Annotated in this window: 36 protein-coding genes and 2 pseudogenes; 18 read left to right on the forward strand and 20 right to left on the reverse strand. The window is 55.5% G+C overall.

Annotation, left to right across the window (positions count from 1 at the left end):
- Positions 1-218 precede the first annotated feature (218 nt).
- Together E4S61_RS24685 and E4S61_RS24690 are read right to left on the reverse strand one after the other, a co-directional pair.
- Complete coding sequence (locus E4S61_RS24685; protein ID WP_135306438.1) at positions 219-1,118, reverse strand: NAD(P)-dependent oxidoreductase; 900 nt, start codon at positions 1,116-1,118, stop codon at positions 219-221.
- Positions 1,119-1,283: 165 nt separating this feature from the next.
- Complete coding sequence (locus tag E4S61_RS24690; protein WP_209309605.1) at positions 1,284-2,423, reverse strand: alanine racemase; 1,140 nt, start codon at positions 2,421-2,423, stop codon at positions 1,284-1,286.
- Positions 2,424-2,588: 165 nt separating this feature from the next.
- Here E4S61_RS24690 and E4S61_RS26905 point away from each other — a divergent pair.
- Positions 2,589-2,875 (forward strand): annotated as a pseudogene (locus tag E4S61_RS26905) (maltose acetyltransferase domain-containing protein); the annotation flags it as partial.
- Between the two features lie 189 nt (positions 2,876-3,064).
- Here E4S61_RS26905 and E4S61_RS26425 read toward each other — a convergent pair.
- A pseudogene (locus E4S61_RS26425) lies at positions 3,065-3,900 on the reverse strand (site-specific integrase); the annotation flags it as partial.
- A gap of 279 nt (positions 3,901-4,179) precedes the next feature.
- Between E4S61_RS26425 and E4S61_RS24705 the strand changes: the two are divergent.
- The 4 genes from E4S61_RS24705 (at position 4,180) to E4S61_RS26430 (ending at position 7,747) form a co-directional block, all read left to right on the forward strand.
- Positions 4,180-5,472: a tyrosine-type recombinase/integrase gene (locus E4S61_RS24705; protein WP_135306439.1), complete on the forward strand. Its 1,293-nt coding sequence runs from the start codon at positions 4,180-4,182 to the stop codon at positions 5,470-5,472.
- A 586-nt stretch (positions 5,473-6,058) separates the two neighbouring features.
- Positions 6,059-6,970: a ParA family protein gene (locus E4S61_RS24710; RefSeq protein ID WP_135306440.1), complete on the forward strand. Its 912-nt coding sequence runs from the start codon at positions 6,059-6,061 to the stop codon at positions 6,968-6,970.
- A 13-nt stretch (positions 6,971-6,983) separates the two neighbouring features.
- Positions 6,984-7,394, forward strand: coding sequence for a hypothetical protein (locus tag E4S61_RS24715; protein ID WP_209309606.1), 411 nt, complete (start codon positions 6,984-6,986; stop codon positions 7,392-7,394).
- A gap of 200 nt (positions 7,395-7,594) precedes the next feature.
- A complete protein-coding gene (locus E4S61_RS26430) occupies positions 7,595-7,747 on the forward strand; it encodes a hypothetical protein (protein WP_245180950.1) in 153 nt (50 codons plus the stop codon).
- A gap of 348 nt (positions 7,748-8,095) precedes the next feature.
- Here E4S61_RS26430 and E4S61_RS24725 read toward each other — a convergent pair whose 3' ends face one another.
- Positions 8,096-8,941, reverse strand: a complete 846-nt coding sequence (locus E4S61_RS24725) for a winged helix-turn-helix domain-containing protein (protein ID WP_135306441.1) — start codon at positions 8,939-8,941, stop codon at positions 8,096-8,098.
- Positions 8,942-9,058: 117 nt separating this feature from the next.
- Here E4S61_RS24725 and E4S61_RS24730 point away from each other — a divergent pair, with 117 nt between their 5' ends.
- Genes E4S61_RS24730 through E4S61_RS24740 form a run of 3 tightly spaced genes read left to right on the forward strand, consistent with a single transcriptional unit; the run spans position 9,059 to position 11,030 of the window.
- Positions 9,059-9,253, forward strand: coding sequence for a hypothetical protein (locus E4S61_RS24730; protein ID WP_135306442.1), 195 nt, complete (start codon positions 9,059-9,061; stop codon positions 9,251-9,253).
- A gap of 2 nt (positions 9,254-9,255) precedes the next feature.
- Complete coding sequence (locus E4S61_RS24735) at positions 9,256-10,197, forward strand: ABC transporter ATP-binding protein (protein WP_135306443.1); 942 nt, start codon at positions 9,256-9,258, stop codon at positions 10,195-10,197.
- A complete protein-coding gene (locus E4S61_RS24740) occupies positions 10,194-11,030 on the forward strand; it encodes an ABC transporter permease subunit (RefSeq protein ID WP_135306444.1) in 837 nt (278 codons plus the stop codon). Before E4S61_RS24735 ends, E4S61_RS24740 begins: the two co-directional genes overlap by 4 nt.
- A 259-nt stretch (positions 11,031-11,289) precedes the next feature.
- On the opposite strand, the gene E4S61_RS25785 is transcribed toward E4S61_RS24740, so the two are convergent.
- The 7 genes from E4S61_RS25785 to E4S61_RS24775 form a co-directional block, all read right to left on the reverse strand.
- Complete coding sequence (locus E4S61_RS25785) at positions 11,290-12,213, reverse strand: hypothetical protein (protein ID WP_167768639.1); 924 nt, start codon at positions 12,211-12,213, stop codon at positions 11,290-11,292.
- A 127-nt stretch (positions 12,214-12,340) separates the two neighbouring features.
- A complete protein-coding gene (locus tag E4S61_RS24750) occupies positions 12,341-12,955 on the reverse strand; it encodes an SRPBCC family protein (RefSeq protein ID WP_135306445.1) in 615 nt (204 codons plus the stop codon).
- A gap of 614 nt (positions 12,956-13,569) precedes the next feature.
- Positions 13,570-14,799, reverse strand: coding sequence for an ABC transporter permease (locus E4S61_RS24755; RefSeq protein WP_135306446.1), 1,230 nt, complete (start codon positions 14,797-14,799; stop codon positions 13,570-13,572).
- Positions 14,796-15,899, reverse strand: coding sequence for an FtsX-like permease family protein (locus tag E4S61_RS24760; protein ID WP_209309608.1), 1,104 nt, complete (start codon positions 15,897-15,899; stop codon positions 14,796-14,798). Before E4S61_RS24760 ends, E4S61_RS24755 begins: the two co-directional genes overlap by 4 nt.
- 119 nt (positions 15,900-16,018) lie before the next feature.
- Positions 16,019-16,759: an ABC transporter ATP-binding protein gene (locus tag E4S61_RS24765; protein WP_135306448.1), complete on the reverse strand. Its 741-nt coding sequence runs from the start codon at positions 16,757-16,759 to the stop codon at positions 16,019-16,021.
- 119 nt (positions 16,760-16,878) lie between these two features.
- Positions 16,879-18,423, reverse strand: a complete 1,545-nt coding sequence (locus E4S61_RS24770; protein ID WP_135306449.1) for a PGF-CTERM sorting domain-containing protein — start codon at positions 18,421-18,423, stop codon at positions 16,879-16,881.
- A gap of 438 nt (positions 18,424-18,861) precedes the next feature.
- A complete protein-coding gene (locus tag E4S61_RS24775; RefSeq protein ID WP_135306450.1) occupies positions 18,862-19,905 on the reverse strand; it encodes a hypothetical protein in 1,044 nt (347 codons plus the stop codon).
- Positions 19,906-20,141: 236 nt separating this feature from the next.
- Here E4S61_RS24775 and E4S61_RS26435 point away from each other — a divergent pair, with 236 nt between their 5' ends.
- Genes E4S61_RS26435 through E4S61_RS24790 form a run of 3 tightly spaced genes read left to right on the forward strand, consistent with a single transcriptional unit; the run spans position 20,142 to position 22,466 of the window.
- Positions 20,142-20,417 (forward strand): hypothetical protein, encoded by a 276-nt coding sequence (locus E4S61_RS26435; RefSeq protein WP_135306451.1) that lies wholly within the window; start codon positions 20,142-20,144, stop codon positions 20,415-20,417.
- Complete coding sequence (locus E4S61_RS24785; RefSeq protein WP_135306452.1) at positions 20,417-21,475, forward strand: DUF4350 domain-containing protein; 1,059 nt, start codon at positions 20,417-20,419, stop codon at positions 21,473-21,475. The genes E4S61_RS26435 and E4S61_RS24785 overlap by 1 nt, the downstream gene beginning before the upstream one ends.
- On the forward strand, positions 21,468-22,466 hold the full coding sequence (locus tag E4S61_RS24790) for an AAA family ATPase (protein WP_135306453.1): 999 nt from the start codon (positions 21,468-21,470) through the stop codon (positions 22,464-22,466). The genes E4S61_RS24785 and E4S61_RS24790 overlap by 8 nt, the downstream gene beginning before the upstream one ends.
- A 27-nt stretch (positions 22,467-22,493) precedes the next feature.
- Here E4S61_RS24790 and E4S61_RS24795 read toward each other — a convergent pair whose 3' ends face one another.
- The 3 genes from E4S61_RS24795 to E4S61_RS24810 all read right to left on the reverse strand — a co-directional run bounded on the left by E4S61_RS24795 (position 22,494) and on the right by E4S61_RS24810 (position 25,660).
- Positions 22,494-23,360 (reverse strand): hypothetical protein, encoded by an 867-nt coding sequence (locus E4S61_RS24795; protein WP_135306454.1) that lies wholly within the window; start codon positions 23,358-23,360, stop codon positions 22,494-22,496.
- Between the two features lie 333 nt (positions 23,361-23,693).
- Positions 23,694-24,236 (reverse strand): hypothetical protein, encoded by a 543-nt coding sequence (locus E4S61_RS24805; protein ID WP_135306456.1) that lies wholly within the window; start codon positions 24,234-24,236, stop codon positions 23,694-23,696.
- Positions 24,233-25,660 (reverse strand): DUF58 domain-containing protein, encoded by a 1,428-nt coding sequence (locus tag E4S61_RS24810; protein WP_135306457.1) that lies wholly within the window; start codon positions 25,658-25,660, stop codon positions 24,233-24,235. Before E4S61_RS24810 ends, E4S61_RS24805 begins: the two co-directional genes overlap by 4 nt.
- A 387-nt stretch (positions 25,661-26,047) precedes the next feature.
- Here E4S61_RS24810 and E4S61_RS24815 point away from each other — a divergent pair, with 387 nt between their 5' ends.
- The 5 genes from E4S61_RS24815 (at position 26,048) to E4S61_RS24835 (ending at position 32,676) form a co-directional block, all read left to right on the forward strand.
- The gene (locus tag E4S61_RS24815; RefSeq protein WP_135306458.1) at positions 26,048-27,142 is read left to right on the forward strand and encodes an RNA-guided endonuclease InsQ/TnpB family protein; all 1,095 of its coding nucleotides are present in this window, start codon (positions 26,048-26,050) and stop codon (positions 27,140-27,142) included.
- A 206-nt stretch (positions 27,143-27,348) separates the two neighbouring features.
- Positions 27,349-28,005 carry a hypothetical protein gene (locus E4S61_RS24820; protein ID WP_209309609.1) on the forward strand — a complete coding sequence of 219 codons (657 nt, stop codon included), beginning with the start codon at positions 27,349-27,351 and terminating at the stop codon, positions 28,003-28,005.
- 1,590 nt (positions 28,006-29,595) lie between these two features.
- Positions 29,596-30,204, forward strand: coding sequence for a hypothetical protein (locus E4S61_RS24825; protein WP_135306460.1), 609 nt, complete (start codon positions 29,596-29,598; stop codon positions 30,202-30,204).
- A 92-nt stretch (positions 30,205-30,296) separates the two neighbouring features.
- A complete protein-coding gene (locus E4S61_RS24830; protein ID WP_135306461.1) occupies positions 30,297-31,340 on the forward strand; it encodes a DUF1616 domain-containing protein in 1,044 nt (347 codons plus the stop codon).
- A 235-nt stretch (positions 31,341-31,575) separates the two neighbouring features.
- On the forward strand, positions 31,576-32,676 hold the full coding sequence (locus E4S61_RS24835) for an AI-2E family transporter (protein WP_135306462.1): 1,101 nt from the start codon (positions 31,576-31,578) through the stop codon (positions 32,674-32,676).
- Between the two features lie 478 nt (positions 32,677-33,154).
- Here the strand turns inward: E4S61_RS24835 and E4S61_RS24840 are convergent, their stop codons facing one another.
- Positions 33,155-33,811, reverse strand: coding sequence for a helix-turn-helix domain-containing protein (locus E4S61_RS24840; RefSeq protein ID WP_135306463.1), 657 nt, complete (start codon positions 33,809-33,811; stop codon positions 33,155-33,157).
- A gap of 83 nt (positions 33,812-33,894) precedes the next feature.
- On the opposite strand from E4S61_RS24840, the gene E4S61_RS24845 reads away from it, so the two are divergent.
- Positions 33,895-35,112, forward strand: a complete 1,218-nt coding sequence (locus E4S61_RS24845; RefSeq protein WP_135306464.1) for an FAD-dependent monooxygenase — start codon at positions 33,895-33,897, stop codon at positions 35,110-35,112.
- Positions 35,113-35,790: 678 nt separating this feature from the next.
- On the opposite strand, the gene E4S61_RS24855 is transcribed toward E4S61_RS24845, so the two are convergent.
- Positions 35,791-36,981, reverse strand: coding sequence for a hypothetical protein (locus tag E4S61_RS24855; RefSeq protein WP_135306465.1), 1,191 nt, complete (start codon positions 36,979-36,981; stop codon positions 35,791-35,793).
- An 87-nt stretch (positions 36,982-37,068) separates the two neighbouring features.
- On the opposite strand from E4S61_RS24855, the gene E4S61_RS24860 reads away from it, so the two are divergent.
- Entirely contained in the window at positions 37,069-37,611 is a 543-nt protein-coding gene (locus E4S61_RS24860) for a GNAT family N-acetyltransferase (protein ID WP_135306466.1), read from the forward strand.
- 472 nt (positions 37,612-38,083) lie between these two features.
- Here the strand turns inward: E4S61_RS24860 and E4S61_RS26035 are convergent, their stop codons facing one another.
- The 4 genes from E4S61_RS26035 to E4S61_RS24880 form a co-directional block, all read right to left on the reverse strand.
- Positions 38,084-39,472 (reverse strand): AAA family ATPase, encoded by a 1,389-nt coding sequence (locus tag E4S61_RS26035; RefSeq protein ID WP_209309610.1) that lies wholly within the window; start codon positions 39,470-39,472, stop codon positions 38,084-38,086.
- A gap of 34 nt (positions 39,473-39,506) precedes the next feature.
- On the reverse strand, positions 39,507-40,976 hold the full coding sequence (locus tag E4S61_RS24870) for a hypothetical protein (protein WP_135306467.1): 1,470 nt from the start codon (positions 40,974-40,976) through the stop codon (positions 39,507-39,509).
- 63 nt (positions 40,977-41,039) lie between these two features.
- Entirely contained in the window at positions 41,040-42,854 is a 1,815-nt protein-coding gene (locus E4S61_RS24875; RefSeq protein WP_209309611.1) for a hypothetical protein, read from the reverse strand.
- A gap of 44 nt (positions 42,855-42,898) precedes the next feature.
- A complete protein-coding gene (locus E4S61_RS24880; protein ID WP_135306468.1) occupies positions 42,899-43,234 on the reverse strand; it encodes a hypothetical protein in 336 nt (111 codons plus the stop codon).
- Between the last annotated feature and the right edge of the window lie 588 nt (positions 43,235-43,822).

The following is a 43,822-nucleotide window of genomic DNA, read 5'->3' on the forward strand; positions in this document are numbered from 1 at the left end:
TGGGAGGCTTCGGCCTCGCTGGACGCCTCCGAGCGCGAGCGCGAAATCCTCGCCGCCGGTGGCAAACTGCCCCACACGAAGGCCCAGCACGAAGAGGGCGGCGACGCCGCGCCCGCCGACGACTAACCCTGCTAAAACTCTTCAAGAAGGTATAGACAGGAAGCTGCAGTACTTTTTGAGGAGATAGCGGAGAGATCTTATTCTCCGCTAATTATCGTCTACTCATCGATACGGGCCTTTTCACCTGCTAAATCCTCGATAATCTGAATTACGCCGGAGTGGTCATCTTGTCCATATCCTTTCTGTTCCATCGACTTATACATCTCATGGACGATACCTGTCGCTGGCATCGGCGTACCGTACTCTTCGCCGGCATCCATAGCGATTCGAAGGTCTTTGTAATGATAAGACGAGAAGAATCCCGGTTCAAAGTTCCCGCGGATGACTCGCGGTGCGCGAGCATCGAGTGACCAACAAGCGGCTGCTCCACCGCTGATTGCTTCGAGAACGCGTTCTAAATCGGCACCGCCCTGCTTTGCCAGCAATAGCGCTTCTGCAACAGCTTGATGCTGGCAACCGACGATAATTTGGTTTGCAGCTTTAGTCACTTGGCCTGCCCCGGAATCACCACAGCGAGTAATCGTGTCGCCCATTGCTTCAAGCAAGTCGTAGGCGGTATCGAACGTGTCTTCGCTTCCACCAACCATAATCGAGAGCGTCCCGTCAATAGCACCTTCTTCTCCACCACTGATCGGTGCGTCTAGCATTTCCGCACCTTCCTGTTCAACCTCGTCTGAAAGGCGCTCCGTTGCTGCGGGCGATATTGTCGACATGTCGATGTAGATCTGTTCATCATTGAGCGCCTGAAGTACTCCATCATCACCACGAACAACTGATGTCACAGCCTCTGTATCTGGGAGAACTGTGACTACGACATCTGAATTGCGTGTAACTTCTGCAGGCGATCTAGCGGCCCGTGCCCCTTGGTCAACCAATTGCTTGACTGGTTCCTGTGAACGATTGTACGCAATAACACTGTACCCAGTATCAAGGACGTTTTCTGCCATTGGCTTTCCCATGATACCAGTTCCGATAAACCCGATCACTTTACTCGTCATCGTATGCCTTTCTTCTGGCTATTCACATAAAGGGCTCTGCTGAATCCTATTATTCGATGCCTTTCCCTCTGAAACAGCCGTTAGGTAGGGCTGCGAACCTAACGTGGCTGCTTCTATCTGCTAACGATAGTGTTGGTAGACACGTGTTGGATTCATTTGTTGCTGTTAGCGGACCTTCCCTCTTGCCTGCACCTCCCAGAGCTCTTCGACCCGGTCGTCTCGGATACCAATGATGAGGTCGTGGAGGTTGATTGTCGTGCAGACGTGAGGGACGATGAATTCTAGTCGGTCGCCGACCGTGAACGACTCGTCTGAGTCGCTGGTGTCAATCCACCCGTGTTCCTCGCTGGCGTTAACGTATTTGATGTCGTCGCGGTTCTTCGGGACTGGCATTTGCGGTTTGTCTAACGAGAACGTTTTGCTACCTCCATCGACGACGAGTCGATCGTCGTCCAGCACGGAGATGACCGTCGTGACGACCGTCGCTGTACAGTCGTTTTTCCACACCTCCCACGGTCGGAGTTCGAGTTCGCCGACATCGTTGAAAGGATACATTCCTGGGTTGATTTCGGTTACCACCGGATGCTTGCCACTGTATCTTGATGTCGCTGTCCCGCCGACCTTCACCTCGTCTACGGAGGTTACAGCGGCCTCAATGTCCTCAACCACGTCCTGGGTCAGTTCCATCGCTTCCCAGCACAGTTTGTCGAACTCCGATTCAGTCGCGGCTTCGGCTTTTACGTGCGACTCATATGCGAGGATACCGTTGAACTCGAGGTAGGCTGCCTCGTCGATCCGCTCCGCGAGAGCCACGGCTTGGGGGCCTGGATCGATACCAGTCCTGTGCAATCCCACGTCAACTTCGAGGATGACCTCGACCGTCGTTTGGTGCTCGTGAGCGGCTTCTTGTAGGCAATCGATGGTCGCGGCCGAATCGACTGTTGTCGCCAGCTTCTCGACCTTCTGCGAGAGCCAGCAAAACCGGTCGAGTTTCTTTTTGCCGACAACCTGATACGACAGGTAGATGTCGTCGATTCCGTTTCGCGCCATCGTTTCTACCTCGCCAAGTGTTTGACAGCAGATCCCGCCACCGTCAGTCATCTCGTCCTCAAGTGCCGCGAGTTCGGCATTCTTGTGCGTCTTGACGTGCGAGCGGAGTGATATGTCATTCTCGTCGGCGAACGCCGTGTACTCTTCGATATTGCGCTCCATCGCATTGATGTCGACAAGCAAGGCCGGGGTTTCGAGGGTTTCGACCGGTTGATAGAGTGTCGGCTTCATCTCGTCAGTCGTCCACATAGACATAACCCGAAGGAGGCACTCCTGAAGGAATAAACTGTAGGTAAATGCAAGGGTTGTGAGAGGACTCGCCTCGCGTACGTCCCACCGAATCGACTTCCGAGAGAGAGAGTGTATCTTTCCAGGATTGAGTCGAGAATTCATGTCGGGATCGATAGGCTATCCGTAGCCATGGACAGCAAGAAGGAGAAGATGCTGAGCAAAGAGTTGTACGACGCTGACGATTCTGAACTCGCAGCCGAACGGGAACGAGCGCGAGAGTTCATGATGCGGTATAATCGTACGACAGTACACGAACAGAGCGAATGACGGGAGTGCTGACAGCACTCTTCGGGTCGATTGGTGAGGAGTGCATCGTCGAGCCTCCATTCCGGTGTGATTATGGCTACAACATCCACGTCGGTGAGAACTTCTCCGCGAACTTCGATTGCATCGTCTTGGATCTGTGTCGGGTAGACGGTTGATTCAGCGTACTCACTTACCAGATACGACAACATCTCTCAACAGTGGTCCACAGCCTCGATAATGTCGTTGTCACTGCCAACGGGAGTGAAGAGGTCCCCTACCCAAGCTGTTCCCGATACGACCGAGAATCGCGTGTGAGGCGATAACGGAGCGACAGTGGAATCGTTACCCCCAATCGCTACTTATACATCAGAATCGACTTCAGCAAGGGCTTCTGTAGCAACATCTCCTAATTCCCCGACTTCGATATGTGAGTCCCCTCTCTCGCACCGTTTCCTCTGAATTGTCGAGATATCGGGCTGCAACCGTGTACCCGGATGCCGGGACAAGAACTTCACCCATCCCGCGTCGGCCGCCGTGATCGACGGCAGTCGAATGTCCTCATCAAGCGCCAACAAAAGGTCACGAGCGGACTCGCTACGTCGCTCGTCGATTGCATCCGGTTGTTCCCCTCGGTCGGCCATCTAGTCCTGTACAAGCGTTGAGAGTATTTGATATTCGAGTGCTGAGAATACTTGTCACCGTTCTGTTGATATATCTATCAGATTTCGGTAGCTCTGAGGTAGATATATTACCGGATCGGGGATAATTGCGTTATCTCACTGCTGTTTCTTCCGATAGACATCTATACTCTCGTCTTCGGGCGGGATATATCCACTGGACCCCGCGTCGGCGCGGATCGTTCGGGTCCCGGAGCAGGTCCCCCACACGGACGGCTGTGTACGCGAGGACGAACACGAGGGTGCGGTCACGAGCGGCTTTCACCGCTGTGTATCGCGCTCGCTGCCTGTCGAGAGGGTTCAGTATCTTCCGGGAGCGTCGTGTACGTCTTAATAGCGTCGCGGGCCCGCTTGTCGACACAACGGGTGAGCGCGTGGCGCTGCTCGGACGTCCAGACCTACTGGTCCCGGGGCTTGCGGCCGTCGTCCTCCGGCAGCGGCGCCATCGCACTCGCCCGCTGTGCGTAGTGCGCGTCGAGATACCCCTCGTTGACGCATCAGCCACACCACGGGGGGATGAGTACTGAGTGTGGCCGTGCACAGAAATCGAACATTCGGAGCTGTCTCTGCAGAATTGGTATAGCAATATACGATATAAGATAGGTTGTGGGACCTGAATGCATTTCGTTGGTGTTCACACAGACTCCACCAGTCTGTTAGTCCCCAAAACCTATATCTAATCTGGGAGAAGCGCGCTACTATACGAAAATGCCACGCATAGAACCACAGCACAACTCAGCGAGTCCCCTACCTATCGCTCGCAGCAGTGAACAATCGATATCGAGGAGTACAGTAGTATGAGCGACGTCACATCCTCGAATTCCGACTGGGAAGGTGTCGACGATGTCTCCTGGACGGTGCTTGACCACGAGGAACTCATTGAAGCATACTGGGCTGTCGTCGCTCCGCTAATGACGGCCGATGGCCTCGATCCAGAACGCGATAAGCCGACACACAGCTGGCTACGCGAACATGACCTTCGTCCGCTTCTCTACGCCCTACGGGAGTATCACGATCGTACGTTCTCGGAGTTCTGGCGTGACGATTTGGCGTTACAGATGGAAGAGACAGCGTATGACTGGGCAACAGACCACGAACGGACCATCGAAGCACTCGAATCCTTTCTCACTTCTCGTCGGGAGCGCAAGGGTCTCGCAGAGTCGTCTATCAAGACACTCCAGTATCGACTAAACCGATACGTTCGAGCCTATCAGGCTGAAAATGATGCAGACGACCTTATAACACCTGTTGCGCGTGATAGCGACATGCCAGCATACAGAGCGGTCGATGCATGCTGGGGAGCATTCGACCGGCTACATGCAACCCTTGACGGCGGACAGACTAAGCGTCGGATTCACTTAGCGGTCTCAAACTGGTATGCTCACCTCGTTCGGCGGAAATGGGCCGCGATTAACCCCGCTGATGGCCTTGACGACGAATTTGACTGGTCACAGGGATCGGCTGATGATGCTGATACACCGTGTCTTGATACAAACCACGTCCGAGCACTGTACCAAACAGCGGCTGAACAGGAAGAGCGCCTCCTCATCCTCGCGTTATGTGCTTGGGGACTTCGACCAAACGAGGTTGCCAGCCTGCATACTCAGCAATTTATTCTCGAAGTGCCGACTGATGCAGTCCCATATATCGACTTTGAAGCGAGAAAGAACGGTCCTGGAGAGGTCTCGCTGCTCTATGGACAAGACGTACTCGAATCACGTCTTGCAACACTAGCCGATCGCGACGACTGGGACGGCTACCTCTTCCCGTCTCCACACGCCTCGAGCGACCCGATCTCACGATGGACAGTCTGGAATCGATTCACAAACCTTGCTAGCCGGGCCGGACTTCCCGACGAGATCAATGGTGTGTCACCTACGCCGAAGATGGGGCGACGATTTTGGTATGATGCATATTCTGCGTCACTTGATGTCGTTCTCGGTAGTCTTGATGAAATAGCGGCCGAACAGGGGAGTGCCAGCGCTGACGTCGTTTTACAGAACTATCTCTCAGAGACACGAGCTCGGAAGTTGCGTCGACAATATATGCGCGATCAGCTCGCTGCCGCCTTCGACACTACTACTGCATGAACTGCCCTGGGTCGACCCTTGCGACACATCTTGCTCAACTGCAGATGACGCGACGGGATCTCTCGGCTGTGAGTCACGGAGAAGGTACTCAATGAATCTGTGAATCAATGAGCCAGATTACCAAGTAGTGGCGATACTGGAATCAATGAGTCACAAACTCAGAGAATCAGTGCGTAAATGAATCACTGAATCTCGTATCAAGGGATGCAATAGTTACTGATTCAATGAGATATGGATTCCATGAATAGCAGAGTCTTAGAGTAGGGAATTTGTACAACCCCTTCGGAGTCTATGAATCCATGCATCAGTGAATCACTGATTTAATGAGATTCCCATAGTGAACCCGTCTACCGCTGTTGCCTATATTTTGGGACGTATTGTAGGTAGAACGAGAGAGATTAGCAGTAGAATTGAATCATTGATTCAGTGAGTCAATGATTTATCTATACGCTTCAAACCCCCTTGTGATCGAGCGAAATTTCCCATTAGAGCCCCGCTACGCTGAGCTTTCGAAATTATCCGATCAAATATCGAGTATCCAAGTGTCTGACGTAAATTTATGAGTCAGTGATTCAATGATTGATCTATGTCCGAGACACCACGTGGCTGGGGAGTCTTCCCTTCGACTGGGATTCCCACGGTCGCGTTTGGCAACCAGAAAGGTGGGACTGGAAAGACTACTGCAACGATTAATAGCGCCGCTGCATTGGCCACTCGCGGCCATGACGTGCTGGCGATCGATCTGGACCCGCAAGCTGACCTGACGAAGGGCCTCGGGCTCGGCCCCGGAGACGATAATGATGCATCGAATCCGAAAAACGACCTCCCAAATACACTCACTACTGACGACGGGAATCTACTTGACGTGCTTGTCGACAATCCACGCACGCACGATACAGCACTGTCCGAAATTGTGGTCGACAAAGACGAGTACGAACACCTGAACTTCGATATCGTTCCGAGTCACAAAGACATGGGACTCGCACGTGACTGGATGGACGATGCAAGTGCGCGTCTCTCATTGAAAGTCGCCCTTGATGAACTAGTTGATGAGGGGTATACCTACGACTACATCCTCATCGATTGCCCGCCAGACCTTTCGGTCCTCACGGACGCCGCGTTCATCGCCGCCCAGAACGTCTTCCTCGCGGCACAAACGCAAGCGACCTCACGGGATGCACTCGATGACCTCTGGGACCAACTCGAGTCAATAGAGGAGAGTCAACAAGTCGAAATCGCTATCGTCGGCCTCTTGGCGAACATGTACCGGGACGATGGCCAGTCACAGAAGTTCCTGAAAGCGTTCGACGAGTCGTTCGCATCGATGGCACCGATTTTTAAACTTCCAATGCGGGTAGCGATACAGCGAGCCTGGGACAACGGCTGTGACATCTTCGAGTGGGAGGATTCGAACGATCAGCAGGTCGAACGCGACGTATTCCTGGAAATTGCTGAGACGATGGAACGTGCATTCGACAAGGCAGAGGTGGAGGCCTAATATGCCCCGAGGAATGGACGAGCGGTTCGACAATCCAGTTGACGAAGATGACGACGCATCAGCGGACACAGAAGAAACAACTGAAGCCTCCGAGAACACAGAAACTTCGGAAGCGACGTCAGCGTCGAAAGAACAGTCGCCACCGGAACAGTCTGCATCGTCGACGAGTGAGTCGGACAATACCGACGATCTCAATATTCGTGAAGACTGGGACTCAGCGACGATCTATGTCGAGCCAGAGCAAAGCGAAGACATCGAAGTTACCTTCACTCGCTTGAAAAAACAGTTGAAACGCGAGGAGGACCTTACGCTCGAGAAGAACAAGCACTTCTACCGGGGTATTTTCGAGGTAGCGTTCGGGGAACATCGAGAGGAGACAAAGGAGAAAATCCGGGAGCTGGCCAACCAAGAAAGAGATCGATGATTCAGTGACTCCGTGACTTCAGGAAAAAGTGGTACAGAAATTCACTGATTTGAGATAAAACGTGGACATTCCTAGAAGTTGTATTTATAAACCAGATTTCGCGATAGATTCTATCACGAATGAGTCCACAAGTCTGGAGTTTGACTGGGTGACGTTTCCAGCGGCCGCGAACGGGCATCGGCCTGACCGTTGGAGTTGGTATGCTCGGGAGTATCCTGATCGTCATCCTCGGCGCAGTGATGAGGCCGTTTGTAGCACAGGATCTCCCCCAGTCAGCGATCGGAGCGACGAGGCCAAGTGATCTGGATGTCCTCGCATACACACCTGTCCGGTTCCTCTACGGGGTTTCCTGAGGAACTCATGCTCCGGTTCGGGCTGATATCAATCCTCGTGTTCGTCGGATAGTACGTCGCTGGCCGACGAATGGACGGCCCGCAACCGGCTGTCGTCTGGGCTGCAATCATAGTGTCCGCTGCCCTATTCGGCCTAGGCCATCTCCCCGCACTCGCACAAACAGTTGACCTCACCCCGGCGCTGGTCGTCCGGACGGTGCCCCTGAACGCGGTCGCTGCATCCTCTTTGGTTTAGTGACGTAGTCTCGAGGCCGCAATGATGGCCCACGCCTCGTTCCACGTTCCTCTCGTGGTGCTCTCGCTCGTGCAGGTCACACGGCTCTGACGACGCTGATGCAGATTCTCGGCTCAGCCTTCCGGTTCGAAAGCGAGGAGGTTGCTTCGTCCATCGACCGTCATGACGGTCGTGTCGCCCTTCACGGAGAGTTCGAACTCAACGCGAGCGTCAGCCCCGGGGAGGACACGCATCTCGCCGTAGGTATCATACAGTTTCCACGGCGGTGTCTCACGGAGTTCGATCCCTCGATCTCGGTAGAACGCTTCCACCTCGCGGTGGTGCATGACCGTCTGTGGCGGCACCAACCGAAGTTCGGTACCACACTGGCTGCACGGGTAGTAGTACTGGAGGGGGTACGGTTGTTCGTCGGTCCGGAGTCCGTGGCCGAGCGCCCCCCAGCAGAGCGGACAGATGGACGCTGCAATCTTTTCGATATGGTGGTGAAAGAGTAGACTCACACAGTCGAGAAACGCGTCGGTCGAGCGTGACTCGATCCAACTTGGCGGGACGTAGATTTCGAGCACAAGATGGTCACCACATCCAATCTCGAGGTATCCTTCCCGATATGTCGCGGAGAGGTCGGCGGGACAGAGCGGGCAATTGCGATCAAGCTGGATTGTCCTGTGTTCGTGCTCTGGCGCGTACGTAGTCGCCTGCAACAAGCTGAACAGCTGGATGCCGCCATGAGTGAGGCGGTAGCACTCTCCCTCCTTGACCACGAGCCGGTCAAGGAGGCGATTCAGGTGATAGTTGAAATTGCCAGAGTCGTCGGTCGCGGCCTCAGCGAATAAGTCACTGAAGGTCATGCCTGATGCACCGGGCTCTTCAAACTGCTGGCTGGCGAGAGCACGGAGGATATCAAACCGCGTCTCGTTCGAGAGGAGATCTAACGCCGATTCGATTCCCGTCCGAGACATCGATACGGAACGGTTGAGCCGAACAGCGGTTACGTCTACTGATCTAAGACATGTCACTTAGACAACTGCAACTGGCTGCGGGAATGACTTACAACCACCGGCGACGCCAGCATCGCTATGAGCGCTGACCGTTCTTTGTGGAATCTGAAGATACTGGTTCGGAAACGACGTTGCACGTCGTTTTTCCTGCTGACGTTCCTGCTCTGGCAGAGTCTCGACAGTGTCATCGACTGGTCGGTCATCGAGTCCGGTCCAACGATCACCGGTGTCGGTCTCGTCGGGCGCGTCGGTCGATCGACGGGAGGTGACTGATTGTGGCCGCAATCGAGATCGAGGGACTGACGAAACGCTACGGACACGACGTCTACGCAATCAATGATCTCTCGCTGACCGTTGAGACCGGTGAGGTATTCGGCTTTCTCGGCCCAAACGGCGCAGGGAAGTCGACGACGATCGACGTGTTGCTCGACTACATCCGGCCGTCTGCGGGCGCTGCGTCAGTCCTGGGTTACGACGCCCAGCGAGAAGCCGAAGAAATCCATCAGCGCGTCGGTATCCTCCCCGACGGTTACAGCCTCTACGACCGACTCAGCGGACGGGACCACATCGAGTTCGCTATCGACCTGCAGGGAGCGACGGACGATCCTGACGTCATCCTTGACCGGATCGGCCTCGACGCGTCGGCCGCGGCCCGACCTGCGGGGACGTACTCGAAGGGGATGAGTCAGCGACTGGCACTGGGGATGGCACTTGTCGGTGATCCGGACCTCCTAATCCTCGACGAACCGTCGAGCGGCCTCGACCCCGATGGTATCCGTGACATCCGCGAGATTACGCTCGACCACGCTGCCGATGGCGGCACCGTGTTCTTCTCCTCGCACGTCCTCAGTCAGGTCGAGGCGGTCTGTGACCGAGTGGGCATCTTGAATCGGGGACGCCTAGTCGCCGTCGACACTATTGACGGTCTCCGCGATGCTGTGGGAACCGGGTCGACCCTCACTCTGACAGTCGACACGGTCCCGACCGGCCTGACCGCCGACGCCATCGACGGCGTCACCGACGTGACCGTCGAGGGGAATACCATTCGTGCGACCTGCACGGAACCTCTGGCGAAAATGGCGGTCATCGACGCGGTACGGGCTGCCGGCAGTACTGTCTTAGATATTGATACCAGTGAAGCATCGCTCGAAGACCTGTTCACCGAATACACCCATACCGACGACACCGCGGTCACAAGTGCGGAGGTGGACCGATGAGCTGGCGGATCATTGCCCGCCGGGAGCTAAGCGACGCGATACAGTCGCGACTGCTCTGGGGACTGGTCGCTGTCATAACGGTGATGATCGGGCTTACGTCCACTGTCCCGCTCTTGCTCCCCGAAGCGAGGGCGTCTGCATTGATGGGCCTCGGTGCCGCCAGCGAGTTCGCAGCGATGCTCGTTCCGATTGTCGCCCTCGTCGCAGCGTACCTCTCCATCGCGGGAGAACGCGAATCCGGAAGCCTGCGAATACTTCTCGGACTCGAACCGAACCGACGTACCATCGTCGCTGGAAAGTTCGTCGGCCGGAGTGCAGTCGTCGTCGCGGGGCTTGGTATCGGCTTCATGTTAGCCAGCCTCATCACATGGCTCGCCTACGGATCGCTCCCGGTCGCGACATTTCTGGCCGTCCTCGGCCTGACAGTCGTGCTCGGCATCGTCTTCGTTGGCATCGCGGTCGGTATCTCCGCGGCGACGGCGACCAGGGCGCGGGCGATGACGCTTGGCATCGCCAGCTACCTTAGCCTGGCCCTGCTCTGGGATCTGGTTCCACAGGGCGCCCACCTCATTGTCGAGGGGGGAGCGCCCAGCGGGACCGTTCCAGGTTGGTTCCTGTTGCTTGAAGGGCTCAGTCCCTCCGGGGCCTACAGCGCGCTCGTGACACGAGCGATTGTTGCGAGCGATTCGTCCATCCCCGGCCCAGCAGACCTCCTCGGCGGTTCAATCCCTTTCTACCTCGAGTGGTGGGTGTTTGCGCTCGTCCTCCTGACCTGGACCGCCGTGCCACTGATTATCGGCTACCGGATGTTCGAGAGAGCGGATTTGAACTGACTGGCGTCTAGTTGCTTTAAGCCCACGACCGACAACGCCAGTCGTGCCCGTCAAAAGGACCGTGGTCATACTTCCTGGACATAGATTTCTGGGATTGAACTGAATTGACAATGGGGCTTCAGCCTACACTCAGATTCTGATCGGTTCTGATCCTGTACAAATTAGAAATCCGCTCATTGGCAAGGGATCAACACTGACGTTCTTTTTCACGAATATCGCTATATACGACCCACTCAGATCGCTACCGACTGCTCAATATCTATCCTCGACCATTTCGGTCGCTGTCACACGCCAAGAGAACACGGAAGACGTGTTCGCGGAGCCTCTCAGTCGCAAGCGATCCAGTGACGTGGCCTTTCTCCAGTACGGACAGCGACATCCCCGCATAGGCAGAGCGTTGTCGATCGTACTCAATGATGCGGTCGTACCGGGCGAGAAGCGGGGCACAATTGTCCGCCTTGACGGCTCTGAACTCCTCCTCGAAGTCAAGCACCTCACGGAGGTGATCCGGCCGTCTCTGAGCTAGTCCGGCTGTCATCTTTCGATAGACGGACGAGACGAACATCTCGCCTAGCGCGGCCCCGGCGAAGATTGGCACGTACCGATCGACAGTGTCGAAGCAAGCCCGGTGGAGGTTGACAGCCCAGCCACCGAGGCTGATACCCGATGCGAGGACCGGGCTACTGGTTCGATCGCTTGCCCGTGTCGCGATCGCGTCGATGAGGCCGACCGAGGCGGCGAGCATTCCGATGAAGTTCTCGAGGTCACCCATCGCGCGGACATAGTCCATGTTCGACCCGTCGTGGAACGGTGCTCTGACGGCTACGACGTTGGCCGGAATCACTTCGTCGGTTGCGACGAACAACCGCCGAAACGAGTTCGAACTGAACCGCCCGAAGTCGAACGGTCGTTCACCACACCCATGATGATAGATGAGGGTCGGGTAATCCGGGCCACGCCACTGCCAGGGCATGTACGCCGCCTCAAATGACCCGATTGGTGTGTCGACGGTCACAGTCCGCTCACCAGCACTACTGAGATCGGCGACCCTGGCCTCCGCTTCCCTCGCCACCTCGATGAGCGCTCGTGAGTCGAGCGACCGGGTGAAGAACTTCGCATCGCGCAGGAGGAGTGCACTAACCTGGATGGTTCCGATATCGATGCGTTCGTGGATGTTCGTCATCTGACTTGGAAGCCCGGTTTGGACACTCTTAGTTCTCTACGTCGACCCAGATCCCTCGCGGACCACCAACATCCCCCTGTGGAGAGTCGTCTTCGGAGTTTGGTATCGATGAGCAGACAGAGATGGGTCAGCTGACAGGCCTTTGGTCGAACGGGCAAGTTTCACGTGAGGTGTACATTTCTCCGTATTCCCTGGAGCATCCCATAGTCATCAGCGACGAAACCGGGTCAAGGGCCGCAAGGGAGGCGACTCGAACTACCGGGTTCTCGGGCAGGCGGATGCGCGAGCACACCAGCAGCCGTGTCGTCGTCTCGCCGATTGGTTCGAGTACGAATGACCAGACCCACCAGGTCGGATCGTCGGGCGTCTGCAGGACAAGTGACTCCTCGGGGTCGAAGGCGGCGACCTCGAGCATCACCTCGGGGAACCGATCAGCGCGGCCGAGCCGAACCGTGTCGCCTACAGAGAGATCCTGCCACTCCGGCTGAATCTCGGCGGCGTTGTGGATGCCCAGCCCCACGAGGTTCTCGGCCCACTCGTAGCTGTAGAAGCCGGCCTGTTCTTGCCCGGGCTGGACGAGCCACGGCCAGACGGCGTCAGGCGGCGCAGAGATATCGATAGCCATGGTCGATTCGGCGTTGGGAGCCGGGAGCCACTCGTCACCGGGGAATGTCCGTTCAATCTCTGCTGGCGTCGCGCCCCAGTTGAGCATCCGCGGGCAGAGGAGTTTCCAGTAGGTCACTCCGAGGAGAGCACCACCCACGGTCAGTCTTAGGTGCTCACGCTGCCTCGTTTGAGTGGTCCGGGCCATGTCGTCGGTGTCAGGTTGACCGGATTCGAGTCGTCCGAAGTTGGTGAGTATGGTCACGTCGGTCAGCTCATAGAGGCCGTACGCTCCGTGTGTATTTTACCTAACTGACTCCTATTGTCTGTAACCAATCTCCACGATTCCGACGCTATCAGTCTCCTGATTGTCGGCTGGACGGTTGTTGTAGTCTTTATCTCACATGCAATATTTGAATCTCGCCCCTCGCGAAGGCTCGTCGACCACTCTCTATCACCGAAAGACTACACTTCCTCTATACTCTCTAAGCGGACCATCCAGTAGTATGTCGAAGAAGGTGTGAGGAAGAGTACAGTTGGCGACTTCAGCGACATCCGTAAAGATGAGAAAACCTGTCGAAAGACAGCTCTGAGTCTCCTGAGGGGGATAGGGTAACGGCCGGTTGGACGCCCGGAGCTTTCTACTTCGACCGCGAGAGCGGCTCGTTCAACACGATAAAACAGGAAGTCTCCAAACCGTACTATCCCAACGCTCGATATTCCTCAGCCTTCAGGCGGAGGAGAATGTCAATGTCACCGGAGCTGCGAGAGTGGTGAAATTCGAGATAGATACAGCGTCGCAGCGACACCGCCGAATACACTCACAGCTAATGCCACCCCGAAGCCAGCGATCAACACCGGCTTCGATACGGAAACCACGTTCTCGAATCCACTCAGTGCGGCTGCAATTTGATTGACTCCCCAGATACTGGGAATAGCGAGTCCAATTCCCACCGCGCCGCCGAGAATTCCGATCCCAAGCGTATTTGCGAGAACCACGGCGACCAATGACTGCCGAGAAGTCCCGATGGCAGTAAGCGCGCCAAATGTTTCGCGATGGCGAGCAACAAAGGAGAGCTGGATATTTGTAAGCAGCAAAACACCTGCAACGACCGCCATCACAACAAGACTCAGCCCGCTTGCGAGGACAACTGCCTGATTTTGTAACATCGACTGCAACTGCTCGCGATTCGTCCGGACAGTGTACTGCGGGTAGTCACGTTGGAGTTCTGTAGCAGTCGTCTCGACGTCCGCGCCATCAGCGACTTTGACAGACATCATAGTGGCTCGATCACTCGCCGTTGTCCCCGTAATTTCTTGCATCTCACTGGGAGGTATGGTGACAGTTGGGGCACCAACGAACTGTGAGAAGCTTTGAGAGATTCCGACGACTGTAAATTCGTTTTGATTAGCAGTTGCGAGAGTGCCACCAAGATATATCGTGTCGCCAACAGACAGGTTGTACTGAGCTGCTACTTGTTGATCAATGACCACCTGATGTTGCATCGGACCGTCATAGCTGCCATTCGCATAATGAGAGTCGCCACCATCAACTGGGCCACCAGCGATATAATTAATATTGCCACCTCGCGTACCCGCGCCGACACCGATTACCGTCTCAAACTCCTCACTATCGGTGCTGATATACAGTGTCTGAAAGATAAATGGAACCGCTGCCCTGACATCATCTCGTGCTTCTAACTCATTTTCCAGCTCGTGAGCACCAATTAGTGAATTTTCGAACCCTCCAACCGTACCAGGCTGCAGTTCAACGGGACCGCCAGTTATCCAGATGTCTTGCCCCGCTTCATCGAATTTCTCTTCGCCGGTATTCATCACGCCAAGACCGACACTTGCCAAGAGGACGGATGCCAATACCGCCATCGCTACACCCATTACTGCAAGTACGGTCCGTGTTCGCTCGTGACGCAGCTGTGCCCCAGCCACACCAAGAAGAGCACGAAGTCGTGACACTCTGCTCATCCTGACAACACCTCCAGTGCACTGGTTCGGCGACTCAAGATGACCGGATAGATGGCGCCAATCAGGCCGATAAACGCTGCCACACCGAGCGCATAGACCCCAAGCAACGGATCGAACACAGCGACAACAGTAACACCATACACCGCTGTTCCGAGTGCATTCACACCCAGAATACCGAGGAAACCAATACCGACACCGACGACACCGCCAAGCAATGAGAGAAGGACTGTCTCAGCTGCGACTAATAGCGACCGAGAACGGCTAGCAAACCCAATCGCTGCGAGTGTCCCTAGCTGCTCACGGTCAGCACCCACATCTAAGCCAATCAGTGTTGTCAGGAAGAGGACGCCGATGACAACTGTAGATAGAAGTGCTGCAGTGGCGATTGCTAGAGGAAGGTTTGAGGTCGAAAGCTCTTGGGCTGATAATCCACTTCGTGTGACGACAGTCGTCTTCGGATAGCGGCCCTCGATAAGCGACCGAACGGACGGATCGTTGGTGCTGACAAGTAGTTGATCAGCTGCGTCACCGTTCGCTGCACCCGTTATACTCTGTAGCTCACTGAGGTGGACGACCATCATCGGGACAGTTCCACCCGCTGTTTGGGTCCCTCCCGTAGTGACGTTCGTTACGTTGAACGAGCGGTTGGTACTCCCACGGGCGACGGTAAGCTCATCTCCATTTGAGGCATTTGTGAGCGTTGCTGCGGCGTCGTTTACGATTGCCTCGCCAGTCCATGGACCAGCATAGCTACCGTTCGCATAATGTGGGTCACCGGGCGTAAGGTCACCACTGGGGAATCCGAGTACACTGGTCTCTGGGGCCGGGATGACACCGACAGTGAGGACGTAGCTCCGTTCACCAGTGGTAACATCTCGTACGGGTATGAGTTTTAACAAGACTGGGGTGGCGTAGTCGACGCGGTCATCTTGGGCAAGTGCCGCACTAGTCGAGTGGACGTTACCCAATTGAACTCCACCGGTGGAGACAACCAACGATTCGACACTCGACTGTTCAGGCACTACCCAGTAGTCGACTCCCTCGCTTTCGACGACGGACTGTGAGCTCAGTCCAAGCGCAACCCCAGAAACGGCAACCATCAATCCAATCGCAATAGCCACGCCAAGGATACTCAGCAATACGCGCTGTGGAGCGATACGGAGGCGTCCAAGAACGCGATACCACGCCAGTCCGAAGAGTGACCGTCGACGCCCCACGCTTAATGGTTCCTCTCAATGCGACCATCTCGAAGATGGATAATACGGTCACACACATCCAGCGCTTGTTGATCGTGGGACGCAAGCACGACAGCCTGTTCATCAGCGATATCGACCAATAAATCGAGAACACGTCCGCCGGTATCCGTATCGAGTTCGCCTGTTGGTTCGTCGGCTACCACTAATGAGGGGTCGGTTGTCAGTGCCCGGGCGATAGCGACACGCTGTTGCTCGCCGCCGGAGAGTTGCCCTGGCTTGTGGGTGATCCGCTCTTCGAGGCCAACAGCAGTCAGGAGGTCTTCAGCGCGTTCACGACGTGCGCTCTTCCCTCTCCCAAGTTCGACAAGCGGGAGCGCGACGTTCGCACGGGCTGACAGCGCATCAAGCAGGTGAAACCGCTGGAAGATGATGCCAACATGCTCAAGCCGCAAGGCTGCTCGCTGTCGTGCCGAGAGAGAGGCAACGTCTTCCCTGGCTAGTGTAATCGTGCCTGATGTCGGGACATCGAGTCCTGCGAGTAGGTGCAGTAGCGTTGACTTGCCGCTACCACTTGGACCAGCAATGCCGACGACTTCACCGGGGTGAATCGTCACTGAGACACCGTCGAGTGCGCGGACAGTCGGCGCTGCCGATCGTGAGAAAAAACCACCGCCACCTCGAGAATACTCTCGACCAACGTTTTCACCTCTGACGACGGACGCATTCTTCGTCTTTGTCTCAGTTGGTTGGCTATGCTGACCCATTTGTTAGCGGAATTCAACTCGGGCCGGTGATAATGGTTTTGTCATATCTGCTGGGCACTGTCTCGACCAGTATCACCACTGCTAGTACAACACACCAAAAGAAGGAACGTGGGTTTCAGTTAGTTATCGCGTCGAACGGCCAACAGTGTGGCTGCAACGAGAGCGACGAGGGCGATTGCGGCCGTGAAGCCAGGCCCATCGCCGCTGGTCGGGGTTTCGTCACCATCTTGGCCGTCTCCACCATCGCCACCGTCACCACCGTCTCCGCCAGCCGGCTCTTCACTCGTTTCCGGTTCGTCAGGAGTGTCGGGGGTATCAGGGGTGTCAGTGTCTCCCGGCTCGTCCGGATCAGCCGGCGTATCGGTCTCATCCGAACCATCGTCGCTATCACCGTCGTCGCCATCGTCGCCATCACTGTCATCGTCATCATCGCCGTTCCCGTGGCGCGGCCCATCGCCGTCACCACCGCCATTCCGAGACTCGGATTCGAGCTCGATGGTCCCTGTCGTTGAGCTTAGCTGCGAGTCGTTGTCGTCCTGCATCGAGATGACGACGTACTGGTATTCACCAGTAGAGAAGTTTCCGAAGGTATCGACCGTAACATCGGTACTCGGATTCTCACCGTTGACGACCGTCAGCGAAGCATCCATCTGCTCGTACTCGGTGTTGCTCGCACCACCGGCCGTGATATTATCCGTGCGGACCGTCTCGCCGTCGAGATCGTTTGCGATGAAGTCGACCATGCTCCCGAACTCGACCTGTCGGGCAACCTGCCCTTCCGAGAGGTCGTTCTGGTTCAACGTTGTGCCATCTTCGACGTCCGAAACACCGTTAATATGGGAGATGGAGTGTTCAAGTTCCATGTCCTCGGACTGGGCGAAGTCGCTTCCTAGCTCGCTCTGATCGACGACGGAGTCAAAGCGCGCGTTCTCGAAGGTATCCTTTTCGTAGACAGCCACGATGTGAGTCATCTCGCCGTCGTTGCTGCTGTCGAAGGTTTCGGAGGAATCAACGCCGAACGTGAGACTGTCACCGGGATTCTTATCCGAGGGAGCATCAACAGACGCTGAGCCTGTCTGAACCGTGAGCTGGTCCATCCCAACAAGCACTACGTTGCCGTCAACTGAAATCTTGTTATTACTGTTAACGCTGATGCCGTCTGCACCGTTTTCATGAACCACTGCGAAGACGACATAGTGGCCTGCGCCGAAGGACTCCGAAGTCTCGAGCTGGCCTTCGTTGTCCAGCGCTGCCGACCCGTCCAGCATTTGGAAGGAGGCGTTCTCATTTGCGCTGTCGACATCAGAGAGCAACTCGATGGCGCCGTCGGAGGTAACCGGAACTCCATCGCCTTCTTCAGGCTTCATCCGGGCTGCGACCAACTGGACACGGTCCTGACCGTAGAGGTCCTCGTAGTTGCCGCTGGAGGCCTGATCAGCATCGAAAGCGATGCTGACGTCCTCACCACTCTGGTGGATCCCAATCGGATTGCGCTCCCCATTGAAATCCCGAACCATCCGCTTTGTGTTGGCCCCATCGTTAGTGTCCGAAAAGGAATTGCCGCTGCCCAACTCCTCGCCATAGACCGCTCCTGGTGCAGGTATCTGGGTTGCAGCGTCCGTATCGTTGGTTCGAAGCGTGAATGCGGCACGCTCCCAGCCCATCACCTGTCCGCTATCACTAATCTCGAATACTTGTGAATCCGAGATATTAGATGGATTGCTTTGTGCGTGACTATCCGCCAGGGCAACTCCAGAGAGAGCCCCACTAAGTAGGACTACTCCTGTGAGAAGTACCGTTAGGAGCCGCTTACTGCTAATCATGTGAGATATGTTTAATGTCAAGTTCCGTCCTTAAGAAGGTTATCCATGCGGCGAATACTTGGTCGCGAGACCATTCAATTATCTCGCTAGGGGGCGATTTTGAACGCGAAAGGTCTTCCTACTGACCACTGCGAACACTCGCAAGTATATATCAGTTGTTAATAAAGATGATATATGACACATTCATAATATGTGTTTTCAATGACAAGCTAGACAAGCCCCGCGCCACCGTGCGCGGGGTGGCAGTTGACTGCGAGTGATGAGAGCGCTGACTAGTGTTCAGGCTGTGCGGCGGGCGTAGTACAGGCAGAGTACAATCGCGATCAGGCTACCGGCAACTGTGAACCCAGGGCCACTCCCCGCTGTTGTCTCCACTGGTGTTTGCGTCGATGGTGCGATAACACCACTCTCGTCCGTGGTTGTCTCGGTAGCTGATTCGGATTCAGTATTCGTTCCCGGAGTTGCAGCCGCTGGAGAGGAGGTGGTCGCTGACGGCTCGGTACTGGTTGTTTCGTCGGTGGAGGGTTCGGCCGTCGAGGATGGAGTCTGCGTCGAAGGGGTTGATTCTGCGCCACCACTGTCGCCGCCGCCAGCAGTCGTGGATTGATCGGCTTCAGATAGTGTCAATTCCGAGATGGCACTGACACCAAGAATCTCTGCTCGCTGGCGGACTTCTTCATCGCCTTGGACGATAGCATAGGCGTTGTAGGTTCCTGGTTCGAACTTATCAGTGGGGACCGTTGCCGTGTAGCTTCCGCCTTGTTTGGTCATTTCCTTCGTGACGTAGGTATCATCGTTTCCAACGACGATTTCAACGGATTCTAGTGACGAGTGTTTCTCGACATCGAGTTCCGAAACTTGAGCTTCAAATGTTGCAGACTCCCCGGCTTCAACGCTATCCGGTCCGCTGACAGTCACATCATAGCCCGCGATGACGATCGGATAGACAGCAACGGTGTTCCCATCAGTCTGGATGGTCGCAGCATAGGTCCCCGCTTCGCCAGCACCGAAATACGAGAGGGTTTGTGTGGTATCCCCAGTTTTGCTCTCGCTGATGATGAGTTCGTTGTCTGGCCCTCGCAGATTCAGATTATAATTTGTCCCGTCGGGAACGTCAGCCGTAATTGTCATCGCCTCATCGGCAGCGATTCGTGAGACCGAGCTAATGTTGTACTCGAGTCCGTCGTATTCGACCGTCCGTGACGGTGTTTCTATCGATGGGTCCCCCGACAAATCGTACCCGGAGACTGCGGTCACTGGAGGGACCAGGAGTAGCGATCCAAGGACGATGAAAAGCAGATACCGACTGCGGAGTAGTGTCATGGAAGACTCATCACCGGAGAGCTACTCATGCTTTTGGATTTGTAGTCTTTCATTTTCCACTTACATGTATTCTTTACAGTCACTAATAATTCGAATTTATATCATTAATTTGAATAGAAGACCTAATTCCGTTAGCTCCCCCAAGAGTGGAGACCGTCCTTTGGTGATCAGAGACACGAGACCGGCCGTCCGTTCAAGCCGACAGCTACAAACCACTACACGCAGACGTGCGGGTAATGGCGACGCGACGGCGACACCGATTTGTAGCGGGAAACGTCGCATGGATGGTCGGTGCCGTCCTCATTCTCACTCTATTAGGGTCGCTATCGCTGGAACTGTTTTTCGTGGTGTCGTTGATTGGCTTTCTCGTAATCATTGAGTTGACTGCACCCTTCGCTGTCACACCGACGTGGCGAAGCCGCCTGAAGTGGCTCATCGGTCTTGGATTGTTGGTCTTTGGGTATATCGTGATTCGGCGTATCCTCGCTATCCTGCCGCCGGGGGTGATCTAATGCCCAAGGATCGGTCATATCCGCGGCTGTTACTGATTGTGCTCGTCGCGACGCTTGCGCTCACGCTGGTCGTCGCAGCTGGGACATCCTCGGCGTCGCTTGGAGCGTACAACCCGGCTTGGGACGGGACATCGGAGGTCAGAGCCGCTGCCCAAGCCAATGGGACTGAGACGACGATCGCGCGTAACGTCAGTGCGTACCGAGCGGTTGCTCCAGATCGAACCGTCGCTGTAGCACTCTCTCCTGACGAATCATATGGCGAGGACGTGCATGCTGTCCGTTCGTTTGTCCGCTCAGGAGGGACCCTGGTAGTCGCAGAAGATTATGGCACCCATGGAAATGAACTGTTGGCAGCCGTTGGCGCAGAAGCCCGTGTTACCGGCACGCCACTGCGCGATGAACAACGTGCTGGGCCAAGTCCGGCGTTCCCGCGAGCAACTGCGACAACAAACCACACCTATACCAGGGGAGTCGATGGCATCATGCTCAACCATGGCAGTGTCGTCGAACCCGGCAACGCGACACCATTGCTGGCGTCCTCTGAGTTTAGCTATCTCGATACCAACGGCAATGGGGAACTCGACGATACCGAAGTGCTGGAGCGTCGACCGGTTGTTACGGTGGAATCCGTCGGCGAAGGGACCGTCCTCGTCATCAGTGACCCGAGTCTCTTCCTCAATTCGATGCTCGAACGGAGCGATAATGCGGCCTTCCTCCAGGCTATCATCAGCACCCACAACCACGTCCTGCTCGACATTTCCCATACCAACGCAGTACCCCCACTGGTCGCGGCGCGTTTAGCGCTACAGCAGTCAGGGGTAGCTGCCTTTGTCGTGGGGAGTCTGTCCGTACTCGCACTCATTGTACTATCCCAGCCAGTAGGGCTGCTCGAACGGCTTCGGGCATGGCGAACGCAACCAAGCCAGTCCCCAACGCTCTCGAATAACGATATCGCCGCCTCGATCCAGGCTCGCCATCCTGATTGGGACACACAACGAGTCGAGCGCGTAACAAACAGTTTGATGAAACGTCGTGGAAAACGGGAGAGCGATGACTGATCCCGCTGGCCTCGCAGACGATATTGCTGCTGAAGTGTCGACAGTGCTTGTGGGGATGGACGAGCAAGTCGAGCGACTCACGATTGCGCTATTGACTCGCGGCCATGTTCTCCTCGAAGGTGTCCCCGGCGTTGCGAAGACGACGTTAGCTAATACCTTTGCACGGGCAAGCGGTCTGACGTATAACCGCGTCCAGATGACTCCGGACGTCCTCCCAGCCGACATTACTGGGACGAGCGTCTATCGAGAGGAAACGGGTGAGTTCGAACTTCGAAGAGGGCCGGTGTTCGCCAACGTCGTTGTGGCCGACGAAATCAACCGTGCAACGCCGAAAACACAGTCTGCACTCTTAGAGGCGATGGCAGAACGCCATGTGACAATCGACGGGGAGACGCTCGATCTCCCGGAACCGTTTCTCGTCGTTGCCACACAGAACCCCATCGAAATGGAGGGGACCTTCGAATTGCCCGAAGCACAGCGCGACCGCTTCCAACAGAAACTCCTGGTTGATCTCCCGAATGCCGATGACGAGCGAGCGCTACTTGAGCGTTTCAATGGTGCACCGACGATGGGGCCAGAAGATGTTAATGCGGTCGTATCCACGGCCGAAATACAGGCCGCCCGTGACGTAGTCACAAACGTCCACGTAGAGGATGTCGTGCAGGACTATATTCTCGAAATCGTCGCTGCCTCGCGTGATCATGCCGATGTTGCCCACGGGGCATCCCCGCGTGGCTCGCTTGCACTCCTCCACACGGCGAAAGCTCGTGCCGCGATTCACGGTCGGGATTACGTCATTAGTGATGACGTCAAACAGTTAATCGACCCGGTCCTTCGCCATCGACTTGTTCTCACGACAGATGCCGATCTCAGCGACGTGACTGCCGCTAATGTTATTGAAGACCTACGATCGTCGGTGACTCCGCCAGAGGGGAAAGTAACGGATGCAGACCTTCTGACTGAGGAGCCGCCAGACGCAAGCGGTGAGTAAGGGTTCTTGCGGGCGATTTCTCGCCGATCAAGTGTGGCCCTGTTGTTCGCCCCACCGATATGTCACCAGATATGCTGCACGCCCCTCTGTCTGTTCCGTGACGTCTACTGAGATCGGTTCGTCTAGCCCAGTGGCAAGCCCAACCGCAAGTACTGAAACAACGGGGTGGTCAAATCGGTCGACAGGACCGTACACTGAGTCGGTAATGCCAACGGTCAGTCGCTGGCCGTCGGGGTCGATATCAGTGGTAATTGCGCTAGCAAGTTCGAACTGTTCGGCGAGGGCATCGGTGAGCTGTTCTGTAAGGTCGGCTGGTGTCTCACCGAGACCCCCTGAAAGTGCGGCGTTGAAACTCTGAAAGAGTGGTCCACCACTCGGATCTAGGGCGACGCCTTTCGCCCCGGTTTCGTCCGTGATGACAACTCGGTCGAGAGCATCTCTGTTGGGAAGTGCGTCTATCTGGTCATGGGGAACGAATAACCGAACATCGTCGTGAGCTGGACTTGGTGGCACGTAGATTCGATCCGCTGTGAGGCCGAGCTCCTCGACGAGGGCAGCTTCATTGCCTGCTAGGGCGGTGTATACGTCGCGGCCGACATCTGCCGAAACGAACTGCTCGGGCGTAATGTAGTACGTCAGAACACCACCGAACAGCCCGACTGCACCAAGTGCCAACAACACATCACGGATGGTTGGGACGGCTGCTGCACCAATCACAGCGAGGACACCAACTACGCCAAGCCCGAGTGCAGTCCGCTGGTACTGAGTCTGTTTCGCCCGCGCGTACGATTCTCTCAGCTGCTGGTTTTCCTCCGCGAGGAGCTCAAGCTGTGTCAGTAACTCCTCACGTGAATGATCTGCGTCGCCGTCGTCGAGTTGTCCATTCGTACTCATGCGCGTCTCCGACGCCTCGTCTTCGTCACATGCCTGCTAAGCCTGGGCGGATTACTGTATCGCTTTCCCTGTATGAGCAGTCAGATCTCGTCTAGTGACTCGAATTTGTCCCAGCACTCACACTCTAGATCTTTGATTGACGTGACTTCGTCTGGGAGCGACGAGATTGGCATCCCTTCTTCAGCAGCCACACATTTGTCAGTATGAATCGCAAAATCCTCGCTCGACATTACGGGCATGGCAGTTAATACAAATCCATTGACAAATAGATGGCGCTTCTCGTAGTCACGGTCATCTGTCAAGTGGTCTTACTGTCCTGTCTCGCTCTGTTTCCTAAGAATTCCCGTTTTCAGCTATCGGTGAGAGATGCCCTAGGCCCAAGAGCAGGTATCGATGGAGGAGATATGAGACCATCGCGAGAACAGCAAGACAGACTAGCACGGCAACAAGGAGCCCATTCGTTGCCGTAAGTGCCAGTAGCGATGTACTCAATGCAAGCAGTCCACCAATCAGGAGTGCCCACTCAGCCTTGGAATGGTCGCTACTGATGATGTCTGCAACGAGCAATCCAAAGAGTCCGGCTTCGGTCGGGAGTACCGCCAGGAGTCCTGCATCAGCAGGTGAGAGTGCGAGGAGGGCGAACTGACCGATAGCGACAGCGACTATCGGTGGGAAGACAACCCAGCTGACTACGATTGCGAGCCAAGCTGCGACACCGAGACGGCCGTCGAGTGACCAAAGGGTGGCCAGGATGGCAAAAAGAACGACAACACCGGGCCACTCATACGTCGCCCCCCAGCGTCGCGAGGGCCCTAACTGCAGCGTTGTCTCCTCCGCTGTGCGGTCCTGTTGGATTGGGTTCCCATCCGAACTCATTGCTGGGCCCTCTGTTGTCGCTTTCCAGTTGCCAACACGCGCGTAAGACGGTCTCGTGGGCCCACCTCAAAGGCGTTGACGTTGCCGAGCGCGGCAAGTTCGCGGCGGAATTCCTCGAACTCAGTATACCGTCGATAGGCTTCCTCAACAGCAATCAATTCCGCTTCCTCGTAGAGTACGCTCGGTGTGAGAAAGACGACAACCTGGCCAGAATGTCTGCGTGCGACTTTCACCGTTTCTCGAAGCTCAGTTCGGTGTGTATCGTCAGTCACGATGATCGTTCGGATTGTCCCACTGAGGTGCGCCGACATTGTCTTGGCGGCCGCGAATAGTGGTTGGTCAGCGACACGCTGGACATAGGTGCTGGAGTCTTCGAAGAAGGGGCGCAGTCGATCGCCGAACGGATCTCCCCTCGGTAGTTGCGCTGCGGTTCGGCGGGCAGCTGCTGGCTCGACGACGTCGTTGTGGCTCTGTGTAGCTTGCCCATCGGTTGGTTGAATCGTTCGCAAACACTGAGTAATTGTCCGGTACTGATCGTTGTCCGTACTGGGATCGAATGTGTTCGTGAGGCCACCATCACCAACCGTGTAACAACCAAGCGGATCGGCGAGACGCTGCGCGCTCTCAACCATCGCCAGTGCTACCTGTCGAGCGAAATCAAACTTTGTCTCCCCCTCTCGACCGCTCCCCATTGCTGCACGGTGATCAACGAGGAGGGTGGTTTCGAGGTCTGTCTCAGCCTCGAACTCTCGAATATGGGGTTCATCAAGGCGGGCCGTTGCTTTCCAGTCAATGCGGCGGATATTGTCTCCCGGGACGTATTTCCGGACTTCGGCCGGGGAGAGACCGCCACCCGTTTGGCCAGCATTGTGTTCCCCGAATCCGCTGGCGATTCTATCGCCGCCTTCGCCGATATGGATGTCCCGGGGTGTCCGTGGTTCGACGGTTATCGAGGGGGCGTTCCCCATAGTGGTGGTCTGTTTGAAAAGACCCAGCTCATCTGTCATCATGAGCGTGGGCTTGCTGAACTCAAACGCGCCAGCGACAGGCCATGTGACTTCGAACGTTTCCTGTGCCGTCTGATCATTTGGAACGAGCTGGCAGAACACGCGATCGCCGCTCCCACCAGTTGGGGGTTCAGTCCCAACCCGCAGACGGGGAGTCACTTGTCCGGCTGTCTGCACACGAAGTGTCCCCAGCGTCGTCTCATCGGCTGTCACCCGCGTTCGGTCAAGTTGCTGTGTGACGGTAATACCCGAGATAGTACCACGCGCTGTGCGGACGAAGTGGTACTGTCGGATAAGGAGCCACGTTGTCAGTCCCGCTGCGCCGATCAATGGTAGTGGGCGATCCAGAATGACTGCCCACAGCGCCAGCGCTCCAACGAGGCCGACCGTTACCCAGTATCGACGCGTGACCCGCATCTGTCCGTGTGTCTCGAAGCGAGACAGTTAACCGATTGGGTTCTTAGTCCCGTTCCTCAAGGAAAATGAGTGAGTAGGGAGGGGATACAGAACCCTGCGGTGTATGTAGGATTGCTGGTGCGAGCTTTGAAGTAATAATCACGCGAATTGAGTGGTAGTGGTTGAAGAAGCGTTCCAGTACGCAGCAGAGCCCGCTGACGCAGAAACAGCGACTGCTGGCTGGAACGCAATCCAAATCTGCCATGAAGTCTACAACCACGCCCTTACACAAGAATACAGACCTTCTCCGGACTACAATAAGCCATCCTATACGTCGATGCAGAACAAACTACAGGATGGAAAGACAACTGGCCGGAATGGAAGTCAGCGTATTCAAAGTGCCTGCAAATGGCAGTACGACGCATCAAGAACAGCGAAACAGTTCTTGAATCGCTCGAAGAGCGTGGATACGACGTTGGACGGTTGAAATGGAAGAAACCACGAGAGTACCGCAGCATCACCTACAATCAGAAAGGCTTTGACGTGGATCATAACACGGGCCAAACTGAACACGCTGTGGTCGAACTCAAAAAGATTGGGGACTTCCACCTCAACTACCACCGCCCACTCCCAGACAACGCCGAGATCACGCAAGTCATCCTCAAAAAACAAAAGACGGGCGCCTGGACAATCAGTATCTGTATCGAGTATAATGCTGATTATCCTGAGAAACCGCCTGTCGAGTCCATCGACCCGGTCAACGCGATTGGAATTGGTCTCGGGATCGCGAAATTTATTTACGATTCAACCGGACGAGCCATCCGCCCGCTTGACGAAGAGGGGGACAGGTGCCGGATTGAGAAGCGTCATAGAGCTGTATCTCGGAAGGAGTACGACTCGGAGAATTGGAACAAGGCCCGGCAGCAGTTAGCGAAGGCGTATGATCGGTTGCAGAATCGGTGGGATGACTTCTACGAAAAGTTGGCTCATGACTATACGCTGGTGAATGATGCTGTGTTTCTCGAAGACCTGAACGTCGCTGGGATGCTTCAGAACTTCGGGAATAGTCGGAATGTGTCGTCGATGTCGTGGCGCAAAGCCCTCCAAGCGTTCCAACGACACGGCGAAAAGAACGGCTGTCACGTGATTCTTGTCCCTCCAGAAGGAACGACAAAGCGGTGCGCGAGATGTGGCGTTGAATCAGAGAAGCCGTTGTGGGTGCGAGAACATTCCTGTCCATCGTGCGGATTCGAAGCTGATCGTGATATGAATTCGGCGCTGGAAGTCAAACGGCTAGGACTCGAAGAATTGGGAGTGGACTTCGGCTGGAGTGACTTAGGGCCGGACGGTCCGAAGAAACGCCTGTGGAGACTGCGACCGCTGCGTCTACCGACGGAAGTGGGTTTTCCGCAACCAATGTGGTGGATGCAAGTCGCGTCGTGGAAGCAGGAAGAAGCCCCATCCTTCAGGAAGCCACAAATGTGGCTGAGTAGGGTGGGGTAGTTCATGCTATCGGTCCAGTCAGCAAGGTAGATGCTGTTCGTTCGTATTAGTCTGCTACCACTCGGCAAACTCCGACGAAGAACCCCAGTAAGCTATGCCTTCAGATTTTGTCAGCCTGCCGTTTCAGTCCGTTCATGGACGGATAACGATAGGGTGAGCTTTCGTCTTCTCTCTCGATGCGCCAGCGAACTCGCCGAATACTGGTCGTGGCACTGTGCTTGTGTACCCTCGGACAAGCTTTCATCACCCCGGTCGTGGCCCAAGCCGGACATGAGGACACGCAGGCGACTGCCTGGCCCGGTGTTGCGATCTTCGCCGATAGCGGGAACAACTCCGATAGCGGCGGATCGCTTCAACAGGGTGGGAACACGATCCTCGATGCTGCTGGCGCGGCGGTTCGGACGGCTGACAGCGTGAAACAACAGGTATCTGGGAACAGCGAGGAGGATACTGCCGAAACCTATGCTCGCGATACTGCAGCCGCAATTGAGGACAATGATGCGGCGCTGCGAACGCTTGCCAACGAAGAGTTTGACGCCGATAGTTCCGATGAGGTCGTCCGCATACAGTTCGCTGACGAAGCTGGCGATACCGCAACGCGATATCTCGTCGCCGACGCTGACGATGGGCAGTGGGAAGATGGCCCGCGTGTCCTCACGCCCGAAGAGTTTGCGGCGACGGACCGCTCAGCTGATCACTGGGTGACGCTTGATGCATATGCATCTCGCCACATCAGTGACGATGTCGAGCAGCTTGCGACTCTCTCCGAAGACGAGGACAATCCAAGTAAGGCGATGGTCAAGGCTCGCTTGGCGGCGAACTATGGCTCGGGCGTCGAATCTGACCTGCTTGGCGACGAGTAAGCTATCGTTAGCCCAGCGTCAACACATTCGTTTTTAATACATGGCTTTTTAGCGCCCCACCGTCAGAGACTGAGTGTGCGCTGGACGGAGTCGAAAACTGGCGTCGCTATCCTGGTTTTGTTCACAGTCACGACAGTGTGCGTCGGTGTGTTGCCGCCAGGCATCGCCGTGTCGACAGCGGCCGCAGATACGGAACCAGTCGTTGCCCAACAGACGACACCAACACCAACGCCGACGAATAATACGACCGTTCAGCACGAACACCCCGAAAACGTCTCACAGTCCGGTGATTCACAGCAAGTTAGTGCCTGGCTCGAGCGCCGATTGGCGAATCGGCTGCAGGGGAGTGCGGTTGAGCTCTCTCAGGGCGAATACGAGCGTGCACGCGGCCTGCTTGGTGATGATTACAATTCACGTCTCGAACAGTATGTCGACGTCGCTGGTGAGACCCAGGGGACTAGCGATGACGAAACCGCCGAAACCTTTCGTGAGACACAGGACCAGCAGCGATCGTATGCGGAGTCCATGCAATCCTACAGGGAAACCTACGAGGAGTATCAGCAGGCTCGGAGACAAGGCAATACGACTGCGGCGCGGCAACACGCTCGTGAATTAGAAACCACCGCTGGGCGGGTGACACAGCTCAACAAGTCGCTGAATCGCAATTACGAGTCGATTGGGAATCGAACTACTATCGAGACCGGCGATGCGAAGACAGCGATTTCGAATACGACTCGAAATGTGACGGCACAGCAAGCCGAAATCAGGTCTCAGTTGTTCGTCGAGACGGAACTGACTGTCGAGACCAACGGCTCGGCGGTGGCATTCGACGACCCAATGGTGATCGATGGTCGGGTGACAACAACAAACGGAACGGCTGTCGCGGACCAGCCAATCGAAGTCACCGTCTTCGAACGGAGCTACCAGACAACGACTGACGAGAATGGCGACTTTTCGGTGACGTATCGGCCCGTTGGGCTGCCGGTGAACACGACAACTGTAGCTGTTCAGTATATCCCGACAAGCACTTCTCCGTATCTCGGGAGCACGACCAACGTCTCGGTCGATGTCTCACAGGTAACACCATCGCTAGACGCGTCAGTCTCACCGTCCCAGGCCGCATATCACGATCGGGTCGAAACGACAGTGAGTGCAACCGTCGATGGTCAACCTGTGGCTGGGTTACCGATTCAGTCCATACTCGGTAGCGCTGTTGATAATACGACGACTAAGCGTGCAGGCCAGGCAACACTCGCACAACGGGCACCCGCAAACGTGCCAGCCGGCGATGGGACACTCCGTGTAGCGCATAGACGCGATGGATTAGCCGTCGGCCCTGCATCGACAAGCGCTTCGCTCTCAATTACCCAGACCGACACTGAGTTGACGATCAATACAGCGTCAAGCGACAGACGCGTACGTGTACGAGGGCGTCTGCAGACCGTAGATAACACAGGCGTCACCGGACAGACCGTTCGTATCGCCGTGGGTGAGACGATCCGAACTACTACAACAAACGAAACGGGCTGGTATCAACTGACGATGCAGAACGTCTCCACAACCGATAGTGGGAATGTGTCGACGATCCAAGTGACTGCACGATTCGACGGGTCGGGGACGAACCTTGGATCAAGTCGCGCCAAAGCGACCACTACGATTGAGGGTGATGCGGGGACTGGCATCCTGGAAATAGGACAACCCGGCGACGGTGGATTCGGTGTTCCCGGGCTTGGCGGTGAGCGTCTTGATATCGCGCTGCTTGTGGGGATCGGCCTGCTTGTCCTCGCTGGACTCGGACTCTGGCTTCGGGGCGGCGATAGTGATACCGCGACAACTCCCGATACCTCGGGACAGACGGAGCCCTCGTCAAATCCGGACACACCCTCGCTTGCACAGCAATGGCTGGCACAAGCACAAGCTGCACTCGCAAATAACGACTCGAAGGGTGCTACTGTTGCCGCGTACGCTGCCGTCCGTGAGCGACTACAACGGCGCGCTGACATTCCGGAGTCACTGACCCACCGGGAGTTCCTCACTGCCTGTGCGGATCGCGTCGATACCGTCGAGATGCGAAGCTTAGAGTCATTGGCCGAAGCCTATGAGCGAGCAACATTCATGGCGACATCCGATACCAGCACGGCAACAGCGGCTATCGAAGCTGCACAGTCGATTCTCGCCGATAACGATGACTCAGCTTGACAGCCATCTACGACTGCAGTCGTGGGCGTTCTCCTTGACTGTCTGTAACCGACCGCGACCTTTTTGGTTACTACTCAACTCCTAGCCAGTAGATGTCGTCTCGACGGGACCTCTGGTTATTGCTCCCGCACCCAATCCGTCGGTTGCCTGCTGATCTTGCGGCTGTTATAGCGGTGATTGTATTTGTTAACATCGCAGTGTTTCTCCCGGGAGTACGGGAGACATCGGCACGGGAAGTACTTGGGTTAGCATTTGTCCTGTGCATTCCAGGGTATACGCTGATCGCAGCCCTGTTTCCTGAATCTGGTGTCTCGCCACTCCTCACAGACAATTCTGAGACAGACGACGTCGCAGAGCTCGTCGACGATGAGACTGTCTCTCGTCGTGGTATCGACGGAATCGAGCGCGTCGCATTGTCATTTGGCTTGAGTATCGCCGTCGTGCCACTCATTGGGCTCGTCTTGAATTTCACGCCGTGGGGCATTCGGCTCGTGCCGATCATGGTTGCCGTGAGTGGCGTCTCACTTATCCTGACTGCTGTCGCGGCCTCCCGTCGTTGGGCTGTGTCTCCAGCGGATCGGTTTCAGGTACCGTACCGTGAGTGGCTACAGGCTGCCCGTGTGGAGTTATTCGAACCCGCGACCCAGACTGATGCAATGCTGAACGTTGTGTTGGTCGGCAGTCTCTTACTGGCAACCGGCAGTGTTGGCTTTGCGGTAACTAATCCAACCCAGGGCGAATCCTTCTCGGAGCTTTACTTACTGACAGAGAACGAGACTGGTGACCGTGTGGCGGACAACTATCCAACTGAGTTCGAGCGTGGGCAATCCCGTAATCTAACCGTTGGCATCGGAAATCACGAACATGAACGAGTCAGCTATACTGTCGTCGCCGAGCTGCAGCGGGTGACCATCGTCAATAATTCAACCCGGGTGCAAGATGCGACTGAGCTACGTCGATTCCAGGCGGTGATCGGTGACAACGAAACGTGGCACCGACAACATACAATTACACCACAAATGACCGGTGACCGACTCCGGTTGCAGTATCTCTTATATAAAGATGAGCCAGCAACACCACTGAACCGCTCTGCTGCGTATCGTGAAGTCCATCTCTGGGTGAACGTCACTGGCTAGCCAGATAGAATCTCGTCCGGCCGGCGCCAATAATACTGTCAGCGCCACATATTGGCGATCAATACACGGTTCTCAGGATAGTGGCAAAGCCGAGCAGGGACAACCTCACTAGAAATACCGGGGTTCTTTCAGCAACTCTGTTCCCGACTCTTCCCAGGTCAAAACATGACTATATAACATATAGAGTTAGCGTTCTGTCCACAGGTTTATATTTTGAGTGCTATTATATCCAGCTATGGACGAGAAGCGATTCGTCGTCGCCCTGTTTGGTCTCATTGTAACTACCCTTCTTGGCATACTTGCATACCATTTTATTGCTCCGCTGACGCTCTCGATCTTCCTCTATTACTCGACCCGGCGATATCACCACTTCTTACGGCGCTTCCGACTACCAGCGCGAGCGCGTGCAGTCATTGTCATCGCCTCGCTTGCCCTCCCTCTCCTCCTGTTAGTGACGTATGCCGTCGTGTTGCTTATCGTCCAATCCCAGCGGTTCGTCGAACAGTATGCACTGGTCGATGTCGCTGCCACACATATCGAGTGGTTCGGTGAGATGGGCTCGGTTCCGGATCTTACCGTCCACGGGCTCTATGAGGCGTATCAGTCCGGACAGCTCTCGCCATTGATCGAGTTTCTCAGTACTCACGCGACGCTGCTTACATCAGTCGTCTCGAACCTCTTCCTCAATCTGTTCGTGACGACCATCGTCACCTACTATCTGCTCGTGGATGGGCACCGCATTCGTGAGTGGTTAGTGCGGTTCGACGACGGGGCGATTATTCGTGAGTACCTCGAAGCCGCCGATGCGGAGCTGGAAGCAGTTCTCTTCGGCAATCTTCTCAATGTCGTAGCTATCGCACTCATTGCGATTGCCGCGTTTTCGGGCTATAATGCGCTTGTTCCAGCCTCCGTTCAAGTACCGTATCCGGCACTGACTGGTGCGCTAACCGGCATCGCAAGTCTCGTCCCTGTTGTGGGCATGAAGATCATCTACCTGCCGGTGACCGGGATCACCGCGCTTCCGGCAGTCCTTGACGGACAGTCATCACTGCTTGTCTATACTGTCGGTCTGCTTCTCGTGGCGGTGGTCGTAGTCGATACCATTCCGGATCTGGTCTTGCGGCCGTTACTCAGTGGGGAGCAAACCCACGTCGGCCTGCTGATGCTTGCCTATACGCTTGGCCCGGTGGTGCTAGGGTTTTACGGGCTCTTCTTCGCGCCGATACTGCTCGTTATCGGCCTCACTTTCGCTAATACGGCACTGCCACGATTGCTGGGGGCAGACGATCCTGATGGGCTCCATCAGGATCAGTTACGGCTCAATGACTTTCGGTAGCGATGACTCATAACAGCGCTGAAAGCGCTGAGTCCGTTTTCCGAATCTTCTCGTGAGGCCACACAGCAACCGATAAGCGCTGGCTGCTGGCACACCGCTGGGAACGCACTACCGACGCGAGTTTTAGAATCTGGAAAAACACATATCTATAATTAAAGTAATGTCGAACCGCCGTCGTTATTAACAAGGTATCTGATTCTCTATCTGCGGAACGTCAGAGGCACTGCAGTTGATCCGTGTGGCTCACTGCCACGTCCCCTATCCCCATTGTTACTGAATTGGTAGCATAGAGTCTCTTTAACTTGAAAATCGGCTGGAAAGCAGCGAGAACAATAGGAGAGAGTATTCCTGACTATTTTCGAATTAAATCATTGAATCAGAGATGTTTTGACTCATTGACTCACTGAACCTCTGGGATTTGTCTGACGCCTTCGGGTTTATTCGTTGCTGACTTGGCCGAACCCTCGTCTCGTGGCGCTCACCGAACTATCGCTTCGAAAACGCGTGCCTCGATTTTTCGGAGGTGGTCGCCGACGGTTGATGGTGCTAGACCAACTGCCTCGGCAACGTCTTTGTGCGTCGCCTCCCGTGGCGCTCGGTAGTATCCAACATCGACGGCCGCCGCAAGTACTTGTTCCTGTCGGCTCGTTAACGACCGTGTGAACTGCTGGGTGTTCGGCTCGTACTCCCCAGTTTCTAAAATCTCGAACTCAAGTGATTCTATGGTCGCTGCCTCGTTGAAGAGCGTTTTGAACGCTGATTCGTCGCCGATGATGGTGATCTTCTGGGCTCCATTGGCGCCGAACAGGATGGGTGTCTCAACAACGATATCGGCCCGCTGATGCCACTCTAGAATCCGCCTCACTTGCTCAGTCGGTTCGAACTGGCTCACTGCCATCCAACGATCGTCGCCCGAAACCATGTATGCGTGCACAGACGGCGATGACGACATGATTTCTTCGTACCGCTCCCGATCACCGCTTCCCTCCGCAAATGTCAGTACCGTTCCGTCGTCGAGAAATTTCACGTGATGGATGGCCTCTCGCTGAATTGCTGGGTCCGCCGAGAGTTGCTTGCCGAGCGGATGAAACCCAGCTCCCTCGGCAGGGACTAGCCGCATCGTCATATACCGCATACTACACCCACTCAGCGATCCGACTTAAAAGAGCGTGGATAACCCCCACCAACCCGTTCCGATTCGTATGCATTCATTCACATATGACGACGAATCCACTGCCATCGCTGATTCCGTCGGAGCGGACTGTCACCAGTAACGGGTCGGGTCCAGAAATCGCAATCGTCGGTGGTGGTATTTGTGGGCTCACCGTAGCGGTCGCGCTCGAACAGCGCGGCCTGTCGCCGACAGTATACGAAGCTGCATCCGCATATCAACCGGTCGGCGCCGGTATCCTCCTCCAGACGAACGCGCTACTCGTCTTCGACTGCCTCGGTATCGCCGACGCCATTTGTGATGCTGGCAAACCACTTGATGAGGGTGGACTGCGCTCACCGGACGGCCGGTTTATGACACGGTTCGATTTGAACGATGTCGAACGCCGCGAGTTTGGGTACGGCTTCGTTGCCATTCATCGTGCCGACCTGCAACGTCTCCTCCTCGATGAGTTGGATACCGACGTCCGAACTGGCATGGACTGTGTCGATATTGACGGGACAGACCCACCAGTAGTCCACTTTGCTGACGCGACCACAATTACTCCTGATATCCTTATCGGTGCCGATGGCATTCACTCGACGGTCCGCGACGTTGTCGCCCCCGGTGTTGAACCACGCCAGTTGGGCGGTGTCGCGTACCGCGCACTCGTCACGCTTGACCTACCAGCACCGTACCAGACGCAGGGATTCGAGATCTGGGGTGACGGAACCTATACGGGCGGGTCGCCCATCGATGAGAACCGATTCTACTGGTTCGCAACCGCACCAGACCCACTCACCGACGATTACGCGACTTCTGACGCAGTCCCGTTGGCGCTTCGGACTCGCCTTGCAGGTTACCCTGAGCCCATTCCGGCGATTCTGGACGGACTTACGCCCACGGACCTCATCATGACCGAGCTTGAGGATCTCCCCTCGCTCACCGCTTGGTCACGGAACCGTGTCGTCCTCGCTGGCGATGCCGCCCATGCCATGCTTCCGTTTGCCGGCCAGGGCGCTGCACAAGCCATCGAAGACGGATTGTTGCTTGCCGACGCTATCGCTGCCCACGAACGGTACGACCGCGCGTTCTCGGCCTATGAGTCCGAACGCAAGCCGCGTGCGGACCGCATCCGCCGAGAATCCTATCATCTCGGTCGCCTCGGAACGATGCAATCACCGCTCGGCTGTCGGCTCCGGAATGTCGTCATCGATGCCGTTCCCGATGCGGTACTCCGTCACGTGCGACGGCGGCAAGCAGCCGGCACGTCCCTCCCGGGATAAGCATCAATGAAAGTGCTGGACTACTCCACTACAGAGCCACCAACTACGGGACCCCACCAACCATGACTGGCCATCTACCCACGAGTGTCCTTCTGCCACCCGTCTCGTGGACACCCGTCGTCGAAGAGATAATTACGCAACTCCACTCAGCGGGCGAACTGCGCGTGATTTCTGCTGTTCACTCCGAGAGGAAGGCGGTGCTCTCCCAGCGATACCGGGGCCAAATCCGATCAAGTAGTCAGACTGGGAACATCGCCTGCAGTTCCGACAGTTCATCGTCAGTGACTCTGAGATTGTGGAAAGTAGTCGCCGTAATGTCGCCGTGACAGGTTCCATGTGCGATTGTTCCTTGGAGGAGGCCTCTCGTTCGCTGCCGGCACGCACGATGGGGCATCGCCTCGTCGTCCAGTTCATGAGCAGGATGTGTGAGCGCGCGAATCGACGCCGCTAGCTCGAAACCCTCCGGCAGATGAGTAGTACTGAGTAGGTCTGATCACTCACCAAGTGAGATAGAATCCGTTCGGGAACGGCTTAACGTTGTGACCTAGGAGACACGATTCGCGCTCCACCAAGGCATCCTCAGCTATCCGTCGGAATTACCGACGCTAAAGGAATTGACTACGTTAACCCCAAACAAGAACCAGACTTCTATACTGCGGATAGTTCTATCAAGTGTCTTCAATCATCAGTATTACTACGATAACTCTTCTCTGTGAGCCAATTTAGTTCCTCCCGCAGACCTCCAGGGATATCTTTACGGTCGCGAGCTATTTCGAAGAGATCATCGATCTGTCCCTCTTCAAGTTTAAATTCATAGCGAGGGTCCTCGTGGTAGTATTTTATCTCTTTTACAATCCTCTGGTAATCAACATTGTCGGTGTTCTGAATGTATTCAGTGAATGCACTCTGCACTCCTTTCTCCGTGTCAGCCATCTCTGAATGTACAACGTCATCATCAAATAGTGGCTCATCAACCCTCAACAGATGTTTATAATAATCTTTCCAGATGTAGACGTACGCAATTTCTGCAGTTATAATAACTCCGACGGCGATGATCGCTTTCCAGGCTGGTGAAAGGGAAGAGAAGGACCAGAGACATAGCAGCCCAAGTGAAGGGATCATAGCGAGTATCCAATACGTTTTGCCCATCCGGCATATCTGCGTTCGCAATGATAGGTCCGACACAGACTCATCCGAGTCAGGTAATATTCGAAGTGTACGGAGGGCCTCGTCAGTAAGTGGATCATGGTGGGGGTAGTCCACTAAACAGAGGCTCCCTATCACAAGAAGGACAACCGCGATACCGAACACAGATACCATACTCAATGAACTGACCCACAGAACAAAGCCAGTTAGAATTACGCTCACAAAAACTAACCAGACGATATTGGTTTTCGTCGCTACGCGATTCGTTGTTGCCCAGGTGCGGCCGAGTGCCAGCGCTTGCCATACCATTTCAGTCAGGTATCGGAAAAGAATAACACTCATGACGATTACGGCTGCAGCGGCGAGGCTACCCCCTGTCCAGACATCCGCAACAGATGAAACGCCGATGTACAGAAGCACGACACTAGAGAACGTGATGAGGTATCGAATGATTTCTAGGCCAGCAATGCCTCGATGTAGTGGGTCCTCTCGTCCACTCGTAAATGCGTAGTTGTCGAACGCAGCAATCAACGTTTCAATTCCAATAGCAATCGTAAGGGCAATGAGAGAGAGCCCTTCGAATGTGGAGCGAACAGCTCCAAGGTTGTTGACGACTACTTTCAGCAGGTCCGAGAGAATAAGAGTAATGAGAATCGTCACTACGAACGCGAAGGCACCGCTGATGACGTTACTCTGGTTCTGATCAATTCGGTGTTCTTCCATGTAGCTGACTCTCTACACAACTTAACATATATCTTGCAGATTCGCATTAATCAAAAGCTCAAATATGAGGCTATATAATACAATACTATGCCAGGGCCGGCGTTTCTTCGCTCCGAAGCCGTTACTCTTCGACCCGTGAACGCTGATTGCGACGATGATGTACAAGCTATTCAGCGAGCCATAAATAACCCAAATACCCGACGACCGATGGGACTCACAGATCCCCATTCAGCTCAGAGCGAGCGCGCGTGGCTACAGGATCTGGATGACCGTGAGGATCACATTCTTCTGTTTATCGCTACTGACGAGAATACTCCAGTCGGCAACGTCGAATTATTCGACATAGACCATTGCCATGGGCGAGCCGAACTCGGTTGTTGGGTGTACGAACCACATCGTGGGCAAGGGTATGCTACGGCCGCCTGCCAGCTCATGCTTCGATACGCGTTCACGGAGCTTCGCCTTCACCGGGTCGACGCTGTTGTCTACGACACAAATGATGCTTCGCAAGCCCTCATCGAGACACTTGGCTTTGCACATGAGGGGGTGAAACGCGAATTCGGCTACTTGGACGGGGAATTCGTCGATCAGCACCAATATGGAATACTTGGCAGTGAGTTCAGTGGTTGAATTTGAAGATTGGCTCAGTTCGACGAGTGTTTTTCTATTAGTGTGAAATATGATATCAAGATAGTGTAGTCTGTTTGTGGGATCGATACTTCGAACCACACATTCTCTCACCGGGTTCCGGTTTCAACACGGCTGTCGAACTGTGTTAGCTACTTTCGGAATCAGGTATGGCCTTGATGACATGCCTCAAGTGATTGGATTGGTATCCCGTTTGGCAGCGTACAGCGAACGAAATACCGCTCTGAAGGCGTGAGGGTGAACGTTAAATTCCGACCAGCGTGTGTGAGCGTGCCGTAGCTGAGCCCGCCGACGAGAAGAGTTCGCGACTTGTGTATCGCCGGCGCAGGCCAACACACCACCGTGATATCCAGCTCAACCACATTCCCCGGAATCCTCGAATAGGTAGAGAGCGGCTTATCTCCGGTTGATCAGGAGCCAGACAAATGACGACAGGTGCTGGATATTCGCGGGGCTATCTATTTGAATCAGATACTGCTGCGGTCAGGTCCTCCTGAGTAATAGCCTCGGCATCGCGTTCAGCAGCAGACATTGCGGCGTCGTCGACGATGCCGACGATGTCGGCACTACTGCAGCCTTTTGTTCGGTCCGCAAGTTCTTGATAAGCTTCCTCGTCGAGTGTGGTCGGGCGGTCACGGAGACACACTCGAAAGATAGCCTCACGGGCCTCGTGGTCGGGCAGGCCAATCTCATACTGTTGGTCGAAGCGGCCCCGTCTGGTCACTGCGTCGTCGAGCAGGTCGGCGCGGTTCGTCGCGGCAATCACCAGGAAGTTTGGGTCCTCTGCATCGAGGTGCGCCAGGAATTCATTGACGACTTGGGCGTGTTCGCGATGGAGATCGTCGTCACGGCCGGCCAGCAAGGCATCGATTTCATCGATGAAGATGACACACCGCTCGAACTGCTGGGCCTCGATAAAGAGTCGGTTGACCTGTTCAGTGGATTCGTTGATCCAGCGGGATTTGATGTCGCCCGCCGACAGTTCGAGATACGGGTGGCCCAGTTCCCCGGCAATCGCGTGGGCGAGCAGTGTTTTGCCAGTTCCGGGTGGGCCATGCAGGAGGATTCCGTTCGGTGGTGAGACGTTGAAGCGCTCGTAGGCTGCGTCTGCGCCTATGAGTGGGCGTAGGACCGAGCGGCGGAGGTCATTCTTTCGGTCGTCCATGCCGCCGATGTCTGTGAATCGGGTTTCTGGGGCTGGTTGCCAATTGTAACTAAGTTCTGTCTGTTCAGCCGATTTCTTATCGCTCTGATCGGCAGTATTTTTGTGCGCTTGACTACCTTCAACTGAATTTTTAAGTGAGCTTGTCTCTGCATTTCGAGCTTCTTGTACTGTTGAGGAATCATTACCAGGAGTTACTGCTCCAAAATTAGCGTAAATCATCATAGGAACATACGCGATCCAAGACAGGCTCATCATCCAGAGCTCATTGAACAGGCCAGATAGTCGCAGTGGGAGTAGTTTCTGTGCAAGGCCCGGCCAGCTATGTTCCCAAAGAGGGAGAAACCAAACAAGTGTCAGTATAACAGACCCGATGATAATTCCAAATAGCCATCCTCTGTCAATAATGTAATAATTTTTATTGAATACTCTGTCAATGGCTGAGAAGACTATAATAGCAACCGCTAATGGAAAGAGAGGGATAGCGACTAAGCTCAGAAGTGCAGGAATAAGCACGCCGACATAAGACGCCAACTTGCTGCTCGCCAAAAGTACACCAAGTGGAGCGAGTATATAACATGCAGATGAGACCACTGTAGAGATAGCTAAAGTAATTCCCGCTTGGAAGATGTTTCTACTCTGTTTAGCGGTATTGGACGTAGTGTATTCTTGGCCGTCCATAGTTATCGCGTGCATCCACCTGATTGGCTGTCACTCATTTGGATCGTCCCTCAGTACTGGAATCATCAGTAAAGTCACTCAGTTCCCGCTGGTTTGAGGAGGTCCCGTCCCCGGTATCGACAACGGGATTCTCACGATAGCGTTCAAGGCCTGCTTCAGCCCAATCAAGCGGTGATTGGTGAAGGCTTCGCGTAGCGTAGTCTGTACCAGCCTTTGCATCCTCTGCCGCACGCTTTCCACCTTTCTTGAACGTTTGACCACCCTTTTTGACGTCATTCACCCTCTTTTCTGAAAAGACGGTCGTAGCTGCGCTTCCAACCGCTCCTTTCGTACGCGTCGCAGTAGATTCTGCTTTCGCAGCAGCGGCGCCACCTTTTCCGCCAGTTGCCCAATTGTCGACGCCTGCTGCCCCGTGCCTGGCCTGTTCCATCAGCGCAGTCCGTGTCGACTGCTCGTCGGACTGGCTCGACGAGGTGCCCTGCGAACTGGATTTGCTTTTCGCTCCCTGTCGACCGGACATCTTTCCCGGCGAGAGGCCAGCCATTGCCGCGGATTTGATTCCGACGAGTGCTGGGGCCACAAGCCCAATCAACCAGAAGAGGTACGCCTCAAGCACCTCTCCAAAACCAGGATCGCCAGCTTGCTGACTGGCGGCCGTCGCTCCCTGCCCGGCCACATCCGCGTAGGCACCGGCCGCGGCAGCGCCGGTCTGCAAGAGGCCAGCCATCACGATACCTGCCAGCAGCATGTAGGCGGTCGCCCGGAGGACGGTTTTCGCGAGTTCCGATGCATAGCGGAGTGGCCCGAAATCCAGATACAGCATCGCGCCCAGAACGGGCAAGAGAATGAACGTGGCGTTGAACAGGAACTCCCGCAGGACGAAGACACCCAGTGCTAGCAGGATGCCCGCTACAGAGATCATGCTCAAAATGAGGGCCCCAATCGTGACGCCGGCAGCCGAGGCGGCTGCACCCTCTAGACTCGATTTCAGGACTTCCGGGCCGAAGGCAGCGCCGTACTCAGCAGTGAAGATATGCCGGATGATCGCGTTCGTCAAAAGCAGGCCAAAGTGCATGAGCTGGCGGGCAACGGCGACGAAGATGATCACCTTCAGTGCCTTCCAGACGAGCATGAAATTCGTCACCTCGCGCGGGTCAGCGAATGGCTTGCTGGCGACTCCCGCCATGAAGACGATCGCGAGCAACTGGGGAAAGATATCCAGATTGTGTTGAAACGCCGCTTGGAGTGCCGGGTCCGAATAGGGACTATCGAAGAGGATGAACGTCCGCATCCCATTGGCGATGAGCTCGCCGATAAAGCCGAGGATGCCAGTCAGGATATACGTGAAGCCATTGGCGACCCAGTCCGTGACGGCAAATGCCAACGGGATCAGCATGGTGTCGGTCGGAAGTGTCGTGACGGCCTGCTCGATCGACGCTGGTAGTCTGTGGCCAACGCTGTCAGTAGCTATACGGAACGGAACGTGGACTTGTGGGCCAATCATGGGGTGAGCATGGTAGCTGTGGTGGCTATCTCGGCGTGTCGGGTCTGGTGGCTGGACATGATTCTATCCGCTCTCCTTGCGAAGGTACGCAAACGGCAGAAAGAAGAGAAGAAACGCAGCGATCGAAACGACTGCGCCCGCGAGACTCGTCAGTAGCTGATAGATGTTGAACGGCTCGGGCTGGAAGGCGAGTTGGGTCTCTGCTGGACTGTAGTAGATCTCTTGGGTGGTGTTGGTCACGCCCGCAAACGAGACAGTGACGTAGAGATCACGTCGCTCGAGGACAACGCCGCCGTCGCTGTCTGTCGTCGCGCTGCTCTGGGTGGCGCCCGTCAGCCAGAGTGTTCGTCCGGCAAGTGGCTGGCCAGTAGTGGCGTCGGTCAGCTGGATTCGTGCGTGTGTCTCGTTCTGTGTCGTCGTCGACAGCGTCGCGTTGTGTTCCTGCACGGAGCGTGTCTTCAGGGGTATCGGCTCGTTGTGGATATCCCGCACGCCCGTGATGGGCTGGTCGACGTTTTCGATGACGATCGTCGAGTATCCGCGTGGGCGGACCGACGAGAGATTTACCTGTTCGTCGAGGGGTGCCCCACGCTGTGAAAGGTTGAAACCGTCTAGTCTGGTGATTTCGGGTGCCGAGGCGACACTGTGGTTCTGGTCCCAGTGGAGCGTCGGCTGGTGGCGCTGGGCGATAAGCTGGAGTTCGAGGACGGTCGGGGCAGCGACGGACTGGCGGTGTGACTCGGTCGTTGCCAGCGTCTGGTTGCGGAAGGTCGTGTTGTCGAGCGAGTGGGTGACTGTCGCGTTCGATTCGGTGCCGACTCGGTGGCCACGGGTGGCATTGGTATACTGGCGCTGTGAATAGACACCCCAGACATTCTGGAGGCGACCAGTGTCTTTGAACCGGGCATAGCTCCAGAGACGCCGGTCACGGAGAGTGCGTGGCCCCTCGAACTGCAGGATAACCTTCTCGATGTCGGCCTCCGATCGGACGACTGTCTGGGTGACGCTCAACTTCTGGTTCGTCGTGACGACGACGCGAGTACGGTCTTGTACTGTCTGGGCGAACGACAATGACTCCGACGTCGTATTCGATTGCTGCCAACCGCTGCCCTCACGGACGTGCGTCGTGGTCTGTTTGGCGACAGTCGTGTTGATGGTCGCACTGACCTGCATGGTCGTCGGCTCGGTGGCCGTCGCGTTCGTGTATGTGAGCTGTCGCGGTGCGGTTTCATTCCCGGACCATGTCTGGTCGCCGATTTGCACCTGCCGCGAGACGTCCTGTTCGAGAAGCTCGTAAGTGACACAGGTCCTCGTGTCGCCGGAGACAGTACACGTCTGATCTGGCAGTCGTGTCGCGTAGTCGAGATAGGTGCGGACCGTTCCACTACGAGGAAGCAACAACAAATCGCTCTCGTTCGTCTGGGCCGTAGTCGTATTGAAACGGGTGTGTGCTCCCGCGCGCGTGCCAAGTAACGTGATATGGGCATTAGTGACAACGGTGCCATTGGTGCGCTGAGAATCAGGGAACCACAGACTCGTCGAGTCGTTTCGTGAAATCGACTGTAGCTGTTCGAGCCGATATTCACTGAGTGTCTGCTGGCTTTGCCCGACGCGATACGGGGGCTGCGTCGTCGCGTAGGTGAAGTCACGCGTCCGGCTAACGTTTGCAACGGAGACGTTCTCCGCTTCTACAACATGGTCGAGTCCGGAAAGGACAAAGGGTGGGAGTGTTCCGGCTGTGGGATCCGGATCATCGGCGATATACGCTCGTGTCGCGTTGTTCGGTGGCGGACTGGCTGCTGTCGCGACAATACTCCCAATCGGGAGCACGAGAAGCACAGCGAACAGCAGACCGAGGATGGGATGGTTGGCCGTCATTGCAGTCCAGCAAGTGCTATCTTGGCTGGCGAGCTCCCGAGCGTTTAGGGCATGACGGGGACGATCATGCCTGGTGCGAGGTTCTCGAAGAGGCCAACGAAGACATTGTAACTGACTGAGAGGACGATCATGCCGGCGCCGCCCCACATCCCACGCCAACCCCATTGGGCGCGGTCGGCGCTGCGTCGGGACACAAACCAAACGGCCGCGCCAATGAGGAAGATGATCACGCCAAGTTGCCCGAGAGTGGTCGCGACGAATTCCTCAATCTGTGTGAGCGAGTCCGTGATCTCACTCTGTTGGGCGGCAGCCACGCCGGTACTTGTTATGACCGCAGTCAGCGCAACTAAAAACCGTGTGACACCTTGCCGAAGGCGCATACGGATGGTACATCAGACTAGTGACTGTTAAAGTATTTGATTAACTTAATAACCTGTAATTTAGACGTACTAGAGATCGGTCTAAATACCTATTCTAGACAGAGTACAGTGTTGAAATTACTGTTTAGCCGCATTCCGGTCCTGTGCGTCAAGGAACACAAGCGGTGGCACAGTCCAGAGCAGCTGTTTGTATTGCACTCAATCGATACGCTGGCTCGTGAATCCTATCGCAACACGGGCTACTTTTTAGAAATTCTAGCGCGGGAGAGCTAACCAACAATGTCTCTTTTTGCGTGATTCGTTGGTTAGCGTCGAACCCTACGGAATGTGTGCGTACAGTATCTCACTGTCCGATGCTGATACTGCGAATACTGATGACGAGCCAGCAACGGTCCAGATCAAGCTTGGTCAGAAGCTAGGGAGTAGCGAGTCAGGAAACAGCACAGCGTTCTCAATACAGAAAACCCACGCAGAGAGGATAGATGTCTCTCTGCGTGGGCTCGATGAGTGATAAGGAATGGAAATGAATGGTGGCGGCGAACCAAATTTCCCAGAGGCTCGCGCACTCCAGTACTCGCTGGAACGCTG

The organism is Haloarcula amylovorans (genome assembly GCF_004681185.1).
GTDB classification, from domain to species: domain Archaea; phylum Halobacteriota; class Halobacteria; order Halobacteriales; family Haloarculaceae; genus Haloarcula; species Haloarcula amylovorans.

Excerpts from the sequence above, each read along its gene's own strand:
- E4S61_RS24685 (WP_135306438.1), bottom strand. The coding sequence starts at position 1,118 with ATGACGAGTAAAGTGATCGGGTTTATCGGAACTGGTATCATGGGAAAG.
- E4S61_RS24690 (WP_209309605.1), bottom strand. The coding sequence starts at position 2,423 with ATGTCTATGTGGACGACTGACGAGATGAAGCCGACACTCTATCAACCG.
- E4S61_RS24705 (WP_135306439.1), top strand. The coding sequence starts at position 4,180 with ATGAGCGACGTCACATCCTCGAATTCCGACTGGGAAGGTGTCGACGAT.
- E4S61_RS24710 (WP_135306440.1), top strand. The coding sequence starts at position 6,059 with ATGTCCGAGACACCACGTGGCTGGGGAGTCTTCCCTTCGACTGGGATT.
- E4S61_RS24715 (WP_209309606.1), top strand. The coding sequence starts at position 6,984 with ATGGACGAGCGGTTCGACAATCCAGTTGACGAAGATGACGACGCATCA.
- E4S61_RS26430 (WP_245180950.1), top strand. The coding sequence starts at position 7,595 with ATGCTCGGGAGTATCCTGATCGTCATCCTCGGCGCAGTGATGAGGCCG.
- E4S61_RS24725 (WP_135306441.1), bottom strand. The coding sequence starts at position 8,941 with ATGTCTCGGACGGGAATCGAATCGGCGTTAGATCTCCTCTCGAACGAG.
- E4S61_RS24730 (WP_135306442.1), top strand. The coding sequence starts at position 9,059 with ATGAGCGCTGACCGTTCTTTGTGGAATCTGAAGATACTGGTTCGGAAA.
- E4S61_RS24740 (WP_135306444.1), top strand. The coding sequence starts at position 10,194 with ATGAGCTGGCGGATCATTGCCCGCCGGGAGCTAAGCGACGCGATACAG.
- E4S61_RS25785 (WP_167768639.1), bottom strand. The coding sequence starts at position 12,213 with ATGACGAACATCCACGAACGCATCGATATCGGAACCATCCAGGTTAGT.
- E4S61_RS24755 (WP_135306446.1), bottom strand. The coding sequence starts at position 14,799 with ATGAGCAGAGTGTCACGACTTCGTGCTCTTCTTGGTGTGGCTGGGGCA.
- E4S61_RS24760 (WP_209309608.1), bottom strand. The coding sequence starts at position 15,899 with ATGGTTGCCGTTTCTGGGGTTGCGCTTGGACTGAGCTCACAGTCCGTC.
- E4S61_RS24765 (WP_135306448.1), bottom strand. The coding sequence starts at position 16,759 with ATGGGTCAGCATAGCCAACCAACTGAGACAAAGACGAAGAATGCGTCC.
- E4S61_RS24770 (WP_135306449.1), bottom strand. The coding sequence starts at position 18,423 with ATGGGCTGGGAGCGTGCCGCATTCACGCTTCGAACCAACGATACGGAC.
- E4S61_RS24775 (WP_135306450.1), bottom strand. The coding sequence starts at position 19,905 with ATGACACTACTCCGCAGTCGGTATCTGCTTTTCATCGTCCTTGGATCG.
- E4S61_RS26435 (WP_135306451.1), top strand. The coding sequence starts at position 20,142 with ATGGCGACGCGACGGCGACACCGATTTGTAGCGGGAAACGTCGCATGG.
- E4S61_RS24785 (WP_135306452.1), top strand. The coding sequence starts at position 20,417 with ATGCCCAAGGATCGGTCATATCCGCGGCTGTTACTGATTGTGCTCGTC.
- E4S61_RS24790 (WP_135306453.1), top strand. The coding sequence starts at position 21,468 with ATGACTGATCCCGCTGGCCTCGCAGACGATATTGCTGCTGAAGTGTCG.
- E4S61_RS24795 (WP_135306454.1), bottom strand. The coding sequence starts at position 23,360 with ATGAGTACGAATGGACAACTCGACGACGGCGACGCAGATCATTCACGT.
- E4S61_RS24805 (WP_135306456.1), bottom strand. The coding sequence starts at position 24,236 with ATGAGTTCGGATGGGAACCCAATCCAACAGGACCGCACAGCGGAGGAG.
- E4S61_RS24810 (WP_135306457.1), bottom strand. The coding sequence starts at position 25,660 with ATGCGGGTCACGCGTCGATACTGGGTAACGGTCGGCCTCGTTGGAGCG.
- E4S61_RS24815 (WP_135306458.1), top strand. The coding sequence starts at position 26,048 with ATGGCAGTACGACGCATCAAGAACAGCGAAACAGTTCTTGAATCGCTC.
- E4S61_RS24830 (WP_135306461.1), top strand. The coding sequence starts at position 30,297 with ATGTCGTCTCGACGGGACCTCTGGTTATTGCTCCCGCACCCAATCCGT.
- E4S61_RS24835 (WP_135306462.1), top strand. The coding sequence starts at position 31,576 with ATGGACGAGAAGCGATTCGTCGTCGCCCTGTTTGGTCTCATTGTAACT.
- E4S61_RS24840 (WP_135306463.1), bottom strand. The coding sequence starts at position 33,811 with ATGCGGTATATGACGATGCGGCTAGTCCCTGCCGAGGGAGCTGGGTTT.
- E4S61_RS24845 (WP_135306464.1), top strand. The coding sequence starts at position 33,895 with ATGACGACGAATCCACTGCCATCGCTGATTCCGTCGGAGCGGACTGTC.
- E4S61_RS24855 (WP_135306465.1), bottom strand. The coding sequence starts at position 36,981 with ATGGAAGAACACCGAATTGATCAGAACCAGAGTAACGTCATCAGCGGT.
- E4S61_RS24860 (WP_135306466.1), top strand. The coding sequence starts at position 37,069 with ATGCCAGGGCCGGCGTTTCTTCGCTCCGAAGCCGTTACTCTTCGACCC.
- E4S61_RS26035 (WP_209309610.1), bottom strand. The coding sequence starts at position 39,472 with ATGGACGGCCAAGAATACACTACGTCCAATACCGCTAAACAGAGTAGA.
- E4S61_RS24870 (WP_135306467.1), bottom strand. The coding sequence starts at position 40,976 with ATGATTGGCCCACAAGTCCACGTTCCGTTCCGTATAGCTACTGACAGC.
- E4S61_RS24875 (WP_209309611.1), bottom strand. The coding sequence starts at position 42,854 with ATGACGGCCAACCATCCCATCCTCGGTCTGCTGTTCGCTGTGCTTCTC.
- E4S61_RS24880 (WP_135306468.1), bottom strand. The coding sequence starts at position 43,234 with ATGCGCCTTCGGCAAGGTGTCACACGGTTTTTAGTTGCGCTGACTGCG.